This window comes from Alkalimonas sp. NCh-2 (genome assembly GCF_039631345.1).
GTDB lineage: Bacteria > Pseudomonadota > Gammaproteobacteria > Enterobacterales > Alteromonadaceae > Alkalimonas > Alkalimonas mucilaginosa.
This window is the reverse complement of sequence record NZ_JBDIUV010000003.1, coordinates 1-57,671: the sequence shown is the minus strand read 5'-3', so window position 1 is coordinate 57,671 and position 57,671 is coordinate 1. Positions and strand designations below refer to the sequence as shown.

At 47.7% G+C, this 57,671-nt stretch carries 46 protein-coding genes (1 of these 46 running past the window's edge); 35 read left to right on the top strand and 11 right to left on the bottom strand.

Translation table 11 applies throughout. From position 1 onward, the window contains the following. From ABC502_RS09325 to cls, 12 genes are all read left to right on the top strand, one after another. Window positions 1–1,403: the 3' portion of a sodium-dependent transporter gene (locus tag ABC502_RS09325; RefSeq protein WP_330086882.1), read on the top strand. The gene continues 4 nt to the left of window position 1, outside the view; the window shows 1,403 of its 1,407 coding nt (coding positions 5–1,407); the start codon falls outside the window, past its left edge; its stop codon occupies window positions 1,401–1,403. Between the two features lie 8 nt (window positions 1,404–1,411). Then, the gene (gene nhaC, locus ABC502_RS09320) at window positions 1,412–2,887 is read left to right on the top strand and encodes a Na+/H+ antiporter NhaC (RefSeq protein WP_330086883.1); all 1,476 of its coding nucleotides are present in this window, start codon (window positions 1,412–1,414) and stop codon (window positions 2,885–2,887) included. Window positions 2,888–2,972: 85 nt separating this feature from the next. Next, window positions 2,973–5,561, top strand: coding sequence for an aminopeptidase N (pepN, locus tag ABC502_RS09315; protein ID WP_345915692.1), 2,589 nt, complete (start codon window positions 2,973–2,975; stop codon window positions 5,559–5,561). Window positions 5,562–5,573: 12 nt separating this feature from the next. Beyond that, window positions 5,574–5,795, top strand: coding sequence for a DUF2835 family protein (locus ABC502_RS09310; RefSeq protein WP_330086885.1), 222 nt, complete (start codon window positions 5,574–5,576; stop codon window positions 5,793–5,795). A 311-nt stretch (window positions 5,796–6,106) separates the two neighbouring features. Continuing rightward, window positions 6,107–8,266: a DUF1302 domain-containing protein gene (locus ABC502_RS09305; protein ID WP_345915690.1), complete on the top strand. Its 2,160-nt coding sequence runs from the start codon at window positions 6,107–6,109 to the stop codon at window positions 8,264–8,266. 19 nt (window positions 8,267–8,285) lie between these two features. Continuing rightward, a complete protein-coding gene (locus ABC502_RS09300) occupies window positions 8,286–9,647 on the top strand; it encodes a DUF1329 domain-containing protein (protein ID WP_330086887.1) in 1,362 nt (453 codons plus the stop codon). 69 nt (window positions 9,648–9,716) lie between these two features. Further along, complete coding sequence (locus ABC502_RS09295) at window positions 9,717–10,757, top strand: YCF48-related protein (protein ID WP_345915689.1); 1,041 nt, start codon at window positions 9,717–9,719, stop codon at window positions 10,755–10,757. Then, window positions 10,754–13,072, top strand: a complete 2,319-nt coding sequence (locus ABC502_RS09290; protein WP_345915688.1) for an MMPL family transporter — start codon at window positions 10,754–10,756, stop codon at window positions 13,070–13,072. The genes ABC502_RS09295 and ABC502_RS09290 overlap by 4 nt, the downstream gene beginning before the upstream one ends. 234 nt (window positions 13,073–13,306) lie before the next feature. After that, window positions 13,307–18,148 carry an NAD-glutamate dehydrogenase gene (locus tag ABC502_RS09285; RefSeq protein WP_345915687.1) on the top strand — a complete coding sequence of 1,614 codons (4,842 nt, stop codon included), beginning with the start codon at window positions 13,307–13,309 and terminating at the stop codon, window positions 18,146–18,148. Between the two features lie 112 nt (window positions 18,149–18,260). Beyond that, window positions 18,261–19,271 (top strand): quinone-dependent dihydroorotate dehydrogenase, encoded by a 1,011-nt coding sequence (gene pyrD / locus ABC502_RS09280; RefSeq protein ID WP_330086891.1) that lies wholly within the window; start codon window positions 18,261–18,263, stop codon window positions 19,269–19,271. A gap of 130 nt (window positions 19,272–19,401) precedes the next feature. After that, window positions 19,402–19,920 carry a cell division protein ZapC domain-containing protein gene (locus ABC502_RS09275; protein WP_330086892.1) on the top strand — a complete coding sequence of 173 codons (519 nt, stop codon included), beginning with the start codon at window positions 19,402–19,404 and terminating at the stop codon, window positions 19,918–19,920. Window positions 19,921–20,008: 88 nt separating this feature from the next. After that, window positions 20,009–21,514, top strand: a complete 1,506-nt coding sequence (gene cls, locus ABC502_RS09270) for a cardiolipin synthase (RefSeq protein WP_330086893.1) — start codon at window positions 20,009–20,011, stop codon at window positions 21,512–21,514. Window positions 21,515–21,528: 14 nt separating this feature from the next. Here cls and ABC502_RS09265 read toward each other — a convergent pair whose 3' ends face one another. Continuing rightward, window positions 21,529–22,725: an alanine racemase gene (locus ABC502_RS09265; RefSeq protein WP_345915686.1), complete on the bottom strand. Its 1,197-nt coding sequence runs from the start codon at window positions 22,723–22,725 to the stop codon at window positions 21,529–21,531. A gap of 140 nt (window positions 22,726–22,865) precedes the next feature. On the opposite strand from ABC502_RS09265, the gene ABC502_RS09260 reads away from it, so the two are divergent. From ABC502_RS09260 to ABC502_RS09245, 4 genes are read left to right on the top strand one after another with little or no spacing between them, the layout of a single operon-like run. Next, the gene (locus ABC502_RS09260) at window positions 22,866–23,729 is read left to right on the top strand and encodes an SIS domain-containing protein (RefSeq protein ID WP_330086895.1); all 864 of its coding nucleotides are present in this window, start codon (window positions 22,866–22,868) and stop codon (window positions 23,727–23,729) included. 11 nt (window positions 23,730–23,740) lie between these two features. Then, window positions 23,741–24,130 carry a RidA family protein gene (locus ABC502_RS09255; RefSeq protein ID WP_330086896.1) on the top strand — a complete coding sequence of 130 codons (390 nt, stop codon included), beginning with the start codon at window positions 23,741–23,743 and terminating at the stop codon, window positions 24,128–24,130. Window positions 24,131–24,174: 44 nt separating this feature from the next. Beyond that, window positions 24,175–25,713 carry a sodium:solute symporter family protein gene (locus tag ABC502_RS09250; protein ID WP_345915685.1) on the top strand — a complete coding sequence of 513 codons (1,539 nt, stop codon included), beginning with the start codon at window positions 24,175–24,177 and terminating at the stop codon, window positions 25,711–25,713. Beyond that, window positions 25,713–27,203, top strand: coding sequence for a M81 family metallopeptidase (locus ABC502_RS09245; RefSeq protein WP_345915972.1), 1,491 nt, complete (start codon window positions 25,713–25,715; stop codon window positions 27,201–27,203). The genes ABC502_RS09250 and ABC502_RS09245 overlap by 1 nt, the downstream gene beginning before the upstream one ends. 5 nt (window positions 27,204–27,208) lie before the next feature. On the opposite strand, the gene ABC502_RS09240 is transcribed toward ABC502_RS09245, so the two are convergent. Next, entirely contained in the window at window positions 27,209–30,361 is a 3,153-nt protein-coding gene (locus ABC502_RS09240; protein ID WP_345915684.1) for a family 20 glycosylhydrolase, read from the bottom strand. A gap of 273 nt (window positions 30,362–30,634) precedes the next feature. On the opposite strand from ABC502_RS09240, the gene ABC502_RS09235 reads away from it, so the two are divergent. From ABC502_RS09235 to ABC502_RS09215, 5 genes are all read left to right on the top strand, one after another. Beyond that, on the top strand, window positions 30,635–33,820 hold the full coding sequence (locus tag ABC502_RS09235) for a TonB-dependent receptor (RefSeq protein WP_345915683.1): 3,186 nt from the start codon (window positions 30,635–30,637) through the stop codon (window positions 33,818–33,820). Window positions 33,821–34,197: 377 nt separating this feature from the next. Then, window positions 34,198–34,722: an SMI1/KNR4 family protein gene (locus ABC502_RS09230; RefSeq protein ID WP_345915682.1), complete on the top strand. Its 525-nt coding sequence runs from the start codon at window positions 34,198–34,200 to the stop codon at window positions 34,720–34,722. An 82-nt stretch (window positions 34,723–34,804) separates the two neighbouring features. Beyond that, window positions 34,805–35,092, top strand: a complete 288-nt coding sequence (locus tag ABC502_RS09225) for a hypothetical protein (RefSeq protein ID WP_345915681.1) — start codon at window positions 34,805–34,807, stop codon at window positions 35,090–35,092. Window positions 35,093–35,312: 220 nt separating this feature from the next. Further along, a complete protein-coding gene (locus ABC502_RS09220) occupies window positions 35,313–36,263 on the top strand; it encodes a hypothetical protein (RefSeq protein ID WP_345915680.1) in 951 nt (316 codons plus the stop codon). A gap of 43 nt (window positions 36,264–36,306) precedes the next feature. Then, complete coding sequence (locus ABC502_RS09215; protein ID WP_345915679.1) at window positions 36,307–36,636, top strand: hypothetical protein; 330 nt, start codon at window positions 36,307–36,309, stop codon at window positions 36,634–36,636. A gap of 14 nt (window positions 36,637–36,650) precedes the next feature. Here ABC502_RS09215 and ABC502_RS09210 read toward each other — a convergent pair whose 3' ends face one another. Beyond that, entirely contained in the window at window positions 36,651–37,289 is a 639-nt protein-coding gene (locus ABC502_RS09210; RefSeq protein ID WP_330086901.1) for an NUDIX hydrolase, read from the bottom strand. Window positions 37,290–37,545: 256 nt separating this feature from the next. Between ABC502_RS09210 and prs the strand changes: the two genes are divergently transcribed. From prs to ABC502_RS09185, 5 genes are all read left to right on the top strand, one after another. After that, complete coding sequence (prs, locus tag ABC502_RS09205; RefSeq protein ID WP_345915678.1) at window positions 37,546–38,400, top strand: ribose-phosphate diphosphokinase; 855 nt, start codon at window positions 37,546–37,548, stop codon at window positions 38,398–38,400. Continuing rightward, the gene (locus ABC502_RS09200; protein WP_345915677.1) at window positions 38,397–39,872 is read left to right on the top strand and encodes a nicotinate phosphoribosyltransferase; all 1,476 of its coding nucleotides are present in this window, start codon (window positions 38,397–38,399) and stop codon (window positions 39,870–39,872) included. The genes prs and ABC502_RS09200 overlap by 4 nt, the downstream gene beginning before the upstream one ends. Window positions 39,873–40,002: 130 nt before the next feature. Next, window positions 40,003–40,395 carry a hypothetical protein gene (locus ABC502_RS09195; protein WP_330086904.1) on the top strand — a complete coding sequence of 131 codons (393 nt, stop codon included), beginning with the start codon at window positions 40,003–40,005 and terminating at the stop codon, window positions 40,393–40,395. 210 nt (window positions 40,396–40,605) lie between these two features. Then, the gene (locus tag ABC502_RS09190; protein WP_345915676.1) at window positions 40,606–41,043 is read left to right on the top strand and encodes a DUF6795 domain-containing protein; all 438 of its coding nucleotides are present in this window, start codon (window positions 40,606–40,608) and stop codon (window positions 41,041–41,043) included. 388 nt (window positions 41,044–41,431) lie between these two features. Beyond that, window positions 41,432–42,919, top strand: coding sequence for a phospholipase D family protein (locus tag ABC502_RS09185; protein WP_345915675.1), 1,488 nt, complete (start codon window positions 41,432–41,434; stop codon window positions 42,917–42,919). Between the two features lie 69 nt (window positions 42,920–42,988). Here the strand turns inward: ABC502_RS09185 and ABC502_RS09180 are convergent, their stop codons facing one another. From ABC502_RS09180 to yghU, 4 genes are all read right to left on the bottom strand, one after another. Then, complete coding sequence (locus tag ABC502_RS09180) at window positions 42,989–43,909, bottom strand: alpha/beta hydrolase (protein ID WP_345915674.1); 921 nt, start codon at window positions 43,907–43,909, stop codon at window positions 42,989–42,991. A 60-nt stretch (window positions 43,910–43,969) separates the two neighbouring features. Next, complete coding sequence (locus tag ABC502_RS09175) at window positions 43,970–44,899, bottom strand: DUF5692 family protein (RefSeq protein ID WP_330086908.1); 930 nt, start codon at window positions 44,897–44,899, stop codon at window positions 43,970–43,972. Between the two features lie 45 nt (window positions 44,900–44,944). Then, window positions 44,945–45,781, bottom strand: a complete 837-nt coding sequence (locus ABC502_RS09170) for a hypothetical protein (protein WP_330086909.1) — start codon at window positions 45,779–45,781, stop codon at window positions 44,945–44,947. Window positions 45,782–45,984: 203 nt separating this feature from the next. Continuing rightward, window positions 45,985–46,842, bottom strand: coding sequence for a glutathione-dependent disulfide-bond oxidoreductase (gene yghU, locus ABC502_RS09165; protein WP_345915672.1), 858 nt, complete (start codon window positions 46,840–46,842; stop codon window positions 45,985–45,987). An 83-nt stretch (window positions 46,843–46,925) separates the two neighbouring features. Between yghU and ABC502_RS09160 the strand changes: the two genes are divergently transcribed. Beyond that, window positions 46,926–48,233: an AarF/ABC1/UbiB kinase family protein gene (locus ABC502_RS09160; RefSeq protein WP_345915671.1), complete on the top strand. Its 1,308-nt coding sequence runs from the start codon at window positions 46,926–46,928 to the stop codon at window positions 48,231–48,233. On the opposite strand, the gene ABC502_RS09155 is transcribed toward ABC502_RS09160, so the two are convergent. Then, window positions 48,221–48,937, bottom strand: a complete 717-nt coding sequence (locus ABC502_RS09155; protein WP_345915670.1) for an SGNH/GDSL hydrolase family protein — start codon at window positions 48,935–48,937, stop codon at window positions 48,221–48,223. The two genes, ABC502_RS09160 and ABC502_RS09155, sit on opposite strands and share 13 nt — an antisense overlap. Window positions 48,938–49,167: 230 nt before the next feature. On the opposite strand from ABC502_RS09155, the gene ABC502_RS09150 reads away from it, so the two are divergent. Continuing rightward, complete coding sequence (locus ABC502_RS09150) at window positions 49,168–49,824, top strand: MarC family NAAT transporter (protein WP_330127756.1); 657 nt, start codon at window positions 49,168–49,170, stop codon at window positions 49,822–49,824. Window positions 49,825–49,828: 4 nt separating this feature from the next. Here the strand turns inward: ABC502_RS09150 and ppk2 are convergent, their stop codons facing one another. Continuing rightward, entirely contained in the window at window positions 49,829–50,953 is a 1,125-nt protein-coding gene (ppk2, locus tag ABC502_RS09145; protein WP_345915669.1) for a polyphosphate kinase 2, read from the bottom strand. Window positions 50,954–51,237: 284 nt separating this feature from the next. Between ppk2 and ABC502_RS09140 the strand changes: the two genes are divergently transcribed. Both ABC502_RS09140 and ABC502_RS09135 read left to right on the top strand, forming a co-directional pair. Continuing rightward, window positions 51,238–51,522, top strand: a complete 285-nt coding sequence (locus ABC502_RS09140) for a type II toxin-antitoxin system RelB/DinJ family antitoxin (protein ID WP_345915668.1) — start codon at window positions 51,238–51,240, stop codon at window positions 51,520–51,522. After that, window positions 51,519–51,797, top strand: coding sequence for a type II toxin-antitoxin system RelE/ParE family toxin (locus tag ABC502_RS09135; RefSeq protein ID WP_345915667.1), 279 nt, complete (start codon window positions 51,519–51,521; stop codon window positions 51,795–51,797). The genes ABC502_RS09140 and ABC502_RS09135 overlap by 4 nt, the downstream gene beginning before the upstream one ends. Before the next feature lie 23 nt (window positions 51,798–51,820). Here the strand turns inward: ABC502_RS09135 and ABC502_RS09130 are convergent, their stop codons facing one another. Further along, complete coding sequence (locus tag ABC502_RS09130; RefSeq protein WP_345915666.1) at window positions 51,821–52,105, bottom strand: hypothetical protein; 285 nt, start codon at window positions 52,103–52,105, stop codon at window positions 51,821–51,823. Between the two features lie 293 nt (window positions 52,106–52,398). Between ABC502_RS09130 and ABC502_RS09125 the strand changes: the two genes are divergently transcribed. From ABC502_RS09125 to ABC502_RS09105, 5 genes are all read left to right on the top strand, one after another. Next, complete coding sequence (locus ABC502_RS09125) at window positions 52,399–53,295, top strand: restriction endonuclease (protein ID WP_345915665.1); 897 nt, start codon at window positions 52,399–52,401, stop codon at window positions 53,293–53,295. Between the two features lie 289 nt (window positions 53,296–53,584). Beyond that, window positions 53,585–54,370 carry a nucleotidyltransferase gene (locus ABC502_RS09120; RefSeq protein ID WP_345915664.1) on the top strand — a complete coding sequence of 262 codons (786 nt, stop codon included), beginning with the start codon at window positions 53,585–53,587 and terminating at the stop codon, window positions 54,368–54,370. After that, window positions 54,367–55,143, top strand: coding sequence for a hypothetical protein (locus ABC502_RS09115; RefSeq protein ID WP_345915662.1), 777 nt, complete (start codon window positions 54,367–54,369; stop codon window positions 55,141–55,143). The genes ABC502_RS09120 and ABC502_RS09115 overlap by 4 nt, the downstream gene beginning before the upstream one ends. 512 nt (window positions 55,144–55,655) lie before the next feature. After that, the gene (locus ABC502_RS09110; RefSeq protein WP_345915661.1) at window positions 55,656–55,973 is read left to right on the top strand and encodes a hypothetical protein; all 318 of its coding nucleotides are present in this window, start codon (window positions 55,656–55,658) and stop codon (window positions 55,971–55,973) included. Window positions 55,974–56,529: 556 nt separating this feature from the next. Continuing rightward, window positions 56,530–56,856 (top strand): hypothetical protein, encoded by a 327-nt coding sequence (locus ABC502_RS09105; RefSeq protein ID WP_345915660.1) that lies wholly within the window; start codon window positions 56,530–56,532, stop codon window positions 56,854–56,856. 11 nt (window positions 56,857–56,867) lie between these two features. Here ABC502_RS09105 and ABC502_RS09100 read toward each other — a convergent pair. Beyond that, on the bottom strand, window positions 56,868–57,671 hold an 804-nt coding region (locus tag ABC502_RS09100; protein WP_345915659.1), incomplete at its 5' end, for an IS3 family transposase.

Genomic DNA, 57,671 nt, shown 5'->3' with positions numbered 1-57,671 from the left:
CGGGAGCACGTGAATCCGTTCATGGCATGTGGTCTGGTCGTTTTGCTTTTATTCTTGCAGCGACAGGCGCAGCTGTTGGTCTGGGTAATATTTGGAAATTTCCATACATTATGGGGGAAAATGGTGGCGGCGCTTTCGTGCTGGTCTACCTGCTATGCATTGTATTGATTGGCATACCTGTGATGATGTCGGAAGTACTGATAGGTCGGCGCGGCCGCCAAAGCCCTGGATTGTCAGTTAAAACCCTGGCGCAAGAAGCCAGTAGCAGTACCCGCTGGCAAATAGCGGGTTGGAGTGGCCTGGTTGCCAGTTACCTTATTTTGTCATTCTATGCGGTAGTGGCAGGTTGGGCTTTGGCCTATGTCATAAAAACTGCACGAGGGGATTTTCAAGGCGTAACGGCCGAAGCTATTGGTGGGCAATTTGATGCTCATTTGGCCAATCCCTGGGCATTAATGGCCTGGTCCGCGGTGATTTTATTTGTCACCGTGTATGTGGTTGGTCGTGGTGTGCATAAAGGCCTTGAAAAGGCCGTGAATTTTTTAATGCCGAGTCTGTTCGTGTTACTTGGCATCATGGCAATTTATTCTGCTAGCAACGGTGCCTTCAGTGAAGCCGTGCAGTTTATGTTTACGCCGGATTTTTCCAAGCTAACCATTAATGGTGTATTACTGGCGTTAGGGCATGCCTTTTTTACACTCAGCCTGGCTTCCGGTGCCATGATTATTTATGGCGCGTATTTACCATCCAATGTGTCTATTGCTAAAACCTCAGTTTTAATTGCGCTGGTTGATACTGCTGTTGCTATGTTAGCTGGTATTGCCATCTACCCTTTGGTGTTTCAGTATGGTTTGACGCCCGCTGAAGGCCCTGGCCTTATCTTTGTTACTTTGCCCATTGCCTTTGGTTCAATGCCTTTTGGTACCTTCTTTGGCACGATGTTTTTCGTGATGCTGGTGTTTGCTGCTTTTACTTCTGCGATAGCCATGATTGAGTCAACAGTTGCCTGGTTGGTGGAGCGCAAAGGGCTGAATCGGCTGGTTGCTACGGCTGCAACAGGTGGCTCTTTGTGGCTTATTGGCTTACTCACCGTATTCTCCTTTGCCAAAGCCGATTGGGCAACCTTTGAACTCAATGTTTTTGGCAAGCCTATCACCAACTTCTTTGAGGTGGTTGATTATTTAACCTCTGCTATCATGCTGCCCTTAGGCGGTTTGGTGATCGCCATTTTTGTAGGTTGGGTGATGAAGAGGAAAATCACCGAAGAAGAGCTGCAGACGTCAGCTGCTGTGTATGCGATATGGAGATTTGCTATTCGCTGGTTTACACCCATAGCAGTGATCATTGTGTTTTTACACTTGATCGGTGTGCTTGATCTACTGCTTCGCTTGCTTGGTGTATAGGATTATTCATGACAACAAAGATAAAAGAACCCAGCTTTTTTGATGCTTCATTGCCAATTCTGGTTTTGATCACGCTGTTATCCAGCTCCGTATTGTTATTTGGTGATGACTCCTCCTATGGTCCGAACCAAATCGCGCTTTTTATTGCTTCTGCCGTTGCCGTTGTGATTGGCCTTAAAAATGGTTTGCGCTGGCATGAGATAGAACAGGCGATGACAAAAGGCATTGCTTTGTCCTTAGGGGCGGTACTGATTTTGCTGGCTGTAGGTGCCCTGATCGGCACCTGGTTGCTGGCTGGTACGGTACCAACACTCATTTATTATGGCATGCTGCTGTTAAGCCCAAGCTGGTTTTATGCTGCCAGCTGTATTTTGTGTGGCATAGTGGCCATGAGTATCGGTAGCTCCTGGACCACCGCTGCAACCATTGGTGTGGCTTTGATTGGTGTAGCTGCAGGTTTGGGTTTGTCACCGGCAATTACGGCAGGAGCCATTATTTCCGGCGCTTATTTTGGCGATAAAATATCCCCCTTAAGTGAAACCACCAACCTGGCACCTGCAGTAGCCGGAGCCGAACTCTTTGCTCATATCCGGCATATGCTGTGGACGACAGTACCCAGTATTGTCATTGCCTTGTTGCTGTTTTTAGTCATAGGGCTGAACAGCACAACGTCAGCCGATGCGGTCCATATTGATTTGATCAGTGCGACTTTGCAGCAGCACTTTGCTATCAGTTTCTGGACCCTGATCCCGCTTTTCGTCTTGCTGGCCATGGCCGTTAAAAAAGTGCCGGCATTTCCAACCGTGTTTATCGGAGCCTTACTTGGTGGCGTTTGGGCTTTGCTGTTTCAGCGTGAATTGATCCAGAGCTTGATGGATCAGGATTTGGGAACCAGCCTGGGCAGCCTGAAGCTGGTGTGGGCCACTTTGTTTGATGGCTTTGCTGTGGAAACGGGGTCAGATGATTTAAACAGCCTGCTTAGTGGTGGTGGTATGTCCAGCATGCTGAATACTGTCTGGTTGATTTTTTCGGCGATGATGTTTGGGGCGGTGATAGAAAAAGTCGGCTTGTTGCGTAAGTTTGTACAGTCGATTCTAAAAGCAGCACATAGCACCGGCTCTTTGATTACCAGTACCATTGCCACCTGTATTGCGACCAATATTCTTACGGCTGATCAGTACATGGCAATTGTGATGCCAGGACGCATGTACAAAGAAGAGTATGAACGACGTGGTCTTGCTCCGGTGAATTTGTCACGTACACTGGAAGATGGCGGTACTATTACCAGTCCATTGATCCCCTGGAATACCTGCGGCGCTTACATGCACGGTGTGTTGAATGTGAATCCACTGGATTATTTTATCTACGCCTTCTTTAATTTGATCAATCCTGTGTTGGCAGTGATCTACGCCTATTGCGGGATTAAGATCCTAAAGTTATCCCCGCCAGAAAGTGTGCAGCAAGAACTGCATCTAAAATCTTAATAGCACCAGCCTGATCCTGCCGATCAGGCTGTTTCGCGTTATACTGAATAAAACCAGCCTTTTAGCTACTGCAATCGGAGTTGTTATGTCTGCAGACACCAACAGTCGTCAGGTAAAGCGCCTGGCGGATTACCAGGCACCGGACTTTTTCATTGAAACCACAGATCTAACTTTTGAGTTAGCTGCGGATAAAACACTGGTCACTGCGGTCCTGCAGTTTCGGCGAGCCAACCCAAATGCTTTGGAGCTTCGGTTAGACGGCCAACAGCTTTTGCTATTAGCGGTCCATTACAATGAACGTTTGTTACAGCCTTCTGAGTATCAGTGCGATGCTCAGCAATTGCGTCTGTCGGTGACAGACGATGACTTTAAGCTCACCATTAAGACAGAGATTTGTCCCCAGGCCAATACGGCGCTGGAGGGGTTGTATTTTGCCAATGGCAGTTTTTGCACCCAGTGTGAGGCGGAAGGTTTTCGCCGTATTACTTACTACCTGGACAGGCCTGATGTGCTGTCGGTCTTTAGTACCACCATCATTGCCGACGCCAACCAATATCCTTACCTGCTATCCAATGGCAACAAAGTGGCTGACCGTTTGCTTGCTGGTGGTCAACGGCTGGTTCGCTGGCAGGATCCCTTTCCAAAGCCCTGTTACTTATTTGCACTGGTAGCGGGTGATTTTGAACTGCGACAAGATCAGTATACGACCAAATCTGGCAGAGTGGTTGAGTTGGCTTTTTACGTCGAGAAAGGTCAGGGCAATAAGGCCATTTTTGCACTGGAGGCCTTGAAGCGCTCTATGCGTTGGGATGAAGAGCGTTTTGGTCTGGAATACGATTTGGATACCTATATGGTGGTTGCTGTCGACTTCTTTAATATGGGGGCAATGGAAAATAAAGGTCTGAATGTATTTAATAGCAAGTATGTGTTGGTGAGCAACAATACCGCTACGGATACCGACTTTTTTAATGTTGAGTCGATTATCGGGCATGAGTATTTTCATAACTGGACTGGTAACCGAGTCACTTGCCGTGACTGGTTCCAGCTTAGCTTGAAAGAAGGCTTGACGGTGTTTCGTCACCAAGAATTTAGCCGTGATATGGGGTCTGCTACAGTTAACCGCATTCATGCTGTGCAGGTGATCCGCACCGCTCAGTTTGCGGAAGATGCCAGCCCGATGGCGCACCCAATTCAGCCGCAGCAAGTAATGGAAATGAATAATTTCTACACGGTCACTGTGTACGATAAAGGGGCTGAAGTGATCCGGATGCTGCATACTTTGCTTGGTGAAGATGGTTTCCAGGCAGGGATGCGTTTGTATGTGCAGCGCCACGATGGTCAGGCAGTGACTTGCGAGCACTTTGTGCAAGCGATGCAGGATGCAAATCACTACGATCTTAGCGCTTTTCGCCGTTGGTATCAGCAATCAGGGACACCGGAGTTGCGTGTTCAGCGCTCCTACGACGTACACAAACAGCAGCTGACGCTTACCTTGCGGCAGCACACCCCGGCGACAGCTGATCAGGCAACGAAATTACCACTGGTCTTACCGATACGTTATCAATTAGTGGATGGAGAACGCTCAGAGTCGGGGCTTTTTGTCATGCAATTGCAAGAAGAGTCACTGGTCTTTACCGATGTTTCGGCAACCGCTTTACCTGTATTGCTGGAAGACTTCTCTGCTCCGGTGCGCTTACTGCATGATTACAGCGAACAAGAGTTGCTTCGGATAGCCAAAGCCGCCAGTAACGGTTTTGCCCGCTGGGATGCTTTGCAGTCGTGCTGGATGTTATGGCTGCAGCAGTATATTCAGCAGGGGGGAGCTTTTCATTTACCGGAGGCTTTATTTGAGCTCTATGCCACTTTACTTAACCAGCCATTGCCTGATAAGTCCCTTACAGCCGAGTTACTGAAAGTACCGGATTATGGCACTTTTGCCGAGAGCTTTCCGCAAATCCCTGTGGACTCCATTCTTGCAGCCAGTGCTGCTTTTCGTCTGCAAATCTCAGAGCACCTGAGTAAAGCATTGCTGCAATGCTATCAGCAGCACAGTCAAGCCGCAGCCGAGTACAACGAAGAGGCGGTTGGTCAAAGAGCATTAAAAAATCGTTGTCTGGACTACTTAAGCATGCATCATGGCGATAGCCAGACCCTGCTAGAGCAGCAGTATCATACGGCTAGTGGCATGACCGATAAATTAGCTGTGCTTAAAGCCAGTTTGCACAGCGAACATCCGGTGTTTGAATCGTTGATGCAGCATTTTGCCAATGAGTGGCAGCAGGATGTGCTGGTGCTGGACAAGTGGTTTAGTCTGCACGCGGCCAACCCAACTGAGCAAGTATTCGATACCATTGCTGCTCTATGTCAGCATCCGAAATTTAGTTGGCAAAATCCAAACCGGGTACGAGCGCTGTTTCATGCCTTTGCCATGCAGAACCCAGGGCAGTTTCATCGGTTGGATGGACGTGGGTATCAGTTGCTGACTCAGACTTTGTTATTGCTTGATCCGATCAATCCCCAGGTGGCTGCCCGGTTGGTGACACCTTTATTGTCCTGGCATCGCTATGATTCAGAGCGACAGATTTTAATAAAGCAAGCTTTGCGTCAGTTGCTGGAGAAAGATGGGATTAGCAATGACTTGTATGAAAAAGTCAGTAAAGCGCTCGCTGGTTAGTGGAAATCAAACGTGGTTGTCTATCATTTTTCGCTGCATCTGTCTGCCCGGGAGTGCCTGGGCTATTACCAGGGCCAGTATCGCAATTTTATTGTAACGGCACAGAGTGGTGAGCGTATTCAAATTGCCGTGAAGCACTTCCATCGCTTTATTCAAAAGGATGGTATCCACGGTATTTTCACCATTTGGCTGGATACCAATGGCAAGCTCATCAAATTAATAAAAAATAGTTAGAGCTATTGCTTTAAACGATGAATTAAAACGGCCGATCAATTTTGCCGGGTATTTCAGTCGATTTTTCATTATGTTAGTTAGAAGATTTGGGTTTTTTCAAAAGCTGATTAAACTAATAGAGTGCCATTCAGTGCGCAAATCGTTTCATTAAACAAAAAACAAATACAAATCAACAGATTTAGCCGCTGAGAAGCCTTGCGAAGCTACCGAAATGATGTAATTATTTTATCATGTGCGCTGAGCTCCGATGAGTTCAAGTGTATGCCTACAAAAATAACAATGACCTGTGGGGACAGGGGGGAGAAACCAACATGAAGAAAAGGACTACCTTTTTTCAGAAAAAGCCACTGGCGCTTGGCATTGCCTCAGCGTTAATGGCGATGTCCGCAAGTTCAATACAGGCTGCCAGCTTTAACTGGGGTGGGGTTGATATTCAATTTGATTCAACCTTTTCCTACGGTGCCAGTTGGCGGGCTGAAGATCGTAACTGGGATACCATCAGTAAAGCAAATCATCCGCGCTTTAACTGGGATGATTATGGTTATTACTTTACGGCGGCTGGTACGCCCAATATCAACAGTGTGTATGCCAATACCGAAATTTGGGCTGAGCCTGGTGCGTACTCCAGTAACGGTGATGCCGGTAATCTGAATTTTGACCGTGGTGATATGTTCAGCAGCATGCTGAAGGGCACTCATGATCTCTCGATCCGTAAAGACAATCTCGGCTTCTTCGGTCGTTTCATGTATTTTTACGATTTTGCACAGCGCAAAAGCAATTATGCCTACACCAACCCAATTTCAGGCCAGCATGTTGACCCTTGTGCTGACAGAGATTCGCGTAAACTGAGCTGCCGTGACTTCCGCTTGCTTGACGCTTATGTCTATGGCAACTTCAGTTTTAATGATGGCATGAACCCATTGACGGTTCGACTGGGACAGCAGGTGCTGAGCTGGGGGGAAAGTACTTTCTTACCGCACGGCATCAATATTACACCAATTGATGTGGGTATTCTCCGCTCTCCGGGCGCTGACTTAAAAGAAGCTTATATCCCCGTTGGTATGCTCAGTCTGGCTGTTGGTCTGACCGATAATTTATCGGCTGAGTTTTTCTATCAGTACGATTGGGAAAACAGCTATCTGCCATCGCCAGGTACTTATTTCTCAACCAATGACTTTGCTGGCAAAGGGGGGCATGCGCAGAATATTCAGTTAGGTTTTGCTGGCAACCCGGACATTGATCTGGATTTCCTGGTTGATGAAATGAATACCTTGTCGCTATTCGCTCCGGCTTTGCTGCAAGTGATTGAAAACCCAAATGCCAGTCGGCAGGATAAAATCAACGCCATTAACCTGGCCCGGGTATACGCTACCCGTGTTGCATTGCGTCCGGCAGGTTCGGAAGGTGAGCTAAAACCCAAAAATGGTGGTCAGTATGGCGCGAAGCTGGAGTATTTTGCTCCTAATCTGAATGACACTGAGTTCGCCGTTTATTTCATGAATTATCACAGTCGTGTTCCTGTGATCTCAGGTATTGCGGCAGACTTCAGCGTTGATGGGGGGCGTGAGGTCGGATTGCTGCAGTCCCTGGTGTATCTGAGTGAAAATCAGCAGCAGATCACCGCAGACAACATCGGCAACCTTAGCATGTTCTCTAAAGGCCTGCTGGAATACCCGGAAGACATCAAACTTTATGGCTTCAGCTTTAACACCACGATAGCAGGTACTTCTGTTGCGGGTGAGTTGGCTCATCGTCGCAATGAACCACTGCAAATCGATGATGTCGAAATTCTGTACGCTGGTATGCCAGAGCAGCTTGCTAATGCAACCCTGGATGGTATCGCCGTGAACCCTGAATTGGGTGGTATTTCTCAAATTGGCCGGGCTGATGGCAATAAAGTGCTGCCTGGCCAGATGGCTCAGGGCTATATAACCCGCAACACCACCCAGGCATCGGTAACTTTGACCCACTTGTTTGGGCCTGTGCTTGGCACCGACAACTTGTCAGTCCTTGCTGAAGTGGGTGGTGTGAAAATTCACAGCATGCCAGATCAAAGTGTGCTTCGTTTGAATGGCCCAAACACCGATCGCAGTGGAGCACCTTTGATAGGTCCTTTAGGGCCATCGGAAGGCTTGCATCAGGCATTGTCTGACGGGCCAGAACCAAATCCGTTCCCTACGGCTTCAGCCTGGGGCTATCGTATCTTTGCGCAGGCCCAATACAACAACGTTTTTGCGGGAGGCAATCTGACGCACCGCATCAACTTCGCCCACGATGTGAATGGCATTACACCAGATCCATTGTTCATGTTTGTGGAAGGGCGTAAGTCTCTGGGTTATACCATTGGCTTTGATTACCTGAGTCGCTGGTCAGCAGAGCTGTCTTACAATTGGTTCTGGGGTGGGGTAGGTACCACCAACAATCTGGCCGATCGTGACTTTGTATCATTTAACGTTAAGTACTCTATTTAAGTAAGGGACGAGAACCATTATGAAAAAACTCACCCTCTTGGCTTCAGCTGTTGCCATGGTTGTAAGCTGCAGTGCGCTGGCTAAAATTACGCCAGAACAAGCTGCGCGTCTTGGTCAGGACTTAACACCAATCGGTGCTGAGCGAGCCGGCAATGCTGCTGGTACCATCCCTGAATGGACCGGTGGTATTTTGACGCCACCAGCAGGTTATACTCCTGGTGATCATCACCCGGATCCTTTCGCTGATGATCAGGTGTTGTATGTAATTAACAGCAGTAACCTGGATCAGCACCGCGACAAATTAAGTCCGGGTCAAATTGCCTTGTTTGAGCTCTATCCTGATACCTTCAACATGCCGATTTATCCGACGCGTCGTTCTGCATCCTTTCCGCAGTATTTTTACGATGCAACCAAGGAAATAGCCACTAAGGCCGAGCTGATTGAAGGCGGCAATGGTCTGGCCAATGCTGCTATTGGTATTCCATTTCCAATTCCAAGCAATGGCTTAGAAGCGATCTGGAACCATATTGTGCGCTTCCGTGGCGTTGCAGCTACCCGCAATGGTGGTCAAGCGGCACCTACGGCTTCTGGTGCATACACCTTTATTGGTTTTGATGAACAAATCATGTTCAAGTACTCACATCCGGATGCAACGCCAGAAAACCTGATGGCAGAAAACATTTTGTTTAAGTTTAAACAAAGCGTTACCTCGCCAGCGCGTTTGGCGGGTACAGCCTTGCTGGTTCATGAAACCATGGACCAAATTGCTACTCCCCGACAGGCCTGGACCTATAACACCGGTCAGCGCCGGGTGCGTCGTGCGCCAAACGTTGCCTACGATGCACCAGGTACCGCTTCCGATGGCCTGCGTACCACCGATGACTTTGATATGTTTAATGGCTCCCCAGATCGCTACAACTGGGAGTTGAAAGGCAAAAAGGAAATGTATATTCCGTACAACAGCTATAAGTTGCACAGCAATGAGCTGAAGTACAGCGATATTCTGATGCCTGGTCATATCAATCCGGCTCACACGCGCTATGAATTGCACCGCGTCTGGGTGGTTGAAGCCACTTTGAAAGACGGTATGCGTCATGTGTATGGCAAACGTGTGTTCTTCATCGATGAAGACAGCTGGCAAATTCATGTTGCCGACCTCTATGACAACCGGGGTGATTTGTATCGGGTTGCACAGGCGCATGGTCTGAACTATTACGAAATGCCCGCACACTGGAGTACGCTTGAAGTGTATCATGATCTAAACTCGCGCCGTTACATTGCGCTGGGACTGGATAATGAGGATGCCATGTATGATTTCTCTGTCACCTTGAATGACAATGATTTCACTCCGGCAGCTTTGCGGCGCGAAGGCGTTCGTTAATCCTGAGCGGACTGTAGACAAACGGCTGAGCTTCTCAGCCGTTTTGCAATTAAATCGAGACGAATTCTGATGAAATCTGCCTGTAGTATCCCCCTTTGGATTGGTATGGCGTTGTTTATGAGCCTGGCGAGCAGTGCCGAGCAAGACCGCTTAGCTGCACAACCTGCAGTTTTGGCCCCCCTTGCTGAGCACTCGTTACTGACCGATATCACCATACTGCCATCAAACCGCCTTATTGCCGTAGGTGAGCGAGGTCATATTCTGTGGAGCGAGGATGGTGTGCACTGGCAACAGGCAGACGTGCCTGTGCGGGCCAATTTAAACGCTGTGACCTTTGTTGATGCCAGCCATGGTTGGGCTGTAGGTCATGATGCCAGTATCTTGCACACTCAGGATGGTGGAGCCAGTTGGCAACTGCAACAGTTTTTGCCCGAGCTGGATAAGCCCTTGTTGGATGTGGTATTTGAAAGTCGCGAGCACGGTATTGCTGTTGGTGCTTATGGCCTGATGTACCGTACCCGGGATGGAGGCACCAGTTGGGAGGCCGAGTTTCATCTGGAGTTGCTGGATGAAGAGGAGCAAGAGTACCTGCTGGAGTTAAAACAAGATGATCCTGAGCTCTACGCCGTTGAACTAACCGCTATTTTGCCGCACTTCAATCGTATCTTTGTGGCAGACAACCAGCTGTTGATGGTTGGTGAAGCAGGTTTTTTTGCAATCAGTGACGATTTCGGTCAGCACTGGGAATTGCTTGAGCCCTTTTATCATGGCTCTTTGTTTGATGTGGCTGTGACTGCAGAAGGACATTGGCTTGCTGTTGGCCTGCGTGGCCATGTGTTTTTATCTGAAGATGAGGGCGAAAGCTGGCAAGAAATGGTGCTGGACTCGCAAGCGACCATTAATAGTGTGATTGTACTCCCTGAAGCCATTTACTTAACCGGCAATGCCGGCCTTTGGGCAGTCAGTACCGATCAAGGACAAAGTTTTGTCTTTAGTACCGAGGTGGATGGCCGTGCTATTGTGAATGCGGTGCCATTTCAACAGCGGATGATCCTGGCTACCGAGCTTGGGATCCGTCAGTTAGCGCAACAGAGCCAGAAGAAGCCATGAGTTTAAATCGAATCGTTAATAAAGTTGAGTATGCCTTATTTCGTCACCGACTGGCTGTGTTGGCCTTTTTCGTGTTGGCTACCTTGTTCTTATTATTTAAAGCTACTCAAATTCAGTTGGATGCTGGTTTCAGTAAGAATATACCGCTCAAGCATGAGTACATGAAAACCTATATGCAGCACGAGCAGGATTTCGGAGGTGCCAACAATATTTTGGTGTCGATGTGCGATGCCAGTGGCACTATTTTTAATGCGGATTTTTTCGATAGCCTGCGTCGGGCGCATGATCAGTTGTATTACATTCCGGGCGTTAACCGGGTCCAGGTACGCTCTTTGTTTAGTCCAAGCACCCGTTTTGTGGAGGTGGTGGAAGATGGCTTTGCCGGTGGACCGGTGATACCGGCAGACTTTGTGCCTGATCAACGCGGTCTGGCAAGAGTACGTGAGAATGTGGAAAAGGCTGGTATCGTCGGTCGCATGGTAGCGGATGATTTTAGTTGCGCCATGATCAACGCTCAGTTGCTGGAAATAGATCCCTCTACCAATGAGCGGCTTGATACCATTGCTTTTGCCGCAACCCTTGAAGAGCAAATTCGTGGACAGTTTGAAACTGAGCAGGTCAGTGTACACATCATTGGGTTTGCTAAGATGGTGGGGGATGTAGCAGATGGCGCCAAAGGCGTACTGACTTTTTTCGCTATCGCCATTGCTATCACATCCCTGATGGTATTCTTTTTCTCACGTTCTTTGATGTTAACGGTGCTACCAATAGCTTGTTCATTGATTGCAGTGATCTGGCAAATGGGCTTGCTGTCGGTGATTGGCTTTGGCATTGATCCGATGTCAATTCTGGTTCCTTTTCTGGTCTTTGCCATTGGCGTAAGTCATGGTGTGCAGATGATCAACTCCACAGGGAAGCGGGTGGCATCCGGCCTGGATGCGAAAACGGCGGCTCAGGCCAGCTTCCGTAAATTGCTGGTCCCTGGTGGTGTGGCATTGCTGTCTGATACCGTTGGATTTTTAACCCTGTTGATCATTGAGATTGGCGTCATCCGGGAACTGGCCATTACTGCCAGTCTTGGAGTCGCGGTCATTATTCTGACCAACCTGATCTTATTGCCGGTGTTGATGTCTTACGTACGTTTCAGCAAAGCTTATCAGCAACGTGCTGCAGCTGGTAATCCTACTGCTGATAAGGTGTGGTACAAGTTGTCTGCGGTGGCAACTAAACCGGTAGCCGCAGTGGTGCTGGCAGTTACAGCCCTGCTTTTTATCGCGGCAAGCATCCAAAGCCAACAGTTAAAAATCGGTGATTTGCATGCCGGCGCCCCTGCTTTGCATGAGCATTCCCGCTACAATCAGGATACCTTCCTTATTACTGATCGTTTTGCGATTTCGGTGGATTACATCAATATTATGGTGGAGTCTATACCGAATGCCTGTACCCATCATGACATTATGCAACGGGTAGATCATTTCCAATGGCTGATGGTAAATGTACCTGGGGTACAATCTGCAGTATCACTGTCTTCAGTGGCGAAAACCATCAATGCAGGTTACAACGAAGGTAATGTGAAATGGCGGGTATTGCCACGCAACACCCAAAGTCTGGTGCAGGCATCCGCTCAGGTAGAAACCAGCAGCGGCTTGCTGAACCGGGATTGTTCAGTAATGCCAGTTATGCTGTTTTTGGAAGACCACAAAGCCGAGACGTTGGCCCGGGTGGTGCAAGCGGCGAAAGAGTACGGCAGTGAACTAGGGGATGAGGATACACGCTTTATGCTGGCATCTGGTCCGGCGGGAGTAATGGCAGCAACGAATGAGGCGGTGGCTGCAGCACAGCGACCAATGATGCTCTATGTATATGGTGCTGTCATTATCCTCTGTTTGTTAAGTTTCCGCTCTGGTCGGGCAACTGCTGCTGTGGTAATCCCACTCTTTGTAGTATCGACCATGGCGATGGCTTTAATGACCTTACTGCAGATTGGCCTGACAGTATCGACTTTGCCAGTAATAGCGCTGGGCGTAGGTATCGGGGTGGATTATGGTATTTACATTGTATCCAGCATGAGTCAGATGCTGAAAGATCGTGTACCAATGCGCGATGCTTACTACGAAGCATTGAAAGAGCGGGGCAGTGCTGTTCTCTTTACAGGCATTACGCTGGCGATTGGGGTGAGTACCTGGGTATTCTCGGCTTTGAAATTCCAGGTCGACATGGGTATTTTGCTGACTTTTATGTTCCTGGTGAATATGTTGGGAGCCATTCTGGTGTTGCCAGCTCTGGCTGCTTTTTTCTGGCCAAAGAATAAATAAGCCAAAAAAAGTTTATGCATGACTAAACACGAAAATGGCCGAAAGGCCATTTTCTATTTAAGGGAAGTGCATAAGTTATCATCAACAGTTGCCGTCACTGGTTGCACCAGTCTAAAACACTGAAATAAAGCTCGAAAATGGCTACAATAGTGACTACACTTCGCAGCTAACGCGCACAATCGTGTGCAGTTGAATCATGCCCTTGGCGTCATGACGTAAATAAAGGATATGAAAATGGCACTGATAGATGGTCAACCCTCTGTACTATTACAAAACGTAAAAAAACTTATTCAACAGAAAGTGAAAGAGCAACCTGCTCTGGTCGAAAAATTTGCTTCTATTCTCTATGGCAGCATTGCTTCAGAAGATTTGATTGGCCGTAATGACAGTGATCTGTACGGCGCTGCATTAAGCCTTTGGAAAACATTTAATAACCATCACCAGGATGGGGCTGTGATCCGGGTGTTCAATCCTGAAATTAGCCGGCACGGCTGGGAGTCCAAACATACCATCGTCGAAATTGTGGTGCATGACATGCCCTTTTTGGTGGATTCGGTACGAATGGCGCTGACTCGTCAGAATATTTCGGCTCATTTCTTTGTCCATTTGCCGTTGCAAGCCAAGCGCACTGCGGAAGGCGCGATTGAAGACTTCCATAAGCTGGGCGCCAAAAGCCAGGCCGATACCCGCCAGACGGTGTTTCATATTGAAATTGATCGCCAGACCGATAAGGCGGCCATTGATAACTTGACCTCCGAGCTGCACTCTGTGATGGAAGATGTCACTTTATCGGTGCAGGATTGGCAAGTGGTCCGTGAGAAGCTGAAGTCTGTTATTGCCGAGTTGCCAACCAGCAGTGACAAGGCGCTGAGCAACCAGCGTAAAGACCACATCGATTTCTTACACTGGCTGGTAAAAGATAACTTTACCTTCCTTGGTTACCGCGAATACAAAATCAAACCGGTCAAAGGTGATTATCGCATTGAAGGTATAACCGATACTGCGCTTGGCCTGATGCGCCGGGCCGATGCCAGAGATTTGATGCTGTCTGAATTGCCGGAAAATGCCCGCCACCAGGCATTGGATGATTCGCTGTTGATTCTGACCAAAACCAATCATAAGTCGCGGGTTCATCGTCCGGCTTACATCGATTATGTTGGTGTCAAGCAGTTTAATGACAAAGGCGAAGTCACCGGTGAGCATCGCTTTATTGGCCTGTACTCGGCAACGTTGTACAACAACAGTGCCGGTGATATCCCATTGCTAAAATCCAAGTTGTCACAGGTTATGGCGATGTCGGAGTTTACGCCTGGTACCCATGCCTACAAGGCTTTGCTGAATATTCTGGAAACCTATCCACGCGATGAGCTGATTCAAGCCAGTCCAGACGACCTGCTTGAAGTGGCAACCGGTGTATTGCAGATGCAAGAACGGGATATGACCCGGGTCTTTATGCGTAAAGACACCTTTGGCCGTTTTGTTTCAGCCATGGTTTATGTACCGCGTGAGCGTTACAACACTCAATTACGTAAAGAAACACAGCAAATATTCCAGCAATTCCTGAAAACCGATGAGCCAGTTGAGTTTACAACCTTCTTTTCCGAGTCGGTACTGGCCCGCACTCATTACATTATTCGTATCCACGATAGCCATGTCGAGTTGAATGTGAAAGAAATCGAACGCAATCTGATTGAAGCGGCCCGGACCTGGGAAGATAAGTTAGAGTCGGCGCTGGTTGGGGTCTATGGTGAAGCCAAAGGCCGCGAGTTGTCCCGTAAGTACGTCAATGCTTTCCCTCGTGGTTATAAAGAAGAGATGTTGCCAAATGATGCCTTGGTGGACATCGGCAAGCTGGAATCTCTGAACGAAGAACATACCCTCGAGATGTTGTTCTATCAACCACAGGAAGAGAAAAGCAACAGCAAAGCAGTACGCCTGAATCTGTTTCACAAAGACAAGCCGATTCATCTTTCGGATGTGTTGCCAATGTTGGAGAACTTTGGCTTGCGGGTGATTGGTGAAACACCGTATCCGGTACGAACGCCGGATGGTGCTGTCAGTTGGATCCTGAATTTCACCATGGAACTGAACTGCGAGTTATTAAACGACTTTGATCAGGCTCAGCAGGATTTCCAGAGTTCTTTTGCCAAAGTCTGGGCCGGCGCCCTGGAAGATGATGGTTTTAACCGTTTGATTTTAGCTGCGGGTTTGTCTGGGCGTGAAGCTGCTTTGCTGCGAGCTATTGCCAAGTACAAACGGCAAATCGGTGGTACTTTCAGCCAAAGCTATATTGAGAGCACCTTCAGTCGTTACCCAGAGTTGGCCCGACTGATAGTTGAGCTCTTTAATAGTAAGTTTTCACCATCAACCAAAGTAACTGCCAAAGCCATTGACAAGCTGGAGCAACAGATCACCGAACAGTTGGAACATGTCGCCAACCTGGATGATGATCGTATTATTCGTCGTTTTGTCGATATTGTGCATGCAGTGCTGCGCACCAACTATTTCCAGCCGGATGCAGAAGGCCAGGAAAAACCATACATCTCGATGAAGATAAAACCGGATCTGATCCCGGAAATTCCATTACCAGTGCCTGCTTTTGAGATTTTTGTCTATTCGCCACGGGTTGAGGGTGTGCATCTGCGGTTTGGTAAGGTTGCCCGCGGAGGTTTACGTTGGTCAGATCGGCGCGAAGATTTCCGCACTGAAGTACTGGGCCTGGTAAAAGCACAGCAAGTGAAGAATACCGTGATTGTGCCGGTGGGTGCCAAAGGCGGCTTCGTTTGTAAGCAACTGCCGGAAACCGGTGGTCGTGAAGCTTTCATCAATGAAGGGAAAGCCTGCTACCGCACCTTTATTCGTGGTTTGCTGGATGTCACCGACAACATTGTCAAAGGTGAGATTGTCCCACCAAAAGATGTGGTTCGGCTGGACGAAGATGATCCCTATCTGGTTGTTGCGGCCGACAAAGGCACGGCTACCTTCTCTGATATTTCCAATGGCATCTCTGAAGAGTATGGCTTTTGGATGGGGGATGCTTTTGCTTCCGGTGGTTCCAATGGTTACGATCACAAAGGTATGGGGATCACTGCCCGGGGTGCCTGGGAGTCAGTAAAACGTCATTTCCGCGAAATTGGGGTGGATTGTCAAACCACTGATTTCACCTGTGTCGGCATCGGCGATATGGCGGGGGATGTCTTTGGTAATGGCATGCTGCTTTCGAAACACATTCGCTTGCAGGCTGCTTTTAACCACATGCACATCTTTATTGACCCTACACCAGATGCTGCCAGCTCTTACCAAGAACGTGCACGTATGTTCAAACTGCCTTCATCGACCTGGGATGATTACGACAAATCTTTGATTTCGGAAGGTGGCGGCGTCTTCTTACGCAGTGCCAAGTCGATCAAGTTAAGCCCACAAATGAAAAAGATGCTGGGTACCAGCAAAGCCAGTATGACGCCAACCGAGTTGATTCGTGCATGTCTGGCCATGCCGGTCGATCTGATTTGGAACGGCGGTATCGGTACTTACATGAAAGCTACGGATGAAAGTCATGCCGAAGTTGGCGACCGTGGCACGGAAGCACTGCGTCTAAATGGCCGTGAATTTAAAGCCAAGATCTTTGGTGAAGGCGGTAACCTGGGTGCAACCCAGCGCGGCCGCATTGAATTTGCTGCCAATGGCGGTCGCATCAATACCGACTTTATTGATAACGTTGGTGGGGTAGATTGCTCAGACAATGAAGTCAACATTAAGATCCTGTTGAACTCTTTGGTGACAGCCGGCGATCTGACACTGAAGCAGCGCAACAAGCTACTGGTAGATATGACTGATGATGTCGCCCGTCTGGTTATTGAAGACTGTTATCTGCAGACTGAAAGCATTTCTATTTCCGGTTTGCTCGGTGCTGATCAACTGAAGGAATACACCCGTTTTATCCATACCCTGGAGAAAGAGGGCAAGCTAAACCGTGAGCTGGAATTCTTGCCTTCGGATGATGAGTTGTCTGACAGAATGGCACGAGGCATGGGGCTGACCCGCCCTGAGCTCGCTATTCTGACCGCCTATGGCAAGATGGTATTAAAAGAGCAGTTGGTTCTGCCTGAGATTTACGAGAACCCATACTTCAAGCAAGAGTTGTTTGCTGCTTTCCCACAAGTACTGCAGAAGAAGTACAGTGCTGAAATGGAGCAACATCCGCTGAAAGGCGAAATCATTGCTACCAAGTTGGCCAACCAACTGGTGAATGAGATGGGGCCGAATTTCGCCCAGCGGATGAGTGAAGAAACCGGCAGCAGTGTGGCAGAGTTGATGCTTTGTTATGCGATGGCACGCGATTTACTCGATATTCCAACCTATTGGGATGCGCTGCGTGCTTTGGATAACAAGATCCCGGCCAGTCTGCAAACCAAGTTATTGCATCAACTTCGGCGAACCATGCGTCGGGCTACACGCTGGTTCTTGCGCCATCGCAATAAAGCACTGGATATTCAGCAGACACTGGCGTTCTTTAAGCCAGCCTTTAAAGAAGTGTCAGAAAATCTGCCACGCTTTATGGCTGCCAAAGAGATGGCTGAACTGGATCAACAGCTGAAAACATACCAGGACAAAGGGGTGCCGGCTGATACTGCTCGTTACCTGGCTTATCTGAGTACGGTATTCTCGGTAATGGATATTGCTCAGGTGGCGGATGCAGAGCAAACGCCACTGCCATTGACTGCGGAAATTTACTTCAAGCTGGGCGACCGGCTGGATCTGCACTGGTTCCTGGAGCAAATTACGCAGCAACCTGTTGCCAACCACTGGCAGGCCCTGGCACGTGCCAGCTACCGTGAAGAGTTGGACTGGCAGCAACGCTCCATGGCCGCTGTCGTAGTGCGCAGTTGTGGTGGCGCTTGCGATGCCGAAGCTGTGATTGAAAGCTGGCTGACAGAGCACGATGCCTTGCTGGAGCGTTGGCGTATGATGTTGGCTGAGTTCAAGACAACCAAGACCCATGAGTTTGCTAAATTCTCTGTGGCCTTGCGTGAGCTGATGCTACTGAGCCATCACTGTGAACCTGTTCAATCCTGAAGCAACAGGGTAAACTACCCTACAGGTTAAACCCAGATAGCCCCGGTACTCCTGGTTACTACACCAAGATGCCGGGGTTTCTTTTGCTGACGAAACACCTGGAGCTATCGCCATGTTTTATCCCTTTGCCCGAAGTATGATGTTTGCCTGTGATGCGGAGTGGTCGCATAATTTTGCACTGGGTACCCTGAAGCGCTTTGCGCATACCCCTTTGGCGCGGACCTGGCAACAGCAATTGGCATCCAAACCAGTGACCGTTGCGGGTATTCAATTTGATAATCCGATAGGCCTGGCTGCAGGTCTGGATAAAAACGCTGAATGTATTGATGCTTTTGGTCAAATGGGTTTTGGCTTTATTGAAGTTGGTACTGTCACTCCAAGGCCACAACAAGGTAATGATAAACCAAGGATTTTCCGGTTACCTAAAGCTCAGGCCATTATTAATCGTATGGGTTTTAATAATAAAGGCGTCGACTACCTGATTGAGAATGTAAAAAAGGCACAGTATCAGGGGGTGCTGGGTATCAATATAGGTAAGAACAAAGATACGCCCAATGAACAGGGTAAAGACGACTACGTCCACTGCATGCGCAAGGTATACGCCCATGCAAGTTACATCACTGTCAATATTTCCTCCCCCAATACACCGGGTTTGCGTGATTTGCAGTATGGTCAGGCCCTGGATGATTTATTGCAAACGGTGCGCAACGAACAATTGGACTTACAGGCCCAGTTTGATAAGTATGTGCCCATCTTTGTCAAAATTGCTCCTGATATGGATGGCGCCGAAGTGCAGCAGGTGGCAGAGGCTTTGTTGCGTAACCAAATGGATGGCGCTATTGCTACCAACACTACTTTGGATCGTAGCCTGGTACAAGGGTTAAAGCATGCCGATGAAGCGGGTGGTTTGAGTGGTTTGCCGGTGCAGCAAAAAAGTACTGCTGTGTTGCAACAATTGCGGCAGGCGGTGGGGAATGACTTTCCATTGATTGGTGTTGGCGGTATTGTTGATGGTGCTTCAGCCAAAGCGAAGCTGGCTGCAGGGGCAAACTTGGTGCAATGCTACACCGGCTTTATCTACCGGGGGCCCAGCTTGCTGACTGAGATCATCGACAGCCTGTAGTCGATCTTTCATCCTTAGAAGGATCCTGGCAGGATCCTTTTTTATTAGAAGAAATTCGAATTTCACTTTGATCATAACTTGTTATAATTACACCAAATGATCAATAATTCTAATACCTTAGGGATGCTGTATGTTGTCACCCACCGAAAGCTGGAGCTGGTACCATTGCACCGAGCGTAATCAGCTGGTGTTGGATATCAATGCTGAACTGGCATTCCCGGTGCCTTTCGCAGCAAACCTGCTGCAGTTGCCGGCATCAACGCAAGCCTTCACCATGCAAGACGCAGAGCATTACTGGCAATTGCTGGAGACCCTGGCCGAGACTGCACTTACTTCAGAGCAGCAGCTTTACTTTACCTTGACCGCTTTGGCCGCCTTGAAGTTTATGCGTTCTCAGGGACACAAAAGCTGGTATTTTGCTGATATTGCCAATACGAAAGCGGTACAATCAATGCAATTAGCCGAATTGGTGGGGCAGCAACTGGTGCAGGTTGTGGTGCTGCAAACCGACGGCGATTGTGCCGAGTGTATGTTGTTGAACAGCACAACAAACCTGGCTGGCAAAGCGCTTGTTGCAGGCTCAGTAGTGCGTGTCTTAAACTCCCGGCTAAGACCATTGGCGCATCAATCTCTGCGAAAATCTGCCTGAGTTTTGTTTCTTGCCACGCGGTTGCCCTGACCGCGTTGTTGCTATAGTATCGCTTTGTCACAACGCCCGGGATACGCTATTAGCAATCATGTTTAAAAAAATATCAGCTTTGATCCGCCAGGTTGCGGGTAAGCCTTTACCAGCTCTGCCAAGCCCTCTGGTACTGAGTAAACGACGACGTTTTGCCGTAGCTATTCTGCTGATGTTTCATATCATGGGTTTTTTATCTTCGCTGGATGCTTTGATGTCTTCCCGAACATCGCAGGGTAGCATCGCCTGGATTGTTTCGCTTAATACCTTTCCCTATGTTTCTGTACCGGCGTATTGGATTTTTGGTCGGCAAAAGTTCCAGGGTTATGTTATTTCCCGGCGTGAAACGGACTCGGATCTGTGGCTGAAACACCAACTGAAAATGTCGACGGTTGATCGTTTTCAGCTGCAAAACAGCCGCATTCGCGGCAATATGCAAGCGGTTGAGTCTCTGGCTAAGATGCCTTTTTTAACCGGCAACGACATTGAATATCTGATTGATGGGCAGCAGAAGTTTGATAGCATCTTTGCCGGGATCCGCGCAGCGGAACACTATGTATTGGCTCAGTATTACATTATCCGTAATGATGCTATTGGCCGTCAGTTTCAGCAGGCTCTGATCGAGAAAGCGCAACAAGGTGTTCCTGTCTATCTGCTGTATGATGAAATCGGCAGCTACCGGCTTGGTAGAAACTATCTGCGTCAATTGGAGCAGGCAGGGGTGCAGGTGCGGCCTTTTCATTCCACCAAAGGGCCAGGCAACCGCTTTCAGCTGAATTTCCGTAATCATCGGAAACTGGTGATTACGGATGGCAAACATGCCTGGCTTGGCGGGGCGAATATAGGTGATGAATACCTGGGCCAAAGTTTGCGGTATGGTCATTGGCGGGATACCCATTTAAAAATCACCGGACCAGCAGTGATGAGTGTGCAACTATCCTTTGTGGAAGACTGGTACTGGTCCAGCGAGGTGATTCCTGAATTAACCTGGGAGCCGGTGGTCGCTGAACGGCGCGATCTGCCAGTACTTATCCTGCCTTCAGGCCCGGCAGATCGGCATGAAACTGCCAGCCTGATGATGCAGCATATGATCCATAGTGCCGTGGAGCGCTTTTGGATTTCCAGTCCGTATTTTGTTCCGGATGAAGGGGTGTTATCTGCTTTAAAGCTGGCAGCGCTCCGCGGAGTTGATGTGCGTATCCTGATCCCCGAGCGTACTGATAACTATCTGGTTTATCTGGCCGCCTATGCGTTTGTTGCCCCATTAATTGAGCTGGGCATCGATATCTACCGCTATCAGGATGGGGTGTTGCACTCGAAAAGCTTTCTGGTTGATCATCATGTCAGCAGTGTCGGAACAGTCAATCTGGACAATCGTTCGTTTCGGTTGAACTTTGAGATCACGGCCCTGATTGGTGGCGAAGAGCCCAACCAACAACTGGAGCAGATCTTCTTGCAGGACTTCGGGCGTTCCCGCACCATGACAGTGGAGGAAATCGAACAGAAGTCGTTGCTGTTCAGGGCTTTGTCACGCGCCGCTTATCTGATGGCACCTGTTCTTTAAATCCACTGTCGGCATTAGAAATAAGTATCCATCGCTTCAAGCAGTTGGTATTCATCATCCACCAGCCAGATAGTGCGCCACTTGTCGAACGTAAGGCAAGGGTGTGAACTGCCTAAAAGAGCCAGATCACCGACTTTCAGTTGCAGTTCGGCCGGATAGTACCAATAGGTATGCTGATCCATTATTTTTTTGCTCTCGCACTGGCTCAGATCATAGGGCAACTGCCTGCCATCCCGGTAGATTTTTAGTACCTGAGGCATGCCGGCATCAAAGGCAATATCCCGTTTGCCAAGCCCAAGTACTGCCAGGCCGGGCTCTGGTAAAGACTGAATATAAGCGGCTACTTCCAGCGCCGGTTGCAGATCGCCAGGAACTTGCCGCGCTAATTTGCTGCGTTGCTGAACCTGTTGCTGAGCTGCGGCATACAATTGATGATCATGACTGACGTAGCAGCCAGGTCTGAGTACAACCTGAATGCCGGTTTCAGCTTGTACATTGATTAATTCATCGGCGACCACGTCGTACCAAACTGAGCCAGCTCCGGTTAGCAGAGCAGTTTTGGTTTCAATGTTACTCTGCAGCAATTGTAAGCAGAGTTGCCTGGCTTGTTGGATCCAAAGGCGGACACTGGCTTCATCTTTAGCCACACCTTCATAAAACTCGACGCCGGCCAAATGAAGTCCCTGCAGTTGATGGATGCAGTTGGCTAACGACAGGCACTGCTCAATTTCGCGCAGACCACAACGCCCGGCCGGAGTACCAAGTTCAACCAAACATGGCAGATTAAGCTGCTTACTGTTAAAAAAGCCAGCCAGGCTTGCCGCATTGTCTGCATTATCAACGCAACAATACAGCTCAGTGCCCTGTGCCAATAATTCGGCCACAACCTCCATATTGGCTTTACCTACCAGTTGATTGGCGATAATGATGCGTTTCGCGCCAGCACGGGCAGCGACCCTCGCCTGATAGGCCGTGGCCACCGTCAGACCCCAGGCCCCGGCTGCAAGTTGTTGTTTAAAGATGCTTTCCGTCATGGTGGTTTTGCCATGAGGGGCCAGAGCCACATTGGCAGCATCTGCAAACTGTTGCATCCATCGAATATTATTGTGCAGAGCTGATTGCCGGATAATGGCTGCCGGCAGATGAAGCTGTTCGGCCAGTAAGCTGGCTGGCTTGGATGCTGTGCGGGCAAAATCTGCTTTGTGTTTCATGACAACTCCATTGGTAAGCGCAAAACATAAATTATCTGTTACAGCTGTTTACTTTTAAAATTGAATGGTACAAAGTATCTGATGTAAATGCCATGCTATCTATGGATTTTGTAGTATTTTAATTTGAGAAAAACTGCTTAATGACATTTGAGATTGATATTTTATCACGTATATCTGAGCGCTTTGTTGAGTTAAGTGATTCCGAACAAAAAGTTGCGCAGCTTATTCTGAACGATGTGCGTGCCGCTACTGAGTTAAATATTGCGGCTTTGGCACGCAATGCCGGTGTCAGTCAGGCCACAGTGACGCGTTTTGCCCGCAGTGTAGATTGCAAGGATGTGCGGCAACTCAAAGTAAAGTTGGCGCAATCGCTGGCTGTTGGCCAGCGATTTGTGGAAGAAACACCGGATTTGGATGGTATTCAAGGGGTGTATGAGGCCATCAAAAACACGTTGGATGCCAGCCGTAAATTATTGAATGATGAGGCCGTGCACCAGTCTGTAGAGTGGTTGCTGCAGGCCAGGATGGTGATTTGTCTCGGTATGGGGGGCGGCTCATCCATTGGCTCGATGGAAATGCAAAATCGTTTATTTCGTTTTGGGGTGCCAGTAAGCAGTTATCAGGATGGGTTGTTATGCCGGATGGTCGCCGCAGCGGTAGAGCCAACAGATGTACTGGTTGTGATTTCGCTCACAGGCAATACCCCGGAAATCATTGATGCAGCGGCAATTGCACGGCAATACGACGCCAAAGTCATTGCGATAACCAAGCCTGGTTCGCCGTTGGCAGCAGAAGCCGATCTTTTATTGGCAATACAAGCACCGGAAGCCGACTACATATACAAACCTTCAGCGTCGCGCTATGCCATGTTGGCGGTTATTGATGTGCTGGCAACAGAGCTAGCCAAGCAGAATAAGCGTCGGTCACGCGACAAACTGCGCAGAGTCAAGTTATCGCTTGATAGCCACAGGGGCGGTGATGAACGGCAACCTTTAGGGGATTAACAGGAGAAACTATGTCGATTATTCGTTATGGTACAGAAGGCAATACCGGTACCGGGGGCCAAGCCTTGCCTTTTGCCAAAGCCGTTGCGGCAGGTGGTTGGTTGTATGTTTCAGGACAGACACCGATGCGTGATGGTGAGGTGGTGGAGGGTGGTATTGTGGAGCAATCGCGGTTGGCGATTGAGAACTGTCTGGAAATCATGCACCAGGCGGGATTTCACAAAGATCATATTGTGCATGTGAAGGTGTTCCTGACCGATGCCCGTTATTTCTCCTCCTTCAATAAAGTCTTTGCCGAGTACTTTGCCGATGCGCCGCCGGCCCGAATTTGCGCAGTAACAGACTTGGTGGTCGATTGTAAAGTAGAGGTAGATCTTACTTGTTTTAAGCAGGAACTATAACTGGCAAATGACAGCGATGTCATGGTGCAGGGCTGGAGTAGCGCATGAACATTACAACTTTTTATTTGTTGTTTGGTCTTTATATGGCGGCCCTTATTGGGCTGAGCTGCTTGCTGGCCCGGCGACAGAAAACCGGTGATGATTTTTTGCTGGCAGGTCGCAATGTTTCTACTCGGCTGAGCCTGGGCACCACAGTTGCCACCATGATTGGAACCGGTACCAGCATGGGGGCCGTTGGTTTTGCTTACACCAACAGCTGGGCGGGTATGCTGTATGGTTTAGGTGGAGCGACCGGTATTTTGCTGACTGCCTGGTTATTTGCTCCGGTACGTCGATACGGCTTTATGACCATGAGTGAAGAGTTAGCCTTCTATGTCGGCGCGCATCCGCGTATTCGTTTGTTATTTGCGGTATTAATTTTTATTGCTTCTTTAGGTTGGCTGGGCGCTCATCTTATTGGTGGGGCACTGTATTTAGCCTGGGCTACCGGGGTCGATCTTAATGTGGCCAAACTGATTATTGCTGTTGCTTTTACGCTTTACATTGTGATTGGTGGCTACAGTGCTGTGGTGTGGACGGACTCCATCATGGCCATCATCTTGTTTGCCGGTTTTGTACTGATGGCATTGTTGATCAGTGTGCAAGCCGGAGGTGTTGTCGCCTTGGCTGCTCAGGTGCCTGCCAGTCAGTCCGGTTGGCAGGCGCTGAGCCATATTGGTGTGATTCCGGCGATATCACTGGCAGCAGTGATTGCGCTGGGGGTAATGGCGACACCATCATTTCGGCAACGCATTTATTCTGCTCGCTCGGTAACTACAGTGCGTCGAGCTTTTATGCTGGCAGGTTTGTTGTATCTCTTTTTTGCAGCTTTGCCAGCCATGATCGGAATAGCCGCCAGACAAAGTGCTCCTGAGCTGGCTGATCATCAATTTGCTTTTGCGACCATGGCGGTCACAGTACTGCCGGCTATGATAGCCATGCTGGTGTTGCTGGCAGGTGTTTCTGCCACTTTGTCATCGGCCAGCTCGGATGCGATCGCAGCAGTTAGTATCTTTATTCGTGATCTATTGCAGCAGTGCTATCCAGCAGGCTTTAGTCCGACGGTATTGCTTCGGCTAAGCAGGGTGTCACTGGTCGTGGTGGCATCGCTGGCACTTACCATGGCACTGCTCTCTGATGATATCATTCGGTACATTACAGCCTTGATTGCAACGGTCATGTCAGGCCTGGCGGTGACTGCACTCTTAGGACGCTTTTGGCGAGGGTTTCGCTGGCAAGGAGCTCTGTCAGCAGTATTGGCAGGCATGAGTATTTCCCTCAGTATTTTGTTGCATGCAGACTGGTTGGCTTTTTGGGGCAACCCGGTGCTGCCGGCCTTTGCTGGGGCTGGCTGCTTCGGTGTGGTGGTTAGCTTGTGTTATCGGAAGCAACGCCATTCGATGCTTGGTAGCATGCGCCGTTTGCGGCATGAACGACAACGTTTTATGCAACAAAACGGGGAAGAAGCGCTACCAGCAACAGAGCCCAGGCTGAGCAGCCCAGAATTATCCACTTCATGCCGTCGGGGAGAGCCTGGCCTATGATGCGTATTTTTACTGCTTCACTTGCAACAGAAACCAATACCTTTTCCCCGATGTTTACAGATTTAGACAGTTTCAGGAGCAGTTTTTACGCCAGGCCGGGGGAGCACCCACCAACCCCGACTCTGTGCAGCGCACCGCTGATTGCTTGTCGGGAGCAGGCGACAGCCCAGGGGTTTACGTTAATTGAAGGCAGTTGCAGCTGGGCTGAACCAGGCGGCCTGGTAAACCGGGCTTGTTACGAATACCTGCGGGACGAAATTTTGCAGCAACTGACCGCAGCCTTGCCAGTAGATGCTGTGGTCCTTGGTTTGCATGGGGCCATGGTTGCTCAGGGCTACGATGATTGCGAAGGCGACCTGCTAAGCCGGATCAGGGCTTTGGTAGGACCGGATACCGTGATAGCAGCGGAGCTGGATCCACACAGTCACCTGACCAGGAAACGGTGTGAGATGGCTGATTTACTGATTGCTTTTAAAGAGTTCCCACATCTGGATTTTATGGAGCGAGCCCGTGAACTGGTACAACTGACATTGGCTGCAGTGCGCGGCAATATTAAACCTTGCATGAGCCGCTTCGATTGTCGGATGATCGATGTATTACCCACCAGCAATGAGCCGATGAAATCCTTTCTGGCTCGTATTCGTTTGTTAGAACAACAACCTGGCGTGCTATCCATTTCTGTTATCCATGGGTTTATGGCAGGTGATGTACCGGAAATGGGCAGCCAGTTGCTGGTTATTACCGATAATGATCCTAGCCTGAGCCAGCAGTTAGCGAAGCAGCTTGGTATGGAGTTGTTCGCCATGCGGGGCAAGAGTATGCCGGAAATGTTGTCGGTGGAAGAGGGCGTCAGACGGTTGCAAACCAAAAACAACGGGCCGGTAGTATTGGCCGATGTCTGGGATAACCCTGGTGGCGGTGTTGCCGGGGATGGCACCTTAATTTTACGTGAGGTGATTCGCCAGCAACTGCAGGGAATTGCCTTTGGTACCATCTGGGACCCGATGGCGGTGCAACTGTGTTTTGCAGCAGGTGAGGGGGCAGAGATCCCGCTTCGCTTCGGCGGAAAGAGTTGTGCCACTGCCGGGGAGCCGGTGGATAAGATAGTTGCAATTAAAGCACTGCGGGCATCGGCCTGGCAGCAATTTGGCGGCAGTGAAGTACCAATGGGGGCTTGTGCCTGGATCCAGTTTGATGGCATTGATGTGATTTTGAATTCAAACCGTTGTCAGTCTTTTGACCCCAGTTTATTTCGGGCGCTGGGGATAGTGCCAGAGCAGTGCCGCGGCCTGGTGGTCAAATCAACCAATCACTTTTATCAGGGATTTGCTGCCATTGCCTCCGAAGTGTTGTACCTGGATGCAAAAGCGCCTTATCCCAGTGATCCCCGGCGCAATCAGTACCGGAAACTGACACGCGCCATCTGGCCAATCGTTGAGCAGCCACATCTGCAGCACCATGAAAGCAAAAGGGGCATCAGCCCCTGCTAGCGAGTTTATTCAACTAACGGCAATGCCAGTCGCTCAATACAACCGCAATCTTGCATGGTGACGTAGAGTTGGCCTGATTGGATTGCCAGATTGGTTGGCCGGCGATGCAGCAGTGGCAGTTCTGCCAGTAAGTGCCCATGGTGATTGAGCAAAACAACACTGCCATTCCCGTAACGCGTTACGGCCAGAATGCCAGGTTGGACCATTCGCATGCCATCCAGCCCGGCAGTTGAAAAAGCTGCTATCAGAGTTTTGTCGGTCAGTTGCTGCTGCTCAATACGGTAACGCCAAATACGTCGTTGCACACTTTCATTGACAAATAAATAGTGCTGATCGCTGGATACCTCAATGCCATTGGTGGTGCCCATCCCGGTTTCGAGTAAACGGCTGTCTCCATCGGCTGTAATCAACCATAATTGCCCACTCGCTGTAGCCCAGTCCGGATCGCTGGCGAACAGCGTATCTGGTGCTAACAGCGCCAGATCATTGGGCTGATGCATCGCCGGTTGATGCACCACAGTACTCAGCTGCTGACTCGCTGTATGATATTGCCAGACGCGGTTACCGGTATAATCGGCAATAAACATCCGGCTGCCATCTGCACTAAAACGGATACCATTGCCAGTACTACCCGTTGGTAAAGTGACCAACAGTTCAGCCTGACCTTGCTGATTCACCCGACCTATGGTGCCTTCCTGTTGATAATTGACCAAATACAGCTGTTGATCCGGCCCGAAAGCAGGCCCTTCAATACCTGCAGTGAAAGTGCCGGCAGCTACCCACACCGAGCTGGTAGTTTGGGTAAGTAAAGGCCGGATAAGACGGTGGGCAGCTATCACCAATTCCGCTTCTATCCCTCGACTGTCCTGCCAGAGCGACTGTGCTGCGGTTAACTGCTGCGCAGTCACTTCGGGCTGTTGCAACAACGTCAGTCCCAAGCTGGCCAGCTTGCTTAGTTGCAAAATAACCGGTTTCAGCTCTTTGGCTGGGGGCGTATCCGTTAAGTAAGGCAACAATGTCTCGGGTAATTGTTGCCAGAGAGCAAACTGCTGCAGCAATGGTTCCAAGCTCATGGCTTTATCTTGTTGCCAGGCGCTGAGTAACAGCTCGAGTTGCCGGAACTGATAATTCTCTGCCGGCAGAAAATCAACCAGTCGATCCAGCCGGGCCTGATTGTGGTACTGCTGCCGAACGGAGCGCTCGTGCAAACGATGGTAATAATGCGCCGGTTCAAGCCCCAGAATGAATTGTTGCATCGCGGCTCTGCCATCGGCATGCACCAGGCCAGCCAAACCGGCATCTTGCTGTTGCAGATGCTGTAAGCCTACAGACTGTGCCAGCCAGGGTTCCAATTGCCCCAGACGCTGATAAAGGAAGTTTTCATCGGTCAGCTCGGCGGCCGACCACAGTCGCTCTGCTACCACCAATGCCTGAGGCCAGAGACGGCGATCAATCACTTCAGCATTGACCAGCTCCCCCCAGAGGGTAATTTCACCTCCCCGTACTCTGCTGGCCTCTTGTTCTGTTAAAGCTGGTCGCTCTATCCCAGTAGGGAAGGGCTGTTCTGTCTCGTACCAGGCAATTTGCTGGCCATGTACGGCATAGGGGGCATTGCCAACGACCAGATCGCCGCTAAGATCCCCTGTCAGCATCCATTCTGCGGTGACCGGTCCCATCCATGTGTCTAACTGAAAGCGCAGCCGACTTGCTTCCAGCTCCAGTTGCTGTAATGTCTGGCGACTGCGGCCGTTAAAATCGATGAATCCTTCAATGCTATGATCTTGCATAAAAACCAGATAAAGGGTCCCTGTAACCGCAGCGCCTCGTAATCTGGGGATCGTAAAACTCCAGCCTGACCAGGCCTGGTAGTTGCTTGGCATTTGTGGGCTGGGCTCAGGCAGTGGATCGTTACGGTAATGAAAGCTGGCAAATTGAGGTTGATCCAGATAAAAGCCGGTAGATAAAATCACATCATGCCCAGCCTGAGCGGCGTCAACCACAGAGTCGAGACCACGCCAGGAGTGAACTAAACTTGAGGATGGCAGCTCTGGTGTTAATATTTCATCCCAGCCAATCATGCGACGTTGCAGTGGTGTCAGGATCTGCAGTAACTGCTGATTAAACCAGGTTTGTAATGCCAGATGATCCGCCATGCCGTGTTGTTGTTTGAATGCTGCTATGGCAGGGTTTTGTTGCCAATGATCCGGCAGTACCTCATCACCACCAATATGCAGGTAGGGATCCGGGAATAAGGTTGTGACCTCTTCCAGTAATTGCTGTAGAAAAACAAACACCTGCTCATTGGTTGGATCCAATACCGCCGGGTGAACCCCCCAATGTATTTCAGGCTCTGACGGGCCCGGCATGGACATAAACTCGGGATAAGCCGCACCCAATGCTGTGGTGTGGCCTGGCACATCTATTTCCGGTACTACCCGTATACCCCGCATAGCGGCATAGTCCACAATGTGGCGTATTTCATCCTGGCTGTAATAACCATCTGTTCCTCCAATTTGCTGCAATTTTGGAAAACGCTTTGACTCCAGCCGCCAGCCCTGATCATCGGTTAAATGCCAATGAAAGACATTGAGTTTGGCTGCAGCCATCGCATCCAACTGGCGCTCTATGGTAGACACAGGCAGAAAGTGACGGGCAGGATCCAGCAGCAAGCCACGCCAGGCAAAACGGGGCGCATCGGTGATTCGTACAGCAGGTATTTTTTTATTGGCAGTCACCAGCTGAGCCACGGTTTCCAGGCCGTGTAATATGCCCAGATGGGTAGGCGCACTTAGCCGGATCCCAGCCTGATCAATATGCAGTTGGTAGGATTCATCGCTGTCGGGTAAAGGATAGAAAAAAGCCTGCTCAGTTTCGATACGAAGATGCAGTAGCACTGCCGCATTCGGGTTAAAACTTATCTCTGGGTGATGCTGTTGCCATCGACGGTGCAAACGTTGCAACGCTGGTTCAAGCACCCTCTGGTGCTGCTCTGGGTAGTGCCAACTGAACTCTGCAGGTAGATGCAAGGGCGCTGTATCAAGCCATTCCACCTGCTGAGGCCAGGGCATCAGAGCGACCTCTGTAGCTTGCACGCTATGGATTGAATATGCGAATAACAGTGCCAGCAAAGCACGGTGAATACAATACTTAGAGTCCATAATGATCTCATAACTGCTACTTTAATTGTTACTTGGTAACATCAAAAGGTCACAAGCACAAGTCATCAAACGTCTTTTTTAGACAAATAAATGGCTAAAACTCAAAATCACTGTTTACTTTTTGCGCTTCATGGTACAAAGTAACAATGGGCTTGGGGTCGAAGCTAAGAGCAAGCCAGACTGATCAACGCAATCAGTACATGCTGTCGGAATTCCACTGTATGCAGGTGCCCGATGGATACCATGACACTATAAAGAGAAGAGAGTAACGCCATGCTAGGAAAAAAATTTAATGGTAACAAGTTAACCTTAGCCGTTGCTGCCGCGATTATCGGCGCCACCCCGGCTTTTGTTATGGCTGAAAATGACAGCGGTGTCATTGCGGACGAGGTAACGGATTCAGTAGAGGTCATCGAAGTGCGGGGGATCCGTGGCAGCTTAATGAGTGCACAGAATCTGAAACGTTATGCCGATACGGTGAAAGATCTTGTCACAGCATCCGATATTGGTGCTTTGCCAGACAGATCTGTTACTGAAGCTCTGCAGCGTGTACCGGGTGTCACTATCGAGCGCTTTGCATCATCCGACGATCCTAAGCATTATGCTGACGAAGGTACCGGAGTGTTGGTTCGTGGACTGGACAGGGTACGTTCCGAAGTAAATGGACGTGGAGCTTTCAGCGCAAACCCCTGGGGAGGTCTGAGTTACGAAGATTTCCCGGCAGAGCTGTTGGGGGCGGTTGAAGTCGTCAAAAACCAAACGTCAGATCTGATCTCCGGCGGTATTGCCGGTACTGTAAACCTGATTACCCGCAAGCCGCTGGACTCTGATGAGCGTTTAATTTCCTTTAACGCCAAAGCAAATTACGGTGATTTCCGTAAAGAAGTAACCCCTTCTTTCTCGGCTTTGTTTTCGGATAATTGGGATACCAGTTCAGGCCGATTTGGCTTTTTAATTGCCGCGTCACACTCTGAGTTTAAAACCCGTGGTGATGGCATTGGCTTGGGCAACTTTCACTCCCGAGGTGATTCATTTGTTCCGACACTGGACGAGTGGGGCGGCATCACCGGGGTTGATCCCGACTCGCCGGTCGATGGTCCGGCTCTGCCCGGGCAACCTGCTGGCAGTGTATGGCATGTGCCGGTCGCAATCCATATGAGTACGGCCGAAAATGACCGCAAGCGAACCGGTCTGACCAGCTCGTTGCAGTGGGCAAATACAGACAACACCCTGGTAGCTACTTTGGAACATATTCATTCAAAGGCGTCCCTGGAGTGGAATGAACGCCAAATTGGCCAGGCAGCTCAAGGCTTCAGAAGCTTTATGGGCTCATCGCAAAATTGGCGGGATGATGCAGATACTGGCCGTCCTTTAACAACCAACAATGGTTTTGTCACTTCAGGGGTTGTGCTTGGAGTCAGTCCGGAAACACCATTTTTCTACCGCAGTCGCTGGAATTACAATGAAAATACGGTAAAAGATACATCTTTCAATCTGCGTTACCGGCCGACAGATCGTTTATCACTTGTCTTTGACTACCAGCACATTGACTCTGAAAAAGTGGTGCATAATTACAGCATGTCCGGTCAAACCCGCGGCAACCACGTGCATGTGGTTTCCCCTTATTTTTTGGATATGCGTGGTTCACGCCCAACAGTTGAGTTTTTAAGTGACAACATCCTGACCCCGGGCTGGTCTCCTAATGAAGACTGGAACGGTCCTGTACCGAACTTGTTCTTAGGCAGCGGCATGGAGCAAGAGGAGCACAATACAGCCAAAGCTAATAGCTTTAAATTTGATGCCACCTATGAACTTGATGGTACCTTTACCAGCATTAAAACCGGCTTTTACTTTACCGATAAAGACTTAACCGTTCGTGATACCGCTTATGAGGGTTGGTCAGCTATTGGTACTCCCTGGGATATGAATGATCGTAATGCTGCAGCAGCTGTGAACCGTCCTGAGCTGTTTGAGCGGGTTGATTTTGCTGATTTTTACCATGGCAACGTACTCATTGGTAACGTCAACAACTTCTTATTCCCCAGAATGGACTTAGTCAGAAACTACGCCGACTCCTTGCGTCAGGGCTGTAGAGATGGCTGGCACAATGCAACCAGCAGCGCTGCCAATGACGGGATCTGTACCGGCGTTTATGTGCCCTATACCGATAAACCGAATCGCGTAGAAGGGCCTTTTGCAGCGCACAACATCAGCTCATCCAATGAAAAACGTACAGAGCTGTACTTGCGGGGTGACTTTGACTTTATTGATTTACCCATGCCGGTGAAAGGCAACATTGGCTTGCGCTATGTTAATTACAAGCTGGAGTCGACCGGCGCTTTTGTACAACCACTGGCCAGTAAGCGTGGCGATCCTGGTACCTCACTCAATGAGGTGATGCAACAGCCTGAATATCGACGCTATTACGATCTGGCCTCCGGTGAGTCGCAATTAAGCACCGTGAAAGGGACTGATTACAGTACGCTTCTGCCGAGCCTGAATTTAAACTTTGGTGTAACCGATGACGTGGTGGTACGCTTTGCTGCCTCGAAAGGATTGTATTACCCAAGCTTGGTGGATGCCCGCAATATCAGTTTGCTCGATCTGGATTACAATCGCCGTTTGCAGAACCCTGCGGCTGATTATGATGAAGAAACCAACCCGGTGGTTGGACTGGATGATATAGCGGTTACAGCACTGGCTGGTAATCCTTACCTGAAGCCGGAAAGCTCGATTAATTTGGATGTAACGACAGAGTGGTATTTTGCTCCGGCAGGATTTTTGGCTGTTGGCGTATTCCACAAACGGCTGGATAAAATTATCCGCAACAGATCCTTTGAGTTGCCAATCGATTACAACGGCGAACGATACAATGTATCGGCCTATGGCCCGGCAAACACTGGTTCCGGCACATTACGCGGTATTGAGTTTTCATACTCTCAATTCTACGACATGTTACCAGGCGCCTGGAGTGGGTTAGGGTTGCAGTTTAACTTTACCTACATTGACCAAAGTGGTCTGGAAGATCCGAACGAAATTTCAGAAGGCACATTAGGCTTTAATGAGGCGGGCGAGCGTATCGCAGACAATCGCAATACCTTCCGTGTTTTCAGTGGCTTGCCACTGCAGGGGTATTCCGATAAAAATATGAATATCGTTGGTATGTACGAATACAATGATATCTCATTCCGTCTCGCTTATACCTGGCGCTCTGAGTACCTGCTGACATTACGGGAATCAGAAGAATACGCGCCAGCTTTCGCCAAAGCTTCAGGCATGATGGATGCCAGTCTGTACTATTCCATTAATGATAACTGGAAAGTTGGTATAGAAGGCAGTAACTTGCTTAAAGCTGAGACCAAAACACAGTATCAGATGAATCAACAAGGTGATAGAACCGATGCGCTGAGTTTTACCACAGATCGTCGATACGCACTGAGCGTTCGTGCTGTGTTCTGATAGCACAAGCAAAAAACCGCGTGGCTGTGCTGCGCGGTTTTTTGCTGCTTCTCTATGGATTAACGTGATTATTGTCTGATACCACAGCGTTATACCAGATAAAGCTGTGGTATCAGATGCCCGCATTAAATGTATAACAGTTGTTACTAGCGTAACAACTGTTATACTAACCCTCTGTTATAAACCCTGCTGCTGAACACTACCGATTACAGCTGCACAGTCCAAACACGGCTGGCTTTCTCCGCTGGTTGCAGGTTAATTAGCCAATGCATCAGCACAATAATTGTATGACTGGAGCGGAAAATTGAGATCACTTGATGAACTTTACGCGAGCCTTGCCAGTGACATGAAAACAAGTATATTCATGAGTGCGGGCTATGTTTGAAAGGCTAGAAGCAATTATACAAAAAGCAAAGAGCAACAAAAATTACTCTGAGGGTGGTAGTTGCTTATCGGATGAAGTTCAATTGTTTGAAACCAGGTTAGGTGTTCCATTACCAGACGATTACAAATACTTTATTAGTAAATATGGCTATTGTTTTTGGTTTGGTGAAGTTGTATGTGGGTTAGTTGGTGAGAATAATAAGAGGTACGAGAAAATTTGCTGTGCTATTAGTAAAAATTCTTACTACCACAATCTATATAACAATAATCCATCATATGTGCCTGTACCCAAGGAGGGAGTAGTTATCGCTAAGTGGGACGGTGGAGGCTATTACTTCCTTTTTTCTAAAGAGTCAGAGCGAGCAGGAGAGGTAGGCCTGTTTTTGACTGAGACATTCGGTCAGGAAGTGTCTAAATTTAGTAGTTTTACTGACTTTCTATCATATCTCGTAACAGGGAGGCCTGAGCCTACTTTAGTGAGTGTGAACTACGACATAATAAAACTCCACATCAGATAATACTATTAACGGTAGAAACAAGTATATTAATGAAATTGAAATAAATATATTGACTAGCATAGTAGGAATTAATGATCGCTCTATGAGTAAGCATAACGAAAAACTACAAAATATAAGGTTGAGAAATGAGTCAAAAAACAAGAGGATATTAGATGAAGCAATGGATGAAGCTCGTCTAATAGGAAAAGAGCCATTCAATTTACAAGAGTTACAAAGGTACTGGAGCTTTCGTTACCAAAATATCCTTACTGTCGCCCAAGTAGACAGAGCTATGCAGGATATTGAAAGAGATTACTATTTAGCTGGTAAGCGTTTCATGACCATGGAGCAGTATGGTAGGTACCTGATTGAGATAGAGTTGTACCGCTAGCTTGAAGCATTAATAGGTACAAGCGTCGGAACCGTTTTGATAACAGAAAAGTGAAGAATTTAAACACGTAAACCGTGCAAATATGCAGAGTTATTAATATGAATATAGATCCAAAATACATACAAGAGTTAGGCGAGCTGAACTCTCAAATCGTACTTTACTTGCCATAAGGCATAGCACAAAGTTCTCAACCTTATTTCTGCAATTCTTTAATGGTCCAATGCAGGCACTTAAATTAAAACTAATTAAACTCTATTTGCCGTATCTTGGCTTTAGTATTGCTTTGTTAGCAGCCTACAACCTTGGCCGCTGGGTATTAGATATACAACTGGGGCTTGTTTCACTTAAAACGGAAATCCTGGATTTCTGGCTACCCTGGCTGCTGCCATGGTTATGTATACCGCTATGGCTTAAGCGCCGGATTAGGCTATTGCGGGGGGCGGGCTGGCAACAGGATGGCTATTTTGCACATTATTTTGTTATCAATATTTCTGTTGCAGTCGTTATTTTTATCAGTCAAGTCAACATGACCAGTGCACCGTTTTCTTTGATCTCTCTGCAGCACGTCAGCGATGTCATGCAACACCCCAAGCAGCAATACTTTGATATAGAAATATTTAACGTCCCCCGCGGCCGCTGTCGCAATATACAATTTACTGACTCCATCAGTAGCAGAGGTGGCACTAGCTACAACTTTAAAAATTACTATACTTGCCCGCTTGATCAATCTGGTACCCTTTGGTACGCCGTGTTATTTTCGAAACGCTATGATCCTGATGTAGATGACTTGCCACGCCAACAGGAACAACAACGTTTCAATACAGCGACAGAACAAAAATTTGCGCAATTGGACTTACAGCAAGTCAGCTACTTTGAGCGCCTGCGCCCATCTAATGACTTAAAAGCTTTACTCAAAGTTATCCCTATACCTTCTGCAACAACTGATCCTATGGTATTGCGAGCTCGGCATGAACCCTTTAGCCAACGACTGGGGCATGATTATAGCGATACTTTGTATGCCTTTATTATCGCTGCTGTTGTGGTATTCCTAATGCTGCTGGTTGCCAAGGTAAAACCAGAAGCACTGCAGGCTGAAAGCAAACGGAGCCCGCGACAAACCCGGTTTAACGGCAAAAAAAATGCTAAACCCTGGCGGAAGCGAAAATATTAGTTAAATGATGCTACTATGATTAAAAAGTACAGGTTAAGCGTGAATGAGTAATGAAGAATCGACTCTTGAAATTGAATTGGCCTTGCTCAAATGCTCGAACACAAAGCTTGCATTGGCCATTATTCGGAAATATGTCGCTGCCCCCGTTGTGTCCATACAAAGCAGCCTTGAATGCGATGCCGCCTTTGCCAGATTTATTCTGGATAAATCGGTTTATTATAACGGATGGCAGATAGCTTACCAGTTAGCACAAGAGTTAGTGCGTAAAGGTTTTGAGTTAAGGCTACAAGTAAATGGCTCTGTTCAGGATCTCAGCTATTTGCACAATTTGAAAAGCAAGGTAATGACTATTAGCAGGCCGGATATCTGTTGAATGTTACGAAATAATCAGTCACCCAGGTTGCGATTGAAGTGGGTGATGTCAACACCTGGCTTGAGCTGGTAAAGCTGAGCTTGCCTGCCCCCCGATGAAACTTTTTGCTCGGTTAAATGAAACATATTACTGGCTTCAATGCGTCGCATTAGGCTTTTGCGCTGAATTTCCTTGCCGATAATCGCCTCGATCACCGCTTTAAGCTGGCCAACAGTAAAAGCCGGTGGCAAGCAATACACTGGCAACATGCTGTACAAGGCTTTTTGTTTCAGTCTGTGATGAGCACGCTGAATGATCTCTTGGTGATCAAATGCCAACTGCAAGCTAGCTATATCTTGTACTGGCCACCAGCTCGCCTGTGAGACCGTTGCTATATTGCTACTGACCGCTGAATAGGGCACTAAAGCAAAAAAAGCAAGACTAACACTGTAGCCGCGGGGATCCCGCCCCTTACCAGAAAAAACCTCCAGTTGCTCCAGGTAGCCGGGTTGTAAGCCAGTTTTTTGCTGCAATTTACGCATAGCAGCAGCTTCCACACTGCTATCCTGCTCAATGTCAATAAAGCCACCAGGTAAGCTCCAGCAACCATCGAAAGGTGGTGCTGCACGCCGGATCAAAAGCAGATGTAATACATTGTTTTTTATAGAAAACATGACGTTATCTATCGTAAATAACGGCTGAGAAAAATCTAGACTGGCCATAGAACACCTCATTAATGTCACTAAGACACTATATGCCATTTCACGGCTATTTTCAAAGTTGTTAGATACTTTTTGTCTAGAAAAGCTCTGGTAATGTCAGAAAAGAAGGCATACCATATGTGTCATTGAGACATTAACATTCATTTGAATTAAGTATTACGTCGATAGCTTGTTCGATGGTATTATTTGACCTTTTTTAGGAGCCGGTATGGAAAACTGCATTCAGAAGGACTTTTATCAACTGCCTGCACTGGCAGGGGGCAACTTTACACAATTTAGCTTTGGTGCCGGTGAAAACCATGTACGGCTTACCAGCACACCGGCTCGACGGGTCCAGTTGCTGTTTCGTTATCAGGGAGATGAATCTCTGATGCAGTTGTTGCTGCTGACCGATGCGCTTAAAAGAGCCGGTACCGAGCAGATCGATTTGTGGATACCGTACTTTCCCGGAGCGCGACAGGATAGGCTATGCAACCCTGGTGAGCCTTTGTCGGTTAAAGTATACGCTGATCTGATCAATGCCCAACATTATGCCAGTGTCACTGTATTTGACCCGCATAGTGATGTTTGTCCGGCACTGCTGCATCGGGTAAAGGTTGTAAAAAACCATGCGTTTGTCGCTGAAGTGTTGGCCAGCTTGCCCGGGAAAATTACCCTGATTTCTCCGGATGCCGGAGCCAACAAAAAAGTATTTGAGTTATCTGCTTATCTGGGTGCTTTGCCGGTGGTGCGGGCCGATAAAATCCGCGATGTACGGGATGGTAAGATCATTGCTACCGAGGTGTTTTCCGACAATTTGCAAGGTGCACACTGTGTCATCGTTGATGATATCTGTGCCGGCGGCCGGACTTTTATTGAATTAGCGAAAAAGTTGAAAGAGAAAGGGGCAGAAAAGATTTTCTTAATCGTTTCGCACTATGAAGGCAGTGCAAACGAGGTGTTGTTGCAACAAAGCGGAATAGACCAGGTGTTTTGCACGGATAGCCTACAGCCGGACGCTTCGGGTTTGATTCACGTAACTGATGTAACGAATTATCTGGCTTTACAAGGAGATACAAAATGAAGTTAAACCCTGTCATCGCAATTGATGGGTATAAAGTCGATCACCGTCGGCAATACCCGGATGATACGCAAATTATCTTTAGCAATCTGACAGCCCGGGCTACGCGCCGTGCCTACACCGATAAAATGGTATTTTTTGGGTTGCAGTACTTTATCAAAGACTTTTTGATCGACAGCTGGAACCGCGATTTTTTCCAACGCCCGAAGGCTGAAGTGGTATCGGCATTTGAGCGGCGGATTAATAACTATCTGGGGCCAAATAATGTTGGTACAGATCACATTGCTGCATTGCATGACTTGGGGTATTTGCCAGTAAAAATCATGGCATTGCCTGAAGGCTCGGTGTATCCACTGAAAGTTCCTTGTCTGGTAATTTATAACACAGATGAGCGCTTTTTCTGGCTGACCAATTACCTGGAAACCATTTTATCGGCCAACGTCTGGGGTATGTGTACCAGTGCAACTACAGCGCACCAGTACAAAAAGATCCTGACGCACTATGCTGCAGAAACAGACGGCAGTATTGAGTTTGTTAACTGGCAGGGCCATGATTTTAGTTTCCGAGGGATGTTTGGTGTGCAAGCTGCCACCATGAGTGGTGCCGCTCATTTGTTAAGCTTTACCGGCACGGACACTATTCCAGCGATCGACTTTCTTGAGCAGTACTATTATGCAAACAGCGATCAGGAATTGGTTGGTGGAAGTGTTGCGGCCACAGAACATTCCGTGATGTGTGCCGGTGGCATGGAGAATGAACTGGACACCTTCAGGCGTCTGATAGAAGACATCTATCCGCAAGGGATCGTCAGCATCGTATCCGACTCCTGGGATTTTTGGCAGGTGATGACGGATTTCACCGTGCAGTTAAAAGATAAAATCCTGGCGCGTGATGGTAAGGTGGTTTTCCGTCCAGATACAGGTTGTCCGGTTAAAGTGATCTGTGGTGACCCGGATGCAGAGCCAGGCAGCCCGGAATTTAAAGGCGCCATCGAGTGTTTGTGGCAGGTGTTTGGTGGTAGCACAACCGCAAAAGGCTATAAGATTTTGGACCCACATGTTGGGCTTATCTATGGGGACTCCATCACTATTGAGCGTGCTGAAGCTATCTGTGCTGGTCTTAAGGCCAAAGGATTTGCTTCGACCAATGTGGTATTTGGTATCGGTAGTTATACCTATCAATATGTCACTCGTGATACCGATGGTTTTGCCGTAAAGGCTACTTTTGCCAAAGTAGCGGGGCTTGATCGGGAAATCTTCAAAGCTCCCAAAACCGATGATGGTACCAAGCGCTCCGCTAAAGGATTAGTCGCTGTATTTAAAGATAGTAACGGCGACTATTATCTGAAAGATCAGGCCAGCTGGCATGATGTCAATCACTGTGAGCTACAAGCTGTCTTTGAAAACGGCGAACTGCTGATCAATCAGAGCTTAGCTGAGATCCGTCAGCGTCTGGCAGACTCCATTGCCAGTTAACCAAATCACCCGAAGATACTGCCAGTCGGGCAGCATCTTCGGCAGTTAACACCGGTGCGAACACCTTGCACTGTTGCTTTGGTGCAGGTTGTTTTGCATGGCATTACTCGTTTAATTTTAGGGATAAAACATGAAATATTTGCTGTCTGCCGCTTTATTGCTTGCTCCTTTTATCGTCAATGCCGACGAAGAAGAATGCAAGGTGATGGATATCGCCAGCCTGACCTATGTTGAAAACATTCAGGTAGTAGCTGATGCGGATGTCGGGGCCATCTACCAGGCGAAAGCGGAGCATCTGATGGCTTTTGCCAAGGAGCATAAAGTGGAAGGCTTTCGTATTATAAGCCAGGATGCAACGGTTAGCTCCAGCTGCTGTGGCAATATGGGTTTGCAGCTGAACGTGAATTTTCAGATCACATACAGCCCCAGTTACCAGGCATTCACTGCCTTACAGAAGCATAGTGGCTCAGGCATGGTATCAACCTACCGTACTGGCATGGAGTCGTGCAAAGCCAGTAACTAAAATCTCATGCAATCAGCCTGGTTGTTACTGCCTGGCTGATTGCCACTACATAGCCTTGTGATAATTAACCGAAGTGGGGCTTGTTTATGTTTAGCAAGATCCTTATCGTAACAACAAAGGTATCAGGTAGTTTATTGTAGAGGTTTCAGTATCAAAGTGCTTAAACTATCACTGGGGTTGCTGCTTTTTTCAACGCAGGTGAATGCAAGTATGTTTGGATGGCTTAAGCGGTACGATGTACATTTGTGCCCGGAGGTTCGTGGTATCATCAGCAACAATGGGGAGCCTCTGGCAGGTCTGCGAGTGTACCGTGAGCTTGATTACGACAGAGCGTACAGTGATTCTGCGATAACCGATGCTCAGGGGCGCTTTTTCTTTGCAGAGAAAAATATTCGTTCGCGCTTGCCCGGTAATATGCTGGATCAGAGTACAGTCCGTCAGGTGCTGTCTGTGGATTACCAACAAAAAACCTACCTATTATGGTACAGCTCTACCCCGAGCCTACAGCCTCATTCCGCATTTCAGCAGGCTTTATCTGATTTACAGTGTGAACTGAGCTCTCCAGAGCAACACATGGTGTTCGCCAATGAGGAGTATCCGGATCACCCGCTAGGGGTGGTTGGCATTTGCAAACCAGCATCCCCATAAGCAAGATGCCGCCTGTCGCTGAGCCCATTGCAGAAACTATGATTGGCGTGTATTGCAGCCTGGAGACTACTGTTGCTTTAAAAGCTAAATCAGATACAATCCGAATTAATTGTAATAACAAGGATTTAGGTATGAATGAACTGTTCTGGTTGCTGCCTGCGGTGGTCCTCACCATAGGGCTGGTTATTCTGGTTCGCCGTTACCAGAAGTAGGCCAGCCTTCTTAGCTATGCAGGGAGCTTGTTTATGATTCAGCTTATCTTCATATCGGTAGCAGAACTGCTCTATCATGCCACAGGCAAGTTTACCCCAGAACTGTTGTACATTGTTCTGGCCAACTTTATAGAGTCATGAGGAGCTTTCCATGGTTGTTGGCAGGTGCTGCTGTCATGTTGCTTAGTGGTTGTGCCTTGCCATCAAAACGCGGGATGGAACAAAGTACCCACTTATCATTGGAGCAGGCAGTGGAAACCCGGCTGGGTACTGCCATTCATGATGAGCAACAGCAGCATCCCGGCAACAGTGCCGTTTATCCGTTAATTCAGGCCCAGGATGCCTTCGCCGCCCGGGTAATGTTGATTCGTTCAGCCGATAAAAGCTTGGATTTACAGTACTATATTTGGCAAAACGATATTTCCGGCCAGCTTTTGTTTGAAGAATTGCATCACGCGGCTGAGCGGGGCGTCCGGGTTCGTTTGCTGCTTGATGATCTTGGTGCCAGTGGTTTGGATCAATCACTATGGCATTTGACGCAACATCCGATGGTAGAGGTTCGCCTGTTCAATCCATTTGTCCAGCGGCAGTTCAAGTGGCTTGGCTTTATCTACGATTTTCCGCGTTTGCACCGTCGAATGCACAACAAGGCCTTGATTGCAGACAATCAATTTACTATCGTCGGCGGCCGTAATATTGGCGATGCTTATTTTGGTGCTACCGATGATGTAGTGTTCTCCGATCTGGATGTGCTGGTTGCAGGTGAAGTTGTACAGGATGTGAGCCAAGATTTTGATCTGTACTGGAATAGCCAGGCCTCGTACCCTGCGGAACGATTGATTAAAGAACCCTCCAAAGCACCTGCGCCGGCCAGCACGACCCAGAGTGCAAGAGCCAATAGCTACAGGCAGGCGGTACAACAAAGCGACTTTATGCAGCAATTGGTCAACCACGAACTGGAGCTGCAGTGGGTGCCTGTGCGAATGGTGAGTGACAGTCCTGATAAGGTACTGAACAGAGGCGGCAAAGAGAAAAACCTGATGCCGCAATTAAGAGCAATTATAGGCCAACCAAATCAACAAATTTTGCTGGTAACGCCATACTTTGTGCCAACCAAAGCCGGTGTACAAGCATTCACAGAGCTGGCAAAAAGCGGCATTGATATTCAAATTCTCACCAACTCACTGGCCGCTACTGATGTTGCTATCGTTCACAGTGGCTATGCCAAGTACCGTAAAGCTCTGCTCAAAGCTGGTATTCGCTTGTTTGAGCTTAAGCGAACTTCTGGCAGTGATGAGCAAAAGCGTTTAACCAAAGCATTATCATCTTCATCGGCATCCAGCCTGCACGCGAAAACATTCGCCATTGATGGCGAAACTGTGTTCGTTGGTTCTTTTAATTTTGATCCCCGCTCAGCGCATTTAAATACTGAACTTGGGTTTGTCGTTCAAAGTACCGAGCTTGCAGAGCAAATGCAGCAAGTGTTCCGGGATCTCTTGCTCTTTAGCGCATACGAAGTAAAGCTGGGGCAGGGCAATCGTCTCTATTGGCAAGAGACAACCAGCAGCGGCACCATGCTGCATAGCACTGAACCCGAAAGCAGCGCTTTGCGTCGGCTGGGGGTACGTTTGCTCGGTATGTTGCCGATAGAGTGGTTGCTGTAACAGCAATAAAGCAAAGCCCACCAGTGGTGGGCCAGTTGGTGGAAACGCTTAAGCTTGTGGTTAGAGTCATTATTGTTGCTGTATTAGCAGCCAATCTGCCAGTTTTTGGTTCACTAAATCCGGTGAGGATTGCATAAACCAGTGACCTCCCGGAACAACTTCAATTTGTCCCTTGCCAAGTTCTTGTACTTGTTGCGCCCAGCTTTCAGCATGGAACCAAACCTCCTTGTCTTTACCGTACATAAACAAAAAAGGAGTGCCATAGTCTTCTACCGCTATTGCTCCTGTGGTGTTTTTCGATAACACCGATCGCCATAAATGCCAGTATGGATAGGTCAGGCGCGCATCAGGTCTAAGGTCATCAATGGATTTATCAGGATCAACACGTTCAATTTGCAGAATTTTGTCTGCGGTATAATAGGCTAGTCTGGACCCTAAAGAGTCTGGTAAAGTCCAGGCAATGGCCAGTGCAAGCGTGTATTTCACATTGATGGCTGGTCTTTCTTCATCACCAAAGCTGCCTATATCGAAGAGAACCAGTCTGTTTACTAAATCATGTTCTTTCAGGTAATGAGATGCATAGACAGCGCCCCAGTCATGCGCCATTACTGTCACCGGTCCCCGCCCTAACTCTTTAATAAAGGTATCAATAATTATCCGCATCTGCTGTATGGTGTAATGGGAGCGCTTGCCATTGTCTTCTAATTCGAAGCCGGGCAGTGTAAATCGGACCACGGTATAGTTTTGTTTAAAATACGCGGCCTGCTTGTCCCACAGCTCAAGGCTATCGGGGTAGCCATGAATAAAAACAATGGTTTCTTTGCCTTCTCCTTCTATTTTCACCTCCAGGCTGTTCACTATAGCGGGAAGCATGTTTTGAAAGACATCATCCGATACAGGGCCTTTCAACGTAAAGGCACAGATAAGGTAAAACACAGGGGAGAGAAGTAGCAGCGCAATGACTACTCCTATCATCAGAATCTTTTTCATGCGAATCCTTTTTATAAAAGGCCCACCAGGCACTTATGGTTGGTGGGCAACTGTGGCGGCTTATCGGCGATAGGCATTGACGAGCTGATAATCGGCTTGGTCAGGAAAGATTTCATCCTTCAATGGATTAGCACGATTTTTTATGATGCGTCTTACTTGCCATACCGCTAAAACAATATTCAAAGCCAGCGATAGAATAGCCAGGCTCCAGTTGGCAGCAGGATTGTAGCTTGGTGCGACATTGAAGGTACTGCCAATGGCAAAGAAGTACGGGAACGTCATCACCCACATCATCCAAAAGCTTAGTGTTGCCGCCCGGTTTTGCATCCAGGTACCTTTAGCCCATAGTAAGGCAGGAATAGTCGCTGCTATGTTAAGCGCTACGCCAGAATAAAAAGCATTGCCTGGGGCACAAGAATAGACATAAGCGATATTCCAGACGCCATAAGCGATAACCCACAACCGGGTTTGATCTGGCCACAGCATATCGTAGCGCATACCACCGGCTCGTTTACCTCGGTAGGCAAAGATGCCAAACCAACCACATATCAGCAAAATATTCAAAATACCGGCCACGCCATTCACATAGTTCCAGCCACCAGAAATATACTGCATGCCATCAACAATGCCGCTAAAGCCAGCGATACCGACCTGAAACTCACGTAGGACCGCCTCCGCGATATTGATAGCAAGAATGGCAGGCACCAGAGTGAGGTACCAAGGGTGTTTTTTGTGGTAATCAGTAAATCGAATAACCAGGTAAATGATACTACCGGCCAGCGCTGAATATACTTTTACCCAGGTAAACCATGATGTGACATCACTATCCATATAAAGCCAGACAGGTGTCAGCAGTATCGGTAATCCAATAAATAAACCAAGGCTGGCCCATTTGCTGGCGCGAATTAATTCATTCAAGCCCATCAAAGTACATAGAACGACAAGCCACATCACCCAGTTGTACCAGGGAATAGATTCAAAGAAAAACATACCGGACCTCATTTGCTACTTAGATGCATCGGGATAATGCTGAATTTAGAAGGCGTAGTTGTATTCCAGCCATACCCGGTCTGAGCCACCACTTTTTGAATAAGAGTGAAAGCTTAAACGCAGGTTTTGTTTGCTGGTAATCTGATAGCCGAGGGTAATTTCAATTTGCTGTGGGCTTAGCTCAAGGCCGCCATCTCTGATGCTGTCACTCCAGTCTTTCCCCATCAGCTCATCGGTGTATGTCCAGGCTCCGAGTAACCACCAGGCATCATTAAATTTGTAGCGTGCGTAGATTTTGGCAGAGAAGATGGTTGAGGCCCAATCCATACCACTGCTTCTTGTTGCTACCGCATGTTCACCAACCAATTGGCCCGTATTATCCTCCATGACAACTCCGCCTAGGAGTATCACGGGCCAGATATACGCATTGTCGCTAACAGGAATAGTTGCCAAAGCCCCCGCCTGCACTACAACTGTAGTGCCATAAAATGGGTGATCTTTCACAATGGCGTCAATCATTTTTCCTATGCCATTGGTTGTGTTTACAGAGCCGTAGCGAAATCGAAAGTTGGTGTTGGTTGTTTCATCTTTAAACTGAGGGGATAGGCCGTCCGAGGAAATACCAGAGAATTTTGGCTTACCTCCGTCTTTATCGGTAATGTCGTTTACTTCAAAGATAAAACCGGAGTTACGTTCATCTCCTGGTTTAGAAGTCATGAACATTGTTTTTAAACTAAAACCGTCATTACCGTAACCTAGGCCAAAAGCCGTATAAGCTTCTGTTGGGCTGGACATATCAATAGTGGCAGTTTCATTTGCTGAAACATATGCAGTACTTGATAACGTTGCCATGGTGAGACAAAGCATCTGTTTTACAATCATATTTTTACTCCTTGAGCCTGAGCCTACAATTGGCTCTAGGAGGTAGATCCTACACGCATTAGAGTAATTGCTCTAGTTAAGTAGAGCAATTACTCTAAATAAAGTTTGACATAGATCAGCTTTTCTTCAAAGAAAGGCAATTAGCAGCGTGGAATTGAAAAATTAGGGGGTAAGCCGGCGTTAATGCCGGCTGTAAGCTTGTATCAGAAGCCGAGCGATTTAAAGTCATCGGCGCTATGGCGCTCGGGCAGGGTGCTACCATCCTCGGAGTTGCGGTTTACCAAGCGTCCACGTTGAATAGCAGGACGTTCATTGAGTTGTTTAGCCCAGCGCTGGAGGTGAGTATAGCTTTGCACATCCAAAAACTCAGCGGCATTGTTTTCAACCGAGCTATAGAGTTGTCCCAGCGCTAAAGCGCCATACCAGGGCCAAATCGCCATATCGGCGATGCTGTATTCTGTACCGGCGATATAGGGACGGCTTGCCAGCAATTGATCCAGCACATCCAGTTGACGCTTGGTTTCCATGGCGTAACGGTTAATGGGGTACTCGAACTTTTCCGGTGCATACACATAAAAATGACCAAAGCCGCCACCAACAAAAGGAGCACTGCCCATTTGCCAGAACAGCCAGCTTAGGATCTCGGTACGCTGCTGTGGGCTTTGGCCCAGAAAGCATTGAAACTTTTCAGCCAGATAGAGCAAGATAGCACCAGATTCAAAAACCCGCTGTGGTTGTGCGGGCTCACTGCGATCCAGTAACGCTGGGATCTTGCTATTCGGGTTCAACTCGACAAAACCACTGCCAAACTGATCGCCCTGACCAATATCCACCAACCAGGCATCATACTCAGCCTCTGAAAAACCTAAGGCCAATAACTCCTCCAGCAAAATGGTAACCTTAATGCCATTGGGTGTGCCGAGTGAATACAATTGCAGTGGATGCGCTCCGATTGGCAAGGCTTTTTGATGCGTGGCGCCGGCAACCGGGCGATTAATGGAGGCAAACTTTCCGCCATTTGTACTGGGTTGCCAGACTTTCGGGGGGTGATACTCGTTCATGAGGTACTCCATTTTGAATTGAGCCAGACACCGGTTAAGGTCGTACTTAACAAGTGATGTTCTGATACTAAAACAGGAGAGCTATGTCTTCCAGTAGTAAAGTACCAGCCGGTCGGCTGGCACGGTTAGGCGGTTTTGCCAGTTTGGCCGGAAAGTTGGCCGGTGGTATGTTGGCCGAGGGAGCTAAACGCCTTGCGAAAGGTGAGCCTGGTAGCCGGATGGAACTGCTGCTAACCCCAGCCAATATGAAACGCGTAACCAATCAACTGGCACATATGCGTGGCGCCGCCATGAAGCTGGGACAGCTCTTGTCAATGGATGCAGGCGACTTATTGCCCAGTGAGTTAGCGGATATGCTGGCCCGTTTGCGTGATAATGCCAATCCGATGCCACCTAAACAGTTAGCTGCAGTGCTAAGCTCAGAGCTTGGTGAAGACTGGCAGCGTCATTTCGCTGATTTTACCTTCAAACCCATGGCCGCAGCATCAATAGGCCAGGTGCATCGAGCTGAGCATGACAATGGCATGCAACTAGCGGTTAAGGTGCAGTACCCGGGCGTTCGACAAAGTATCAGCAGCGATGTAGATAATGTGGCGACCTTGCTGCGTATCAGCGGTTTACTACCTCAGGGGGTGGATTACCAAACTTTGTTGGAGGAGGCCAAAGCACAGCTGAGCCGTGAAGCCGACTATCTGCAGGAAGCGGCCTTTATACAACGATTTAAAGATGCGCTGAACAACTCTCCCGAGTTTTTATTACCTGAGCCTATAACGGAGTTGTGTCGCCCCGGCGTATTGGTTATGCGTTACGTGGCAGGCATGCCGGTAGAAAGCCTGCAAGCTCAGCCGCAGGCAGTGCGTGACAGGGTAGTGACACAACTTTTTTGCTTGCTTTTTCGAGAGCTGTTTGAGTTTCAGTTGGTGCAAACAGACCCTAACTTTGCCAATTACCGCTACAACGCAGACACAGAGCAACTGGTACTGCTTGATTTTGGTGCTTGTCGTGAGTACAGCCAGGAGTTCAGTCAGGCGTATCGGCAATTATTCGCAGCCAGCCTGCAGCATGATCAGCCAGGCATGGATAAGGCACTGACCACCATCGGCTTTTTTAGTGAGCAGATTGCTGCTGAGCAACGATTGCGGGTATTGGCTCTGGTAAAGCTGGCTTGCGAGCCGCTGCAGCAGGATGCCCCGTTTGATTTTGGCCAGAGCGATCTGGCATTACGAATACGCGAAGCGGGTACTGCACTGAGTTTGCAGCACAATTACTGGCATACACCACCAGCGGATGCGATCTTCTTGCACCGAAAAATAGGGGGGTTGTATTTGCTGGCAGCCCGCTTGCAAGCCAAAGTCAATGTACGAGCGCTGTTGCAGCCTTACTTGCGGTGATGAGGCCGCTGTATTTCTGCTGCCAACAGGCTGGCCCATTGTTTGGCGCCTGCAATGGATGGATGAAAGCCATCTTGTGCCAGCATCTTGGGTGTCAGCTCTATGGTGGAGCTGAGCACCCTGGCATTGGGCCATCTTGCCAGCGTATTGACCAATTGCTGATTGAGCTGACTGGCCTTCAGGCCAAGCAAGTGGTTCAGTGGTGCGGGCAGGGCACTAAAGTGCTGCATGGGTGGGATGGCACTGAATATGATCTGAGGTGTTGAAAATCGTTGATTAATCAGCTGCACTAAAGCATTGATCTGCGCTCTGAATTGGCGGGCAGAACTAAGCCCGGTCACATCATTTACTCCGATGGACACAACCACCCAGCTCAGTGGTTTTGCTTCCAGCTCCAGCAGGTGCTGCCTGAGCTCGGCACTGTTGATGCCCGTTTGCGCATGCAGTTGCCAGTGCACTTCGGCTTGTTGTGCCAGCAGCCCAACCAACTGGCCAGACAGAGCTTGTTGCTGATGTTGGCAACCGACACCTGCCGCTGCAGAGTCGCCGCAAATCAGCAACTGCTGTTTTGGCCCGTGCCCCTGGATACCTGAACGCTCACCGCTTGCCTCCGGTAAACGCAGTGCCAGCTTTCGTACCCGTTTGCCTTGCCAAAGCAGTAACGGCCAGCAACACAGGGCCAATAACCAAAAACGCCAATGCATGAATTTGTCCAATTGCTTTTTATTACAGCATCTTAGCAAAGAGCCAGCTTGCTTTAGAAGCTCAATTAGATACAATCAGACCGTAAATTAAAATTTTCCACAAGGATTTAGGTATGAACGAGCTGTTTTGGTTGTTGCCTGCAGTTATCCTTACCGTCGGGCTGGTCATTCTGGTACGCCGTTATCAGAAGTAAACGCAAGCCCGGTGATTGCATAACCCGGAGCTTGTGATGTTCGAACTTACTATCATAACGGTGGCAGCCTTGCTGCCCATCGTTAATCCATTCAGTACCGCACCACTTTTTCTGGCAATTACCGAAGGTTACGATCAGCGTACCCGTAACGAGCAAGCGTTGCGGGGCGTATTGTACATGGTCGGAATTTTAACCACCTTTTTGGTGGCCGGTAGTTTGATCATGAACTTCTTCGGCATTTCGCTCCCTGGCGTGCGTATCGCTGGTGGCATTCTGATTGGCCGGGTGGCTTTTCGCATGTTGTATCCACCAGATACAGTGGATTTAACGCCGGATGAAAAGCGTGAAAGCCGCAAGAAAGATGATATTTCGTTTTTCCCATTGGCGATGCCCAGCTTAAGTGGGCCGGGTTCCATTGCTGTAACCATCAGCCTGGCAACCTTATCCACGGCCTGGTGGCAGTATCTGGGTATTTTTATCGGTATACTGGTGCTTGCTGCCATTGTGCTGCTGACTTTACGCTTATCCGGCAGGTTACATAGCTTGTTGGGAGTAAATGGTACTCACGCCATGACCAAGATCATGGGCTTTCTGATGTTCTGTATTGCCATCCAGTTTATTGTTAATGGCATTACCGATCCTGAGCTGCTGCAGTTATTCCGCGCTGGCTTGGCTGTGGATGCTGCCGCTTAGTTTTTCAGGGAAGCACCCGGTGCGTGGTAGCTCGGCTAACAATGAGTGCGTCCATCTGGCCAAGCCGTTTCAGGTCTTTGTTGGGATAATCAAACTGGCTAAGCACATAGCGCATCGCATTCAGCCGGGCTCTTTTTTTGCAGTCGGATTTCACCACAATCCAGGGTGCTTCGGCCGTATCGGTATGCAAAAACATCGCTTCTTTCGCCTTGGTATAATCATCCCATTTATCAAGGGATGCCCGGTCAATGGGGCTTAGCTTCCACTGTTTCAATGGGTGCGATTCGCGCTCAATAAAGCGACGTTTTTGCTCATCGCGGGTTACCGAAAACCAGAATTTTATTAGATGGATACCAGAGCGCACCAGGTTTTGCTCAAAGCCGGGTGCCTGACGGATAAATTCGCGGTAATCCTCATCACTGCAAAAGTTCATCACCCGCTCAACACCGGCCCGGTTGTACCAGGAGCGGTCAAACAACACAATCTCACCAGCCGTTGGCAGATGCTGCACATAACGCTGAAAATACCACTGGCCTTGTTCTGCCCGGGTGGGCTTTTCCAGGGCAATCACCCGGGCACCCCGTGGGTTTAAGTGCTCCATAAAACGTTTGATGGTGCCGCCTTTACCCGCTGCATCACGGCCCTCGAACAAAATCACCACTCTGGCACCGGTTTCCTTCACCCAGTGTTGCAGTTTCAGCAGTTCCACTTGCAGGTTGTATTTTTGCTTTTCATAGCTTTTGCGGCGCAGGCGGTTTTTATAAGGGTAGGGGCTTTCCTGCCAATCGGGTAACAGTTCATCATCCGAGCCACTATCAAGGTTAGCGGTTTTTTCAAACTCTTCACGCAGCAGTACTTTCCGCAATAAGGCCACATCATCCGGCGATGCCCCTTGCACAATGGATTGCAGCTGCATGCTTAGCGCGTCTACCGATTGATCATTTATCGTCGCGTTACTGCGCTCAGAGATGTCCCGCAAGACCACCTCCAAAGAGGCCTGAGCACCGCTCATTTTCTGTTTACTGGTTTCTTCTGCGATCGCTGCCGGCGCAAGATCGGGCAGGGTGTCGCCTGTAATTACCTGCTGACGTTTGGGTTTCATTGATGGTTTGTAAGGTACATTCGCCACAACTCGCTCCTTTTATGCCCAAGTAAAAGTATAGTGTACAGGACCAGAACTGTTATTGATCAAGAACAGAGTTTGGCATTGGATTATCAGGATATCAAAGGCTTAGTTAAGTGATACTATCCAATGTCAGTGATAGTTCTGTACAGGCTACGGAGCCATTGTCGTTAATAAGCTGGCGTCAGTATGAAAACTCAACGCGTTGCGAATCCCTCTTTAACGCTTTGTTAGTTGCCCTCGCATAATGTCAGTGCTAACATTTGTGCGTACAAATAAAGGTGCTGATCATGGATACCAGAATTCAATTTCGTGTAGACGAAGAAATAAAACGCTTAGCTCAGCAAATGGCTGAAAGCCAAGGCCGAACTCTTAGCGATGCTTGTCGTGAGCTCACTGAACAATTGGCAGAACAACAACGCAATGCATTATCTCACGATGTGTGGCTAACTGAACAAGTAAATCAAGCATTTGAGAAGTTCGACTCAGGAAAAGCGGTGTTCGTTGAACATAACGTAGCTAAAACTCAAATAGCTGAACGTAAAGCTAAAATCCGAAATCGAGGCCACGGATGATTCTCTGGGAAGAAGCCTCCCTTAATGATCGTGAGAAAATTTTCGAATTTCTTTATGGCTTTAATCCAGCTGCAGCTGAAAAAGCTGATGAGCTCATCGAAACCAAAGTCGAAAACTTACTTGAGCAGCCACTAATGGGTGTTCAACGAGATGGAATTCGCGGTAGATTACTCATTATCCCAGAAATATCCATGATTGTTTTATATTGGGTTGATGGTTCAAAAATTCGTATAATGCGAGTTCTCCATCAAAAACAGAAATTTCCAGCCGAATAAATATAGTCAACAGCAACTAACAGTTATTTTTTAGACCTCTCAGAAAGTACAAACATCGGGAACACAGCCCAATCCAGCTCGGCAACCCAAGGCATGATTTGCTCTATGGCAGCTGCTATCTGTGCAGCACTTAGCCTGAGCCGCTCGAACTTACATTGCCGCATTCCCAAATAATTGAAGGATAGCACCCGCTTGTCTCGCACCGTGTTAGCTTGAAACTGCCGGTGTAGGCCCGCCATCTCTGTAGCAACACCCAGCATGTAATGCAGCCAGTTCGTCAGAGCGGCCAGTAAAATCAGGAGCGCCAAACGCGTTGGCTCCGCGGTGCCATGCGCATTGCTGCCCAGCTAAATAGCGGTAACCGTACAGCGCTGATGCTGCAGCAAGCTTTGTGCTGCTGAAAGTAGTGATGAAAATCTGGTCTTATACATCCTTTCCGGGGTGACAAAAGAGAGAAAACGAGCGAGCATAGTTTTCATATTCATGGCTGTTGGTGGTATGTTTTTTTTGGCGAAAGATCAGATCGTGAACGGCCATGAATGTTCCCTTCTCGCTTATCTTTTTGTTTTAACTAGCCCATTTGTGGGGATACCTTAGGTATTTGTTATTGCCACAGAGGGGACTATCCTCTAAAGTCTTACAAGATATTGATTGCAAAGGATTTGGACCAAGTATGGCGCGCAGAAAAAACAGCTCCGTTTTTGAAGATCTTTTTAGTATTGCGACTATGCTGCCTTGGTGGATTGGAGTGGCGCTGGCCGTCGTCGCTTATGCATTGATCAGTAGCTTTGCTGTTATGCCAGAAATAGACCCACTTCAGCCAACCGCTCATATTCAACAGTCGATGATCTACCCGCTAGCATTGTATGGTCAGTACATCGTACCAGGCCTTTTACTGATGGGCGCTGCGAAGTCATTTTATGATCGCCAAAAGCGGAAAAAGCTGCTATCCAATGTGCGTGATAGTTCTGTACCGGCTACGGAGCCATTGTCCTTAATAAGCTGGCGTGAGTTTGAAATGTTGGTAGGGCAGTACTTTCAGGAGAAAGGTTATCGAGTTCATGAAACGGGTGGTGCAGCCGATGGCGGTGTTGATCTACGCCTTACCGCCAGTGACTACAACACCTACCTGGTACAGTGTAAACACTGGAAAGCTGGCAAAGTCCCAGTGAATGTAGTGCGCGAACTGTTCGGAGTAATGACTGCAGAAAACGCTCAGGGTGGCTTTGTGGTAACCTCCGGGCAATTCACTGCTGAAGCTCAAAACTTTGCAGATAAAACCAACATTAAACTTATCGATGGCAAGTTGCTTGTAGGCTCAATGAAAGGGCGCTCAACTGACGAAATCACACAAAAAACGAGTAAAACAGCGCCAAGCTGTCCGATTTGCAATAGCAGTATGGTCGTCAGAACAGCACGTAAAGGGCTAAATGCTGGTAATCAATTTTATGGTTGTTCGCGCTTTCCTGATTGTAGGGGAACCAGAGCTTATGAGTAATGCGGTTAAGGTTATGTGCCCACTTTGTGCCAAAAGCGGACATTCTTGGCCCTCTCAAAACTTTAAACCGGGCGCCCCCCCTGACCAAATCTGAAGGCCTTCACGGATTGTTAGGCGGAATTAATCGCTAGTTGTTGCAGATATTGATACTAGCTGTATCTATAACTTGTTGTCATTTATGTAGAAACATTGTAGTGTTCTGTAGATAACTTTTCCAAGTACGAAAAAATCCGTGTTTAAGTATAGATAATTACTGCCTAATAAGCGTACAAATTTCATGGAGTAATCTATGACTGTAAACTCGCACCTCGTCAATTTAGCAAGTAGCTTGGTGCTCTCTGACACAGAAAAATTAAATATTGCAATATCTATCAATACGCTATCATCAAGGCTTGATTCATATTTTGGTCGCGGTATAAATGACAAATTCCAATTCGGTTCAAGTTGTCGAGGCACAATTCTACCGAGAAAAGCTGATGCAAAGTCGGATATAGATTATATGGTTGTTTTTGACACCTCTGAAGGTCAGAAAAAGCCACAAACTTACTTAGATAGGCTCAGGCGGTTTGCCGAAAATAAATACACACGTTCAGAAATATCCCAATCCAACCCCACCATAGTTTTATCACTTAATCATATAAGGTTTGAGCTGGTGCCTGCTGTGTATAGCTATGACTATTTAATTCCCTCACCAAAATCATCTTGGGAAGAGTGGATGTCAACAGATCCCCTTTCAGCGAACCAGCAGATATCGGATAAAAACATCGCTGAGAATAGCAAAATAAAACCTTTGGTTAGATTGATAAAATACTGGAACTCGATACAAGGGCATCCATTTGCTTCTTACGATTTAGAAAAACATATCGTTAATAGTAACTACTTTTTTTGCAGATCTCTTAAAGACTACTTTTACTGTTTCTGGGAAGATATCAACTGCACCTACGGTACTCCCCAATATATTAAGGATAAGGTGCAAAGGGCAAAAACTTACGCAGCGAAAGCAAAGCAATATGAAGCTGATGACATGCCCATATCAGCTGAATCTGAAATTAAAAAGATTGTTCCTATACTATGAATAAAGAAAGGGTTGATGAAGTCTCACGTTACTACGATTCTGCTGGTAGGGTAGAGTTTTTTGTAGCATGTCTTTTCTGGATTAGTGCTTTGCTTTCATTGACTATTCTGTTTTACGAGGATATTCATGTAATTTTGCAGAAATTACTGCCCATATTATTTATTTTAACAGTTCTTTCTCAGTTTATCGCTTCTCAAGCAAACCGATTTTACCTAATTCCAAGAGCGGAAAAATTGAGAAGAAAGCAAATGCTTTCAGATGCTCTTGGCACTCCGCTATCCCATGATAAAACGTCGTTTTACTACAACAATATGTATGCTCCTTCAATAAAGCGACTAGGTGCAAATACTATGGAAAATGCATTTTTCAGCACTGAAGTGGCTGGGAAAATGCTTGTTACCAAGCGGTCTTTGGTGATCATATATATTGCTTGTTGGGTGATGCTCTTTTCGTTCCGTGATACAAACTTGAGCATTATGATGTGGATAACGCAGATTGTTTTTTCTGGTGAGATTATTGCTCAATGGCTCAGTGTCGAGGTTCTTAGGGCTCGCCAAGAACGAACATATGAAAGGCTGCATAATCATTTTTTTCATAAGATCGGTAGTGATTCTGCAAAGGAGGTTGCTACAATTCTGGATGCTTTCGTAACCTATGAAACAGCGAAGTCATCGTCTTCCTGTCTTCTTTCATCTAAAGTTTTTCACAAACTAAACCCATCACTTACAAAAAAATGGGAGCAAATCCGCAAGGATCTAGACATGGATTTCTAGCTAGTGCCATCACAAAAGCGTTAATGTCCGATTTTCACAAGCAGAGTTAAGTAGTTAACTAAACATTCTATCACTGATAGCACTTACTTAGTCGATAATTTCAACAAGTGAGTGACTTAGTCATTGAATTATTTTGGATTGAGTTCATCTTGGCATTCAGTGCCGCTACGCTCTCTTCGATACTCTGTAAGCCGAAGCTTCTTTCATCAACTTTTGCCGTTTACAATCACACTTAACTTTAAGTTGTTCTGCTCCAGGTTATATAGCTACTTTCTTAAGAGACGCTCCTCAGTGATTTACGATGATGTTAAAGGCTTCCTGGAGTATTCTGTAAAGTGTAACTTTAAATTATTCCACATATCCTTTAATTTCAGTGACTTAATTTTAGCTTCGATTCGGTATTGGTTCAAACAGAAAAGATTTTAATTAATAATAAAATTTTTCTCCAGTATGCTAATGTTAATACGATTGTGCTGTACTTACTAATGCCTGAATAAATATAAGGAATGGTTATGAACAAATTTATAGTCATAGGGCTTGGCGGCAAGCCTGTTGGATGTCAAATTGTCCCAGATCAAGCCCGATTTACAATGAATTATGGAATAGCATTTGGGCCAGCATCCTTTTCAGAGTGTCAACAGTGGTTGAAAGACAACTGTACACCACTTGAGAGTACACTTGACTCATACGTTGTGATAGCTCCTATAGCTGGTTCTGACTCTTGTAAAGTCATTCATGAAAATGAAAGCTATTTGATGACATATACGCTAGTGTTTGGTCCTGCTTCCAAAGAAGAGTGTGAACACTGGGTAAAGGAAAGCTGCCATTAAGGCAGCTTTAAAATGATGTTGCTTAAATTTTCGGATTGGTCAATGGCTAACATGTAGACGTTTGTGTCACAACCGTTGCTGGAAGGAAATAGCCCAAATTAGTTGACCAGCTCAAACCGAGAGTCTACTTTTTATGAGTAAAAACAGAACCAAACAATATTGACTCATTAGATTCAATGATAAAGATATCTCGAGGGTGTGATATTTGTTAATTCACAAATGGGTCATACGACCAAGCCTAGACAACTTCCGTAGACCGCCGAAGGTTTTGCCTTCAAACATTATCAGGACCAGAGTTGGTTTAAGGCGGTGACTAGGATAGAAGTTGAAACCACTTTACCCAAGAGATAATTTTTTGTTTTCTCTACGATCTGTTAAATTTTAGGTGGTTGTAGATATAGCGAAATTAATCAATGCACGAAGACGCAACTAACAATTTACTAAATTTCGTTCTGATAACAAAAAAAGCCTGGCCTCCACGTGACTTTTTACGATGCGCTGCGGCAGCCCCTTAGCAATTCGTTAAGTCAATAACATACTAAAAAGGTTAATTTATATGAAATGGCAGCGCTTTGGTGAGAATAAAATTGCCTCTATAATGATTACAGGAATCGATAATTTTCGAGAATCATTGGCCAATGTCATGGGTGATGGGTTTATCGATTATTCAGGTATAGTCATATCTACCAACGGTGATTTAGCTAAGGGTGATAAGATAGAAAAGCGTTGCTATAGTAAAGGTGGTTTCAAGTTTTTATATCGTGATTATTTAGAGGAAAATGAGCCGGTTGAAAATTTCCCTGTAAATAGACTAAAAGAATTTATAGAAAAAATAGCTAAACTTTATTTTATTGAAGTATTAGAAATAAGGGCAGAGGGGTAATCATCCCATTTTTAATGGACGTTAGAAGTAGAAGGTTGTGTTAATAAAGCCTTTTTAAATTTCGGTGGTATGCCACCAATGGCTTTGTTTGGTCGTTCATTGTTGTAAAACCAGAGCCATTCTGTCGCATGATCTTGCACCTCGGCAATACTGTTAAATAAATATTGGTTTAACCATTCGTAGCGAACGGTGCGGTTGTACCGCTCCACATACGCATTCTGCTGTGGATTGCCAGGCTGAATAAACTTCAGTTCAACATCATGTTTTTCAGCCCACTCAGCCAGTAAAGCGCTGATGTATTCCGGGCCATTGTCACTACGGATTTGCCTGGGTTTGCCACGCCATTCAATAACGTGATTGAGTGTGCGAACAACGCGCTCAGCCGGTAGCGAGAAGTCGACTTCAATCGCCAAACCTTCACGGTTAAAATCGTCAATGATGTTTAGCAGCCTGAAGCTGCGACCATCTTCAAGCTGGTCATGCATGAAGTCCATAGACCAACACTCGTTTATTGATTCAGGCACGGCCAGTGCGTCTGGCTTCTCGCGTTTTAAGCGCTTCTTAGACTTTATCCGCAAATTAAGCTCTAGCTCCCGATAAATCCTCAACACCCGCTTGTGGTTCCAACGGAAGCGTTTCACGTTGCGTAAAAAGTAAAAACACATACCGAAGCCCCAATTGCGATGAGCCTCGGTTAGACGGAGTAGCCAATCAGCAATTTTTGCGTTCTCGTCACTCAGTTTCGCCTGATAGCGATAACAGGTTTCGCTAATCCCAAACAGGGCACACGCTAACTTGATGGCAATGGAGTGGGT

Bases quoted from the DNA above. Each gene is read 5' to 3' on its own strand.
- ABC502_RS09250 (WP_345915685.1), top strand. From the start codon at position 24,175: ATGAACATTACAACTTTTTATTTGTTGTTTGGTCTTTATATGGCGGCC.
- ABC502_RS09120 (WP_345915664.1), top strand. From the start codon at position 53,585: ATGACTGTAAACTCGCACCTCGTCAATTTAGCAAGTAGCTTGGTGCTC.
- pepN (WP_345915692.1), top strand. From the start codon at position 2,973: ATGTCTGCAGACACCAACAGTCGTCAGGTAAAGCGCCTGGCGGATTAC.
- ABC502_RS09235 (WP_345915683.1), top strand. From the start codon at position 30,635: ATGCTAGGAAAAAAATTTAATGGTAACAAGTTAACCTTAGCCGTTGCT.
- cls (WP_330086893.1), top strand. From the start codon at position 20,009: ATGTTTAAAAAAATATCAGCTTTGATCCGCCAGGTTGCGGGTAAGCCT.
- ABC502_RS09110 (WP_345915661.1), top strand. From the start codon at position 55,656: ATGAACAAATTTATAGTCATAGGGCTTGGCGGCAAGCCTGTTGGATGT.
- ABC502_RS09115 (WP_345915662.1), top strand. From the start codon at position 54,367: ATGAATAAAGAAAGGGTTGATGAAGTCTCACGTTACTACGATTCTGCT.
- ABC502_RS09215 (WP_345915679.1), top strand. From the start codon at position 36,307: ATGAGTAATGAAGAATCGACTCTTGAAATTGAATTGGCCTTGCTCAAA.
- ABC502_RS09295 (WP_345915689.1), top strand. From the start codon at position 9,717: ATGAAATCTGCCTGTAGTATCCCCCTTTGGATTGGTATGGCGTTGTTT.
- ABC502_RS09180 (WP_345915674.1), bottom strand. From the start codon at position 43,909: ATGAAAAAGATTCTGATGATAGGAGTAGTCATTGCGCTGCTACTTCTC.
- ABC502_RS09240 (WP_345915684.1), bottom strand. From the start codon at position 30,361: ATGGACTCTAAGTATTGTATTCACCGTGCTTTGCTGGCACTGTTATTC.
- ABC502_RS09200 (WP_345915677.1), top strand. From the start codon at position 38,397: ATGAAGTTAAACCCTGTCATCGCAATTGATGGGTATAAAGTCGATCAC.
- ABC502_RS09135 (WP_345915667.1), top strand. From the start codon at position 51,519: ATGATTCTCTGGGAAGAAGCCTCCCTTAATGATCGTGAGAAAATTTTC.
- ABC502_RS09260 (WP_330086895.1), top strand. From the start codon at position 22,866: ATGACATTTGAGATTGATATTTTATCACGTATATCTGAGCGCTTTGTT.
- ABC502_RS09185 (WP_345915675.1), top strand. From the start codon at position 41,432: ATGTTGCTTAGTGGTTGTGCCTTGCCATCAAAACGCGGGATGGAACAA.
- yghU (WP_345915672.1), bottom strand. From the start codon at position 46,842: ATGAACGAGTATCACCCCCCGAAAGTCTGGCAACCCAGTACAAATGGC.
- ABC502_RS09300 (WP_330086887.1), top strand. From the start codon at position 8,286: ATGAAAAAACTCACCCTCTTGGCTTCAGCTGTTGCCATGGTTGTAAGC.
- ABC502_RS09265 (WP_345915686.1), bottom strand. From the start codon at position 22,725: ATGAAACACAAAGCAGATTTTGCCCGCACAGCATCCAAGCCAGCCAGC.
- ABC502_RS09275 (WP_330086892.1), top strand. From the start codon at position 19,402: ATGTTGTCACCCACCGAAAGCTGGAGCTGGTACCATTGCACCGAGCGT.
- ABC502_RS09155 (WP_345915670.1), bottom strand. From the start codon at position 48,937: ATGCATTGGCGTTTTTGGTTATTGGCCCTGTGTTGCTGGCCGTTACTG.
- ABC502_RS09170 (WP_330086909.1), bottom strand. From the start codon at position 45,781: ATGATTGTAAAACAGATGCTTTGTCTCACCATGGCAACGTTATCAAGT.
- ABC502_RS09175 (WP_330086908.1), bottom strand. From the start codon at position 44,899: ATGTTTTTCTTTGAATCTATTCCCTGGTACAACTGGGTGATGTGGCTT.
- ABC502_RS09105 (WP_345915660.1), top strand. From the start codon at position 56,530: ATGAAATGGCAGCGCTTTGGTGAGAATAAAATTGCCTCTATAATGATT.
- prs (WP_345915678.1), top strand. From the start codon at position 37,546: ATGGAAAACTGCATTCAGAAGGACTTTTATCAACTGCCTGCACTGGCA.
- ABC502_RS09230 (WP_345915682.1), top strand. From the start codon at position 34,198: ATGTTTGAAAGGCTAGAAGCAATTATACAAAAAGCAAAGAGCAACAAA.
- ABC502_RS09285 (WP_345915687.1), top strand. From the start codon at position 13,307: ATGGCACTGATAGATGGTCAACCCTCTGTACTATTACAAAACGTAAAA.
- ABC502_RS09210 (WP_330086901.1), bottom strand. From the start codon at position 37,289: ATGTTTTCTATAAAAAACAATGTATTACATCTGCTTTTGATCCGGCGT.
- ABC502_RS09290 (WP_345915688.1), top strand. From the start codon at position 10,754: ATGAGTTTAAATCGAATCGTTAATAAAGTTGAGTATGCCTTATTTCGT.
- nhaC (WP_330086883.1), top strand. From the start codon at position 1,412: ATGACAACAAAGATAAAAGAACCCAGCTTTTTTGATGCTTCATTGCCA.
- ABC502_RS09220 (WP_345915680.1), top strand. From the start codon at position 35,313: ATGCAGGCACTTAAATTAAAACTAATTAAACTCTATTTGCCGTATCTT.
- ABC502_RS09225 (WP_345915681.1), top strand. From the start codon at position 34,805: ATGAGTAAGCATAACGAAAAACTACAAAATATAAGGTTGAGAAATGAG.
- ABC502_RS09305 (WP_345915690.1), top strand. From the start codon at position 6,107: ATGAAGAAAAGGACTACCTTTTTTCAGAAAAAGCCACTGGCGCTTGGC.
- ABC502_RS09245 (WP_345915972.1), top strand. From the start codon at position 25,713: ATGCGTATTTTTACTGCTTCACTTGCAACAGAAACCAATACCTTTTCC.
- ABC502_RS09160 (WP_345915671.1), top strand. From the start codon at position 46,926: ATGTCTTCCAGTAGTAAAGTACCAGCCGGTCGGCTGGCACGGTTAGGC.
- ABC502_RS09255 (WP_330086896.1), top strand. From the start codon at position 23,741: ATGTCGATTATTCGTTATGGTACAGAAGGCAATACCGGTACCGGGGGC.
- ABC502_RS09150 (WP_330127756.1), top strand. From the start codon at position 49,168: ATGTTCGAACTTACTATCATAACGGTGGCAGCCTTGCTGCCCATCGTT.
- ABC502_RS09140 (WP_345915668.1), top strand. From the start codon at position 51,238: ATGGATACCAGAATTCAATTTCGTGTAGACGAAGAAATAAAACGCTTA.
- ABC502_RS09190 (WP_345915676.1), top strand. From the start codon at position 40,606: ATGTTTGGATGGCTTAAGCGGTACGATGTACATTTGTGCCCGGAGGTT.
- pyrD (WP_330086891.1), top strand. From the start codon at position 18,261: ATGTTTTATCCCTTTGCCCGAAGTATGATGTTTGCCTGTGATGCGGAG.
- ABC502_RS09195 (WP_330086904.1), top strand. From the start codon at position 40,003: ATGAAATATTTGCTGTCTGCCGCTTTATTGCTTGCTCCTTTTATCGTC.